This is a genomic window from Pseudonocardia sp. ICBG601 (assembly GCF_020496245.1).
Map to the genome: position 1 here is coordinate 1 of NZ_JAHLJA010000075.1, position 44,289 is coordinate 44,289.

Sequence of the window (44,289 nt, forward strand, 5' to 3'; positions counted from 1 at the left end):
GCATCGAGGTCATGAACCAGGAGAAGTGCTCGGCCCGCCAGACGCGGCGCAGGCAGGTCTCGGAGTAGCCGTCGAGGCCCGCGTCGTCGCCGTCGCGCAGCGCGCGGACGACCGCGTCCGGCCAGCACCCGGACGTCGGCGATGGCGAGGTTCATGCCCTTGGCGCCGGTGGGCGGCACGATGTGCGCGGCGTCGCCGGCGAGGAACAGCCGTCCGCGGCGCATCGGGGAGGCGACCATGCTGCGCATCGGGGTGACCGAGGGCTTCTCGATGAACTCGCCCTCGTTGATCGTGAAGCCGTCGCAGGCCAGGCGGGTGTGCAGGGCGTCCCAGATGCGGGCGTCGGACCAGTCGGACGGGTCGGTGTCGTTCGGGACCTGGACGTAGAGCCGGGTCACCTCGGGGCTGCGCATCGAGTAGAGCGCGAAGCCGTCGTCGTGGTGGGCGTAGACGAGTTCGTCGGTGGTGGGGGCGGCCTTCGCGAGCACGCCGAGCCAGGAGAACGGGTAGACGCGCTCGGCGATCTCCGGGGCGACGAGCGGGCGGGAGACGCCGTGGAAGCCGTCGCAGCCGGCGATGACGTCGCAGCGCAGGACGTGCGCGGTGCCGTCGGCCGCGGCGTAGGTGATCGACGGGGTGTCGGTGTCGACGTCGTGCAGGGCGACGCCGGTGACGCCGAACTCCACCGGCAGCCCGGCGGCGTCGACGCGGTCGGCGAGCAGGTCCTTCACGACCTCCTGCTGGCCGTAGACGGTGATGCCGGTGCCGACGAGGTCGGCGAAGTCGATGCGGTGGTCGGCGGCGGGTGCGCCGGGGCCTCGGCGAAGCGCAGCGCGATGCCGGTGTGCGGCATGCCCTCGCGGTCCAGCCGACCGGCGACACCCATCTCCCGGAGCAGCTCCACGGTCGGTGCCTCCAGCACGCCGGCGCGGACCCGCGCCTCGACGTAGGCACGGTCGCGGGACTCCAGGACCACCGACTCGATCCCGGACAGCGCCAGCAGCTTCGCCAGGACGAGCCCGGCGGGGCCCGCTCCGACGATGCCGACCTGGGTCCGGGTCTCGCGTCGCTGCGTCATGGGCATCACCTTCCCGGCCCGGCACCGGAGCATTCGACCCCGCTTCCGCTCTGCGGAAGAATGCCCGGCCATGGGGACACGTCCGGTCCGGTCGGGGGTCACCGCGCGGGTGCTGGACGTGCTGGGTGCGTTCAGCCCGCAGGCCCCGGTGCTCGGGCTGACCGACATCGCCCGGCGCACCGGGCTCCCGCTGACGACGGTGCACCGGATCGCCGGTGAGCTCGCCGCGGGCGGGGCGCTGGACCGCGGCGACGACGGCCGCTACCGGATCGGGCTGCGGCTCTGGGAGATCGCGCAGCTGGCCCCGGCCAGCCACGGGCTGCGGGAGGCGGCGATGCCGTTCCTGGAGGACCTGCACGAGGTCACCCGGCACAACGTGGCGCTCGCCGTGCTCGACCCGGACGACCCCGGCGAGGTCGTCTACGTCGAGCGCCTGTCCAGCCGCGGCGCAGTCTCGATCGTCTCGCGGACCGGGTCCCGGCTGCCGTCGACGGCGACCGGGGTCGGGCTCGTGCTGCTCGCGCACGCCGACCCGGCGGCGGTGGAGACGGTGCTGGCCCGCCCGATCCGCCGGTTCACCCCGTGGACGGTGTGCCGCCCCGACGGCGTCCGTGCGCTGCTCGCCCAGGCCCGGACCAGCGGGTTCGTGGTGTCCGACCGGCAGATCGAGGAGGTGTCGATGTCGGTGGCCGCGCCGGTCCGCGGCGGGGACGGGCCGGTCGTCGCCGGGCTGTCGATCGTCGTTCCGGCCGCGACGAACCCGCACACCCTGGTGCCCGCGGTGCGCGCGGCGGCCCGCGGGATCAGCCGGGCCCTCGCCGCATCGTGATCGTTCCGATGCCGTGGCCACGGCGCCCGTCGTCACGTTCCGTGCCACCGTGGCCGGGTGCGCGACTTCCGGATCGAGATCCCCGACGCCGAGCTGGACGACCTGCGCGAGCGGCTCGCCCGCACCCGCTGGCCGGACCCGGCGACGGTCGACGGCTGGTCCCAGGGCGTGCCGCTGGACTACGCCCGTGAGCTCTGCGACTACTGGCGCACCCGCTACGACTGGCGCCGCGTCGAGGCCGAGATCAACGCGTGGCCGCAGTTCCGCACCGGTCTCGACGGCGGCGGCGACGACGCGGTCGAGATCCACGTGCTGCACGCCCGGTCGAAGCACCCGGACGCGATGCCGCTGCTGCTCACCCACGGCTGGCCGGGCTCGCTCGTCGAGTTCCTCGGCGTGCTGCCCGCGCTGACCGACCCCGAGGACCCGGCCGACGCCTTCCACGTCGTCGTGCCGACGCTGCCCGGGTTCGGGTTCTCCGGCAAGCCCACGACGACCGGGTGGGGGGGCGAGCGGATCGCCGTCGCCTGGGCGCAGCTGATGGACCGGCTCGGCTACGAGCGCTTCGCCGCGCAGGGCGGCGACTGGGGCTCGATGATCACCTCGGCGCTGGGGACCGCCGCCCCGGAGATGCTGATCGGCATCCACCTGACGATGGCGCTAGCCCCCAAGCCCGACGACGCCGAGGCCCTGTCGGCGCAGGAGAAGGCCGACATCCGCTTCTCCAAGGAGTTCTCGCGCTACGGCTCCGGCTACTCCGCTGAGCAGTCCACCCGTCCGCAGACCATCGGCTACGGCCTCGCCGACTCCCCCGCCGCGCAGTGCACGTGGATCGTGGAGAAGTTCTGGGACTGGACCGACTGCGCGGGCCACCCGGAGAACGTGATCAGCCGGGACCGGCTGCTGGACAACGTCATGCAGTACTGGCTGGGGTCGGCCGGCGCGTCCTCGGCGCGGATCTACTGGGAGAGCTTCGCCCGCCGCCGCCTCGACGACGTCGACGTCCCGACCGGTGTCGCCCAGTTCCCGCAGGAGATGGTGAAGCTCCCCCGGTCCTGGCTGGAGCGCCGCTACACCGACCTGCGCTGGTTCTCCCGCCCCGACGTCGGCGGGCACTTCCCGTCGCTGGAGCAGCCCGAGTCCTTCGTCGACGAGGTGCGGGGGTTCTTCCGGACCCTGCGCTGAGAGCGTGTTTGGAAATGGTGGGTGTGTCGGGATGGTCGACACGGCTGGGGTGCTCCATCGTGGTCGGCATGCAGGAACGACCGCGCCGGTACCCCTCGGACACCAGTGATGCCCAGTGGGTGGTGATCGAGCCGTTGTTACCGCCGCTCGCGCGGCGGGGGCGGCCTGTTGCTCATGCTCGTCGGGACGTGCTGGGGGCGATCTTGTATGTCGTGCGGACCGGGTGTGCCTGGCGGGCGTTGCCGGTGGACTTCCCGCCCTGGCAGACCGTCTACTGGTACTTCAACCAGTGGGAACAGCAGAAGGTCACCGAGAAGATCCTCCCGGTCGTGCGGGGGCAGTTACGTATCGCCGAGGGCCGTGATCCGGAGCCGAGTGCGGGGATCATCGATTCCCAGTCGGTCAAGGGCGCCGACACCGTCGGCCAGGACTCCCGCGGCTACGACGCCGGGAAGAAGACAGGCGGACGGAAACGGTTCATCGTGACCGACACCCTCGGTCTGCTGCTGACCACGATGGTGTGCTCGGCCTCGGTACAGGACCGCGACGGCGCCAAGCCGATCCTGCTCAACCTCTACCTGCGCACCAGGGTGCGGTTCGTCTACGCCGACGCCGGCTTCGCCGGGCGACTGCTCGACTGGGCCGCCACGATCCTGCAGACAACGATCGAGATCATCCGCAAGCCACCCGAGCAGCGCGGATTCACCGTCCTCCCACGAAGGTGGGTGGTCGAACGGACCCTGGCCTGGCTCACCGCACACCGACGCCTGGCCCGAGACTACGAACGCCACCCCACCACATCCGAAGCCATGATCCGCTGGGCCGCGATCAACACCATCACCCGCCGCATCGCCCGTGGATACCCCGCCACCCGCCAGCAGAAACACACGACACCCTCAACCCACTAGAATTTCCAAACACGCTCTGAGAACTCCTGGGCTGAGCGCTCCTGGGACGGGACGCGACGAAGCCGTGGCCCGCGCCCGATCGGACGCGACGCCACGGCGCCGTCGACGGCGGATGTCGAGCTGCCAGAACGATCTCCACCGCGTCACCGGCATTCCTGCAAGTGACTTGCAGCAGAGTACATGTGGCGGATCGATCCGTCCACGCGTGCGCGTGGCCGGTCGCGGGTAGTCGGCAGTTGCTACATAGTGGCAAGTGAATCCGCGTGGCACACCGCCGCGCGTTCCCGACCCAGGAGAGGACCATGGCCGAGTACACGCTCCCGGACCTGCCCTACGACTACTCCGCGCTCGCCCCGCACATCGCGCCCGAGATCATGGAGCTGCACCACTCCAAGCACCACAACACCTACGTCCAGGGCCTCAACACCACCCTCGACAAGCTCGCCGAGGCCCGGGACCGCAACGACTTCGGCGCCATCGTCGGACTCGAGAAGACCCTCGCGTTCAACCTCGGCGGCCACGTCAACCACTCCGCCTTCTGGAACAACCTCTCCCCCGACGGCGGCGACAAGCCCACCGGCGACCTCGCCGCCGCCATCGACGAGGACTTCGGCTCCTTCGACGGATTCCAGGCCCACTTCACCGCCGCCGCCACCACCATCCAGGGCTCCGGCTGGGCCATCCTCGGCTACGACCAGCTCGGCGGCCGCCTGCTGATCCACCAGCTCTACGACCAGCAGTCCCAGCTCCCCGCCGGACAGACCCCAATCGTCCTGCTCGACATGTGGGAACACGCCTTCTACCTGCAGTACAAGAACGTGAAGCCCGACTACGTCAAGGCCTGGTGGAACGTCGTCAACTGGGCCGACGCCGCCCAGCGCTTCGCCGCCGCGAAGGGCTGAGCCTCCCCGCACAGCGCAGCGCCCCGTCCGGGTCCCCCGGGCGGGGCGTCGTGCGCAGAGGGTCCGCTCAGCGGTGCGCGCCCGGCCCCGTGACGCCGGTGGCTCGCAGCAGCAGGTGCATGGCCAGGTCGACCGAGCGCTCGCGCACGTCGGCCCGCCCGCCGGGCAGCTGCGGGTCGCGCGCGATGACCTGGCCGTCGGCGGTGGTCACGCAGAAGCAGACGTAGCCGACGGGCTTGGCCTCGGTACCGCCACCGGGGCCCGCGACGCCGGTGATCCCGACGCCGACGTCCGCCCCGAACCGCGCCCGCGCACCGTCCGCAAGTGCCCGCGCGACCTCCGGCGACACGGCCCCGTGCGCCTCGATGAGCGCGGCGGGGACGTCGAGCAGCGCGGTCTTCGCCTCGTTCGAGTAGGCGACCACGCCCCCGGCGACGTAGGCCGACGACCCGGCCCGGTCGACGAGCCGCCCGGCGAGCAGCCCACCGGTGCAGGACTCGCCGGTCGCGACCGTCCAGCCCTTCGCGCCGAGCGCCGCGGCGAGCAGCTCGTCGGTGGTGCTGCCGTCGTCGCTGATGAGCGCGCGGCGGTGCCGGTCGACGATGCGCGCGGCCAGCTCGCGGGCCGCCGGCTCGGCCCCGGGCAGCGGGTGCAGGTCGACCTCCAGCTCCGAGCGACGCAGGCAGGTGGTCACCTCCACCCCGGACACGTCGAGCTCGGTCTCCAGGACGCGCAGCGTCTCGGCGATCTCGGACTCCGGCAGCCCCGCGAAGCGCAGCAACGTCGCCTCCGCGCGGGGTACCCGGGTCAGCAGCTCCGCGACCGGGGCCGACTCCAGCGCGGCGGGCCACATGCCCTGCAGCTCCCGCGGCGGCCCCGGGAGCACGACGACGAGCGGCCCGCCCGGCCGCGTCACGGCCAGCCCCGGCGCGGTCCCGACCGGTTCGAGGACGCTCGCCCCGCGCGGGACCCTGGCCTGCTTGGCCGTCGCCGCGTCGAGCGCGGGCCCGGCCCAGCCGGCGCGGCTCGCCCACCCGGCGACCCGGTCGTGGATCCGACCCTGCAGCGCGGTGTCGACCTCCATCTCCGCTCCGGCGAACTCGGCGACGACCTCGGCCGTCAGGTCGTCGGCGGTCGGTCCGAGCCCGCCCGAGGTGACGACGAGATCGTCGGAAGCGACGAACTCCAGGGCCGAGCGCAGGTCCTCGGCGCGGTCCCCCACCAGCAGGACCCGCGAGACGGCGAAGCCGAGCTCGCCGAGGGAGCGGGCGACGAAGGGGCCGTTGGCGTCGGCGACGTGGCCGGTCAGCAGCTCGCTCCCGGTGACCAGGACCGAGGCGGTGGGGCGGGACTCGCTCATGATCCGAACCTACCCGCGCCCGGACACCCGCACCCCGTCCCGCGGGAGGTCACCATCGGTGCTGGTCCGGGGCGTCGAGGGATCGTCCGGTGTGGACCTCGCACCCGTTCGGGTGACGCGAGAGGCGCGACACGCCCGAAACCAGACCTCTACGGCGTGTCGTCGCAGCAACGATGCCGCTCGTCGTGCCCCGGGAGCGCCGCGGGCAACCGCGCTGCGCGGCCGCCGTCGTCACCCGTACGGCGCATGATCGGGCGCCACGGCTCCGACCTGGGCCGACGCCGTCCGTCGCACCGCATCCGGTGAACTCCGCGACCGCGCACACGCACAGTGTCCGAAATCCGGCAACTGCGCACTCTCAGTGTGAGCACAGCTCGCATACCCGACACTGTGACCCATGTCAGCGATGTCTGCGCCGAACGACGCCGCGACCTGGGTGGGTGAACTGGACCGGCTCGGGCCGCTGCGTGATCTGCGGGTCGACCCGGGCTTCCACGCAGCCCGTCTGCTCGTCACCGTCGGGGGCACTCCACAGGGTCAGGTGACCGTGCCGCTGCGTGGCGGACGGGCCACGATCGCAGAGCTGCGATCCGCGCTGATCACCCTGGGGCCGCCCGAGGAGGTGACCCCGGCACCGGTGGCGAGCGACCCGGTGACGGTGGTGATCGCGACGCGCAACCGCCCCGAGTCGCTGGCCCGCTGCCTGCGCGCGGTCCTCGCCTCCGACCACCCGGCGCTGTCGGTCGTCGTCGTCGACAACGACCCGCCGGACGAGCTCACCCGCGACGCCGTCGCCGCGGCCGGGTCCCCACGGGTCCGCTACGTCCGCGAGCCGCGCCGCGGGGCCTCGGTCGGGCGCAACCGCGGACTTGCCGAGGCCCGCACCGAGATCGTCGCCTTCACCGACGACGACACCGAGGTCGACCCCGCCTGGGCCTCCCGCATCGCCGGCGCCTTCGCCGCCGACCCCGAACTCGCCTGCGTCTCCGGACCCGTCCTGGCCGCCCGCCTCGCCAGCCCCGAGGAACGCGCCGCCGACGTCGCCCTGGCCTGGAACAAGGGCTTCACCCCGCGCCGGTTCACCCTCGCCGAACCCCCCGCGGACTCCCCGATCTTCCCCTTCGCCCCCGGCCTGTTCGGCATCGGCGCCAACCTCGCCGTCCGCGCCAGCGCCGCCCGCGCCGTCGGCGGCTTCGACGAGGCCATGGGCCCCGGCACCCCCACCCACGGCGGCGAGGACTGCGAGTTCCTCGTCCGCATGATCCTCGCCGGCCACGTCCTGGGCTACGCACCCGGCGCCTACCTGTGGCACCACCACCGCCCCGACCAGGCGGCGCTGACCGCCCAGCTCGAGGGCTACGCGATCGGGCTGGGCAGTTTCCTGGCCAAGGTGGCGCTGTCCCCGCAGGGCCGGTCGGTCGCGCTGCGCCGGCTCCCGGCCGCGGTCGCCCGGCTGCGCCACATCTCCGACCGCGAGGCCGGCGCCGGCGTGGCGATGCCCGCCGACGCCGACCAGACGCGCAACCGGGGACTGCTGACCGGCCCGCGCGCCTACCTCCGGTCGCGCCGCGCGGTGCGACGGGCCGGCGGAGCGGTGCCGCCGCTCGTCGGCCCGGCCCGGGCCGGGACCGCCGCCCCGCACAAGATCCTCGCGACCGGCGGCCACCGGGCCGTCACGCCCACCCGGCCGCACGGCACCGGCGGGTATCCCGCGGTCGCTCCGTCCGGGGCCGAGGGCACCGGGGGCCGTCCGGCCGCCGCACCCCGTCCGCAGGACAGCGGTGGGTACCGGCCCGTCCCCGCCCGCACCGGCGGCCCGTACGGCGCGGACCCCGCCCGGCGCGGCTGAGCCGTCGCGGGCCCGCACCCGCGGCACCCCGCCACGGAGCCTCCGGCACCTCGACGCCCCCGCCGCGAGGGCGCGCCCCCGCCGTCACGACGGCGTCGGGGCCTCCGGGCCCGGCCCCAGCAGGGCCGGGTCCGACGCCGCGGCCACGAGCCGGCCGTGCGGGTCGGCGACCAGGCGTCGCGTCGTCGTGTCGAGCACCCCGAGGGTGCACTCCACCTCGGCCGCGAGATCGTCCGTCCGGGCCCCGTCGGCCGCGGTCTCCCGGACGATCCGGTGACGCATCGTGAACGGCTTGCGGGTCGTGAACGCGATCGCCGAGTCGATCCACAGCTCGTCGCCGGCGCGCAGCTCGGCCCGGAAGTGTGCCGTCGTCGACAGCAGCACGATCGTCAGGCCGTGCGCCCCGAGCGCGTGCTGGGACAGCCCGGCCGCACGGAGGTGCTCCATCCGGGCGTGCTCGCCGTACTGGTGGTAGACGGCGTGGTTGACGTGCCCGTTCACGTCCATCTCGTAGCTGCGGACACCGATCCGGACCCCGAACGGCGGAGGCATCTCGACGCTCATGGTGGCCACCCTGCCAGCCGGGCCGGACCACCCCCGCCGACGCACCGGACCACGTCGCGGAACGTTTGTGCCACCGCCGACCGCGGTCGTAGGGTGGGTGACCGCGCTGACTAGGCTGGTGCGGAGGCAGCACGAGCGGCACGTCAAGCAACGGCGGCCGGTTGTCACTCACGGTGAAGTCGACGGCGCGTCCGGGACCGGACCACGAGCACGTCGACGGCGCCGACGGCGACGACTCGCGAGGGAGCACGACACATGAGCAGTGAGACGCCCACCGGGGTGGGGGGAGACCAGGGCCCCGACGTCGGCGAGGTCGTCCGCTTCGAGGTGACCGAGCACGGTGACGGCGCCGTCGTCGTCGGTGTGCACGGCGAGATCGACACGATGACGGCGCCCGTGCTGAGCGAACGCCTCGCCGAGCGGATCGGCTCCGCGAGCCTGCTGGTGGTGGACCTGACCCGGGTCACGTTCCTCGGGTCGGCCGGGCTGGCGGCGCTCGTCGAGGGCAAGGAGAAGGCGGAGAACGCCGGCAGCCGGCTGCGGCTGGTCTGCGGGTCGCACGCCGTCACCCGGGCGCTCGAGGCGACCAACCTGATGTCCCTGTTCGACGTGGCCGACGGTGTGCCGGAGGCACTCCGCACGGCCTGACGACCCGCAGGTCCACGGGTGCCCGGTGGCGCCCGCGGTCCTCGACGCCGACATGGCCGAGCATCTCGGCCGGGCGGGCGCGATTCCCGTCCCTTTTCCCGACCACTCCCTCCGACGACCGGGACGACGAGCCCCACCGCGATGAGCACTCTGCACCTGGACGAGCCGTCCCCCACCTCGGGAGACGGCCCGTCCGGTGTGTCGGGGCTCGCGGCCGCGGTGCGCGAGGGACGGCTGAGCGCGGCCACCGTCGCCGAGCGGCTCCTCGCCGCCCTCGACGACGCGGTACCCGTGGGCGCCGGGCTCGTGGTGGACGCCGGACCGCTGCGCGCGGCCGCCGCGGCGCTCGACCGGCGCACCGACCGGTTCGCCCTGCCGCTGGCGGGGGTCCCGGTGGTGGTCGAGGACGGCATCTCCGTCGCCGGTCGCGGGGACGAGGTCGTGCGCAGGCTGCGGGCCGCGGGCGCGCTCGTCGCCGGGCGGGCGCGGACCGCCGAGCACGAGGTGGGCCTCGACGGCACCCCGGGCGGCCGGGCCACCGCGACCGTGGTCGCCTCCGGTGTCGTCCCGCTCGGGATCGGCGTGGACGGCGACGGGACCCTGCGCTGCGCCGCCGCCGCCCACGGGATCGCCGCGCTCAAGCCGGGCCGCCGGGTGCTCCCGCTGCCCGACGCCGCCGAGCGCCGCTGGTGCGGGCTGGCCGAGCCGACCCTGATCGCCGGGTGCGCGGAGGACCTCACCGTGGTGCTCGACGCCCTCTCCCGCGGCACCGGGGGGCCGGCCGCGCCGTCGTCGGTGCTGCGGCTCACCGCCCCCGCCGGTCCCGGCCCCGGGTCCGGCGCGACGCCCGTCTCCTCCCTGGCCGCGTCGCTGCGGACCGGACGCACCCGGCTCGCCGGGCCGGACGCGGCGTCCGCGGTGCACACGGCGATCCGGCTGCTGCAGGACGCCGGGCTGGGCCTCGTCGCCGCCGACCCGCCGTACCGGGCCGTGCTGGTCGTCCACTCGGCCCGCCGCCGGCAGGCCGGGCTCGCCCGCCGGGTGGAGGACCTCGGCCTCGACCCGGCCGAGCTGCCGCGCAGCGCCCGCAGCCTCGTCCGGCGCGGCCGCCGCGTCCGGCGCCTGGGCGGCCTGCGTCCCGCGACGCCCGCGTCGTGGCGGCAGCGGATGGTCGCCTGGCTCGACGACGCCGGCGCCGAGGCCGGCCTGCTGCCCGCCCCGCCCGGGGCATCCGGTGCCGGATCCACCGGGGTGGCGGCGTGGAACCTGGCCGGGCTGCCGTCGCTGGTCGCGCCGGTGCACCGGCCCGGGGAGCACGGCTGCGTGCAGCTCGTGGGGCGGCCCGGATCGGAGCGACGGCTGCTCGCGACCGCCGCCCTGCTCGCCGAGGGCTGACCCGGCCCGGCGGAGCCGCTCAGTCAGCGGGCGAGGACCAGACCCCGGTCGCGACGAACCGGTCGAGGGTCGCCGTGTAGGGCGCCAGGTCCATCCCCTGGGCGGCGACCCAGGCGTCGTCGTAGTAGCTGTGCCGGTAGCGCTCGCCGCCGTCGCACAGCAGGGTCACAACGCTGCCCGACCGTCCGGCACGCAGCATCTCCGCGACGACCTGGTAGACGCCCCACAGGTTGGTGCCGGTCGACCCGCCGGCCCACCGGCCGGTGCGGTCGCGCAGGTGGCGGGCCGCGGCGACGCTGGCGGCGTCGGGGACCGGGACCATCCGGTCGATCACCGACGGGACGAAGCTCGGCTCCATCCGGGGCCGCCCGATCCCTTCGATCCGCGACGCCGCACCCGTCGCGTACGACGGGTCCCCCGCCGTCCAGCCGGGCAGGAAGGCCGAGCCCTCCGGGTCGACGACGGCCAGCCGGGTCGCGAGCCGCCGGTAACGCAGGTAGCGGCCGATCGTCGCCGAGGTGCCCCCGGTCCCGGCGCCGACGACGATCCACTCCGGCACCGGGTGCGGCTCCTCGGCGAGCTGGGCCAGAATCGACTCGGCGATGTTGTTGTTGCCGCGCCAGTCGGTGGCACGCTCGGCGTAGGTGAACTGGTCGAGGTAGTGCCCGCCGGTGGCCGCGGCGAGCCGCTCGGCCTCGGCGTAGACCTCACCGCCGTGGTCGACGAAGTGGCAGCGCCCGCCCTCCCGCTCGATCAGCGCGACCTTCTCCGGGCTGGTCGAGCGCGGCATGACCGCCACGAACGGCACCCCGATCAGCCGGGCGAAGTAGGCCTCGGAGACCGCCGTCGACCCGGAGCTGGCCTCGACGACCGTGGTGCCGTCGGTGATCCAGCCCGACGCGAGCGCGTAGAGGAACAGCGACCGGGCCAGCCGGTGCTTGAGGCTGCCGGTGGGGTGCACGGACTCGTCCTTGAGGTAGACCTGCACACCCCACTCGGCGGGCAGGTCCAGCACGTGGAGGTGGGTGTCGGCGGAACGGTTCGCGTCGGCCTGGACGCGGCGCATCGCCTCGTCGACCCAGGCGCGGGTACGGGCACAGGAACGGTCGACGGGGTGCACGCCCCCGACCCTAGATCGGTCTCGGAGCCGGCCCGGCCCGGTCCCTCGGTCACGGCGCCGATCCGGGTCACGTCGTGCCCGCGCGGCCCTGCCCCGCGCCGCCCTCCGTGCCCGCAGCGGTGCTCCGTGATCGCGCACGTCACACACCGTCGACCGCCGCACCGGGGCCGTCCGCCGAACGGGGGCTGTCGGGGTGCGTCACGGAGCCGGAGACTGACGCACCGTGAACAGCTGCCCGGGGAGTGCGACGAGGTGACCGACGGTGTCACGGAGACCGGTGCCGAGGTGACGGCCGAGGACGTGCGCGACGACGAGGCGACCCGGCCCGGGGACGCGACGGCCCCGACCGGGCGCGTTCCCGAGGCCACGCCCCCGGGCACCACGGCCGCCGGACTGCCGCAGCGCAGCCCGCGCGGCGGCGACGGTGCCCGCACCGTCGAGCACATCGTCGAGGACCTGATGGTCCGTCTCGCCGCGGCCGAGCACGCGCGCGACACCGCCGAGCGCCGGGCCGACGCGCTCGCCGCCACCCTGGAGGAGGCCCGCTCCCGGCCCGCGGAGACCTTCGGCATGCGCGCGGACAAGGTGCTCCGGATGGCCGAGCACGAGGCCGCGATGCGGCGGCGCACCGCCGAGATCGAGGCCGCGCAGCTGGTGGACGCCGCCCGCGACGAGGCCGCCCGGATGGTCGACGACGCCCGCGCGGAGGTCGACCGGCTGCGCGCGGCCGGGGCGGCCGCACGGCGGGACAGCGAGCTCGTCGCGGACACCGCGGCGTCGATGCACGCACACGTGTCCGGCCTGCGCTCGTCGGTGCGCGACGAGATCGCCCGGCTGCACGCGATGCTGGGGGCCGAGCTGGGCAGGCTCGACGCGCCCGCCCGCGCCTCCCGGGGCGCCGACCAGGGCGAGCGGGTCCGGCGCCCGGTGGGCGGCCCGGCGCACGCGCTGCGCACCGGGGAGACCGCAGGGCCGGACGAGGCCCCCGACGCCGTCGCGGACCGGGACGAGGCTGCCGCCCTCCCGGCGGTGGTGCTGCCGGAGCAACGGGACGCCGAGCCGTCGCCGCCTGCCGCCCCCGTCTCGTCCACCGCCGGTTCCGAGGGCAGCGCGCAGCAGACGTCCTGAGCCGGGACGGTGCGGTCGCCCGACGGGACGCGTCGCCGGCACCGAGCGGGCTCCGAGTGGCGACGCCGTGCCGCGGTGCCTACCGTCGACCCAATGACCGACCCCCGTCCACCCGGCGCCGGCACCAGCGACGGCTCGGGCACGGCGTCACCCGACGTCACCGACAGCTGCGACGGGCTGCGACTGGAGACCACCTGGCCCGCGGACGGGACGGTCGTCGTCGCGGTGACCGGCGAGCTGGACATGCTGACCGCGCCGGAGCTGCGGCACTCGGTGGCCGAGCAGATCTCGGTGTCCTCGCTGGTCGTGCTGGACCTCGACGGGGTCCGTTTCCTCGGCACGTCCGGACTGGCGGCCCTGATCGAGCTGCGCGAGCAGGCCCACCGGGCCGGCGTCGAGCTGCGTCTGGCGTGTACCGAGCGGCGTGTCCTGCGCCCGATCGGCATCGCCGGGCTGCACCATCTGTTCGACATCCACGACGACGTGCAGGCCGCACTGGCCTCCTGACAGGTGACGTGAGTCATACATCGTCGGTCCGATTCCGCCCGATACCGGCGTGCCGGTCGCAGCGCGCAGGTGCGGGGTGGTGTCGTGAACAGGGGTGATGGCGGTCGGTCCGATCGACCGCCCGCCCCCGGGGGCCGCACGCGGCCGATCGCCGGCACCGATCCCGCCACCCCGCAGGTTTGATCTCGGAGCCCCTCGGGAACCGGGTTGGGGAGCCAACCCGGTCCGCCCGGGCCCCGAGCGACGAGGTGAGCACGTGAGCGACGTTTCCCGGCTTCCCGGCCCGATGGACGACGTGTGGCAGTGGCAGCGACTGGGCGCGTGCCGCGGCATGGACAGCGCCGTGTTCTTCCACCCCGACGGCGAGCGCAACCCCTCCCGGTCGCGTCGCACCGAGCGCGCGAAGCAGGTCTGCCGGGGTTGTCCCGTGCTGCAGGAGTGCCGCCGCTTCGCGCTGGCCAGCCGTGAGCCGTTCGGCGTGTGGGGCGGGCTGGGCGAGTCCGAGCGTCGCGCCATCATCGAGCGCCGCGACGCCGAGCGCATCGTCGCCGAGCAGGGCCCGGGCCTCGCCGCCGTCGTCTGACGGCACCGCTCGACGGCTCACCGATCCGACACGGCCCGCCCGGGCATCGGGCGGGCCGTCCTGCTGCCCGGACGTCCTGCCACACCTCCGGGCGTCACACCGCGGAGGGCAGGGCCTCCGGCCCGGTGATGTCCCCGGTGATCTCCTCCGCGACGGGCCCCACGGGCCGGTAGGGCAGCACCGGAAGGCCGTAGACCCGCGCGACGCGGCGCACCGCGCGACGGACCACCTCGATCTCGGGGTCGGACACCGGTCCGGCGGCGGCCGGGGCCACGCACCAGGTGCCGTCGTCGGGGTCGAACCCGACCAGCTCCGAGAGCGCCGCGACGAGGTCCGCCTCGTCGCCGTCCTGCACCGCCCAGCGCAGCCCGAGGCGGTGCACCCGCACCCGCTCGACCGGCAGCATCACCACCGGCACGTCCCCGGTGCCGTCCCCAGAGCCGTCCTGGGTGCCGTCCTCGGTGTCGTCATCGAGATCGTCCTCGGCGGCCAGCAGCTCCCGCGCCTGCGCCGGTGTCAGCGGACGCCGGACGGGGGCCGGGTCGTCCCGCACCACCAGCAGGTCGGTCTCCCCCGCCGCGCCGGAGAGCGCCGCGAGCGGTCCCCCCGCCCTCTCCGACTCCGCAGCGGTCAGCGCCACGGCGACCAGCCTCCGCGGTCGCGTCGTCCCCTGCCCCACGCTCGCCCCCGTCGATCCCGCACGTCCTCGTCCGTCGAGTACAACGCCCGGGTCCCCCGATCGATCGCCGATTACCCACCCGGACGGACGAGTGGGGTCACCCGTTCCACGAGCGGGAGACGACTCCCTGTCCCGAACCCCCGGACGGCCCCGACCGCAACTCCGCCGTGACCTCGGCCCGCCCACCGGTAGTACGGAGGGGCCGGACGGTCGAACGGCGCCGGCCGGTCAGGGCGGCCGGTCAGGGCGGTACGTCAGGCGGGGCGGTACGTCAGGCGGGGCGGTACGTCAGGCGGGGCGGTACGTCAGGCGGGGCGGTCCAGGCGGATCGCGAGCAGCGCGATGTCGTCGTCGAGCCGGTCCGGCAGGCACACCTCGAGCACCCGCTCGACGACCCGCTCCGGGTCCGCGGCGGACGGCAGCTGCTCCACGGTGCGTTCGATGAGCTCGGTGCGGGCGTCGGCGTCCTCGCCGACGATGTCGGTCAGGCCGTCGGTGTAGAAGACCAGCAGCGACCCCGCCGCACACGGCACGGTGGCCCCGTCGCGGTGCGCCCCGGTGGCCCGCCCGAACTCCGGCACCGCCCCGAGCATCGGCGAGTGGTGCGCGTCGAGCCGGTGCAGCCGGCCCTGCGGATCGCGCAGCAGCGGCGCCGGGTGCCCGGCGTTGGCGTAGGTCAGCTCGCGCGCGCCGTCGGGGCCCGCCGGGCCGAACCGGGCGTAGACCGCGGTCGCCATCGCGGCGATGTCCAGGCCCTGCACCAGCTGGTCGCAGCGGTCGAGCACCGGCCCTGGCGCGTCGCCGCCCCAGGCATAGGAACGCAGCACACCGCGCAGCTGCCCCATCGCGGCCGCCGCCGACAGGTCGTGGCCCACCACGTCGCCCACCGCGGCACCGACAGAGCCGTCCGGCATCGGCAGCACGTCGTACCAGTCCCCACCGACCTGGTTGCCGTCCGCGCCCACCAGGTAGCGGGCCGCGACCCGCATCCCCGGGACCTGCGGCAACGCCGGGAGCAGGCTGTGCTGCAGGGTCGCCGCCGCGGCCCGCTCCACCTCGTAGAGCCGGGCGTTGTCGACGGCCAGCCCGGCGCGGCCCGCCAGGTCCGAGGCCAGGTGCACGTCGCGCTGGGTCCAGCGACGGCCGTAGGGGAACTGGGTGGACAGCGTCACCAGGCCGAGCACCCGGCCGCGGCCGAGCAGCGGGACGACCATCGCCGAGCGGAGCCGCAGCCGCTCGTAGGCGTCGGCCGCCTCCGGGTCGTCCGGATGGACCTCGCGTCCGTCGTCGGGCAGCTCCTGCACCAGGTAGGGCTTGCCGGTCCGCACCGCGGTCTTGGCGTCTACGGATCTCTGACACTTATGGACACCCGAGTGGATGTCTGTCGGTGTGAGTGATCGGTAGTCACACGGGTGTTTCGGCAGGTCAGGGTGACTTGCGGCTGAAACTCGACACGGCAGCCGACCCTCTCGGGCAGCCTTCCGAACACCCACCACCGACATGCCCATGTACTCGGCAGCTCGCGCTATACGCATCTAAAGCAGTATGAGCTAGTACCGGATACTTTGTCAACAGTCGATGAGCCTCCTGCTCGATCCGGCCCGTCCCCAGCGGACCGGACCGGGACAGCAGTGCCTCGTCGTCGGCGTCGCGGGCCGCGACGGCCATCCGCTCGCGGCTGGCCCCGTTGGGGGTGTCGAGCAGGTCCACCGTGCACAGGTCGGCCAGCTCCGGCACCACGATCCGGGAGAAGCGACGGCAGGCGTCGGCCACGTCGAGCGCCGAGGTCATCTGGGTGGTCGCCTCGGCGAGCAGCCGCAGCTGGGCCCGCGCCGCCTCGGCGTCGGCCAGCGCCGCCCGCCGCTCCTGCTCGACGACGACCCGTTCGGTGACGTCGCTCTGCACCCCGACGAAGTTGACCAGCTCGCCGTCGCCGTCGTGCACCGGCGAGACGGACACTGGTTCCAGAACGCGGTGCCGTCGCGGCGGTAGTTGAGCAGCACCTCGGTGATCGGCCGCTGTTCCCGGAGCGCCTCGCGCAGCCGGCGGACCGCGGACCGGTCGGTGTTGGGCCCCTGAAGGAACCGGCAGTTGCGCCCGACGACCTCGTCGAGCGGATACCCCGTCAGCCGCTCGAACGACGGGTTCACCCAGGCCAGCGGGTCGTCCTCACGCTGCGGGTCGGAGATCGTGAACGACATCTCGGTGGCCAGCACGGCGCGGTCGCGCAGGAACCCCATCCGGTCGCGGTCCCCGCCCTGGCCGACCTCGGAGTCCGACAGCGGCAGCAGCACGGCCAGCGCCCGGCCGGGCCCGGTGGTCGGGGGCTGGGCGAACGCGCCCTGTCCCTGGGCACCGGGGTCCGACAGCGCGAACCCGGTCACCCAGACCAGCGTGCTGCTGGCCGTCGCGCCCTCACCCGGGACCGGGACGCCGTCGCGGTCGGGCATCAGGCCCGGCCCGTGCAGCGCCACCGGCTCGCCGGACACCGCCTCGCCGGAAGCGATGCGGGACAGCGGTGACCCCTCGTCGGTGTAGGGCCGGCCGTCCAGATCGGTCAGCCGCACGGACTCGCTCCACTCGCGGACCCCGATCGGCAGCCGCACCGGGCGGTCGCCGGCCAGCTCCAGCGCGGTGGTGTTGGCGTAGACGATCCGGCGGTCCGCGATGTCGATCATCAGGACGGCCACCTGGGTCCCGCCGCGCACGTACGGCATCGCGGGGGTGCTCGGCTGCTCGCCGAAGGACTCCACCGAGGTCGCGACCGCCTGGTCGACGGCCCGGTCCACCGCGTCGCCGGGCGGGCCGGCGGGGGTGTCGGAACCGAGATCGGGATACCGCGTCACCCTGGCGAGCCTAAGAGCGTGTTTGGAAATGGTGGGTGTGTCGGGATGGTCGACACGGCTGGGGTGCTCCATCGTGGTCGGCATGCAGGAACGACCGCGCCGGTACCCCTCGGACACCAGTGATGCCCAGTGGGTGGTGATCGAGCCGTTGTTACCGCCGCTCGCGCGGCGGGGGCGGCCTGTTGCTCATGCTCGTCGGGACGTGCTGGACGCGATCTTGTATGTCGTGCGGACCGGGTGTGCCTGGCGGGCGTTGCCGGTGGACTTCCCGCCCTGGCAGACCGTCTACTGGTACTTCAACCAGTGGGAACAGCAGAAGGTCACCGAGAAGATCCTCCCGGTCGCGCGGGGGCAGTTACGTATCGCCGAGGGCCGTGATCCGGAGCCGAGTGCGGGGATCATCGATTCCCAGTCGGTCAAGGGCGCCGACACCGTCGGCCAGGACTCCCGCGGCTACGACGCCGGGAAGAAGACAGGCGGACGGAAACGGTTCATCGTGACCGACACCCTCGGTCTGCTGCTGACCACGATGGTGTGCTCGGCCTCGGTACAGGACCGCGACGGCGCCAAGCCGATCCTGCTCAACCTCTACCTGCGCACCAGGGTGCGGTTCGTCTACGCCGACGCCGGCTTCGCCGGGCGACTGCTCGACTGGGCCGCCACGATCCTGCAGACAACGATCGAGATCATCCGCAAGCCACCCGAGCAGCGCGGATTCACCGTCATCCCACGAAGGTGGGTGGTCGAACGGACCCTGGCCTGGCTCACCGCACACCGACGCCTGGCCCGAGACTACGAACGCCACCCCACCACATCCGAAGCCATGATCCGCTGGGCCGCGATCAACACCATCACCCGCCGCATCGCCCGTGGATACCCCGCCACCCGCCAGCAGAAACACACGACACCCTCAACCCACTAGAATTTCCAAACACGCTCTAAGGGCAGGCGCCGTGCCGGGCGCACCGAGCCCGGCCGGTATCGTCGGTCCCGGTCTCCTGTCGTGGGTGGACCGGACCGGCGCGGGCCAGGAAGGCTCCGCCGCACCCCCGGTGCGTCGTCGCGATGCGAGAAGGCATCTGCCCGTCGAGAGCACGGCGGCGCTCCACCACGCTTCCGCGCCGCCCGGCGCCCGACACGGAGGTGATCACCCTGCCCGGATCCGCGCCGGCGCAACCGTCCCGGGGGGACGGCGACGCCGAGCTGGACCCCGCCGACTCCGCCCACCTCGGGGTCCGCCTGTCCTCACCGCGCAGTGGCCTGACCGTGCTCACCGTGCGTGGCGAGGTCGACACTCTGACCGCGCCGCGTCTCGAGACGGCCCTCGACGAGCTGCTGAACCTCCCGCCCGACGGCGACGGCCGCGACCTCGCCGTCGACCTGGAGGGCGTCACGTTCCTCGCCTCCAGCGGCCTGGGCGTGCTCATCCACACCGCCCGTCGGGCCGCCCGGGACGGACGGCGGCTGTTCGTCGTCGCCACCAACCGGGCCGTGCTCCGGCCGCTCGAGGTCACCGGCTCCGCCCAGCTGTTCACCGTCCTGCCCGATCAGGAAGGCATTCCCGGCGCCTGAGCGGGCACCCGGTCTGCACATCCCCGCCGGAGGCGACATGATCCGGCCCGACACCCCCCGTCGTACGAAAGGACTCGTCAGCGTGGCCCAGGAGGACGTGGCAGGCACGGCGCACCCCGCCGGCACCGACAACACCGTCGAGATCCGGGTCGCCGCGCGGCCCGCGTTGATCCCCACGGTCCGCGCGGTGGCCTCCGACCTCGCCGCGCGCGCGGACTTCGACCTGGACGCGGTGTCCGATCTGCGGATGGCCGTCGACGAGGCGTGTGCGACGCTCGTCGCGATGGCCACTCCCGGCACGCCGCTGCGGTGCACCTTCGCCGTGTCCGACGAGCGCATCGAGGTCACCGCCCGGGTCGAGACCGGCAGCGGCGCGCAGCTGCCCACCGACAGCTTCGGCTGGCGGGTCCTGCAGACCCTGGCCGACCACGTCGCCGTCGAGACCGGTGAGGAGGACGGCGGCCGCCCCGCCCTCACCATCCGGCTGCACAAGCTCGCAGGTCACGGACTGTGACGTGACGGTGGACCCCCAGTACGCCCACCTCACCCCGCTGCTCGAGCAGTACGCGGGCCTCGACGACGGCGATCCCCGCCGGGAGCGGCTGCGCGAGCAGCTCGTCACCGGCTACCTGCCCGTCGCCCAGCACATCGCCCGCCGGTTCAACCACCGCGGCGAGCCCCTCGACGACCTCGTGCAGGTCGCGACGGTCGGGCTGATCAACGCCATCGACCGGTTCGACCCGGAGAAGGGCGGCGAGTTCTTCTCCTTCGCCGTCCCCACGATCTCCGGTGAGGTGCGCCGGCACTTCCGGGACCAGAGCTGGTCGATGCGGGTACCGCGACGGCTCAAGGACATGCACGTGTCGATCAACGGTGCGGTGTCCGAGCTGTCCCAGACCCTCGGTCGCGCGCCCCGGCCCTCGGAGCTCGCGGAGTACCTCGACCTGCCCGTCGGCGAGGTGCTGGAGGGCCTGGAGGCCGCCGAGGCCTACCGCAGCTCCTCGCTCGACGAGATGCTGTCGTCGGAGGACGGCAGTGCGACCGTGGGCGAGCTGGTCGGCGACGCCGACGCCGAGCTCGACCGGGTCGACTATCGCGAGTCGCTGCGCCCGCTGCTCGCCGAGCTCGCGCCACGGGAGCGGACGATCGTGATGCTCCGGTTCTTCGGCAACCGCACACAGACCCAGATCGCCCAGGAGGTCGGCATCTCCCAGATGCACGTCTCCCGGCTGCTCGCACAGACCCTGTCACGGCTGCGCAACCGGCTCGACCCGGACGACCGCACCTTCTGACGGCCGGGCCGCGCGGCCGCGTCGCACGCCGTCCGCGAAGATCGGGACGGGACCGGCGCACCGTCCGGCCCCGGAGCGGGGAGGTAGGAGATGAGCGTGCCGGAACACGTGCTGGTGGTCGGCGCAGGGCTGGCCGGGCTGCGGACGGTGGAGAACCTGCGCCGGGACGGCTACGAGGGCCGGATCAGCCTGGTGGGGGCCGAGGAGCACCTCCCCTACGACCGCCCCCCGCTGTCGAAGCAGTTCCTCGCCGGCGCGTGGGAACGCACCAAGATCGACCTGTGCACCGCCGAGGATCTCGCCGAGCTCGGCGTGCGCACCCATCTCGGCCGCTCCGCGGTCGCCCTGCGGCCCGGTGAGGACCCGGCCGACGGCTCCGAGGTCGAGCTCGACGACGGCACCGTGCTGCACGCCGACGCCGTCGTCCTCGCCGTGGGGGTCACCTCCCGGGTACTCGACGGCCAGCCGGACTCCGCGCACCTGCTGCGCGCCGTCGACGAGGCCGAACGGCTGCGCGACGCGCTCGCCTCGGCGTCGTCGCTGCTCGTGGTCGGTGCCGGGTTCATCGGGGCCGAGGTCGCGAGCACCGCCCGGGACCGGGGTGTCGCGGTCACCGTGGTCGAGACCGGCACGGTGCCGATGGCGCGGCTCCTGGGCGAACAGGCCGGTGCGGTGGTGGCCCGGCTGATGGTCGACGCCGGGGTCGACCTGCGCACCGGGGTGGCGGTGTCGGAGCTGACGTCCTCGGGTGCCACCCTCTCCGACGGGTCGACGGTGACGGCCGACGAGATCGTCGTCGGCGTCGGCGGGATGCTCGACCTGGGCTGGCTGGAGGCCACCGGCGTCGACGTCTCCGCCGGGATCCCGTGCGACCACCGGGGCCGGGTCGACGGGCTGCCCGGGGTGTGGGCGGCGGGCGACGCCGCCGCCTGGACCGACCCGGACACCGGCGAGCGCACCCGGCTGGAGCACTGGACCTCGGCGAGCGACCAGGCGGCCGCGGTCGCCGCGGACATCACCGGCACCGACCTGCCGCCCGCCGCGGTGCCGTTCTTCTGGTCCGACCAGTTCGGCATGAAGATCCAGCTCGTGGGGTGGCCGGACCGCGCGGACTCGCTGCTGCCGTTGCACGGCGAGGGTCTCGGCGACGGCCCGGTGAAGGGCACGGTACTCGGCTACCTGCGCGGCGACGACCTCGTCGCCGTCGCCGGGTTCGGCGCGGCCCGGCTCGTCGCCCGCTACCGCCGTCCGCTGGCGGAAGGCGCCGACCGCGCCGCGGTGCTGGAGCTGCGCGACGAGCTGGCCTGAGCGGGTTCCGACACACGTCGGGCCCGGCCGGTGACGACACCGGCCGGGCCCGACGGGTACGGATCAGCGGAAGATCGAGCGGACCACGGCAAGTCCGACCAGCGCGCCGACCGCGATGAGCGAGTACTTGATCTTCGGGTCGGCGAGCCGCTCGGCGAGCTGCGCCTTGCCGCCCTCGATGAGGTTCTTCGGGTTCGCCCGGTCCGCCAGGGCGTCCAGACTCTCGGCCAGCGCGTCCCGGGTCTTCTCGATCTCGCGCTGGATGTTCTCGGGGTCGCGGGCCACCACGTCCACCTCCGGTTCGGCCGGTACGCGTCCGCGTCCGGGACTCCTGCTGCTCGCGCCCGACACTGCCCCGACAGCTCTGTCCGGGCACCGCGAGCGGCGTGGGACACACCGTAGCCACCGACGGGGGCGGACCGCGCGCCCGGCCACCGGCGCGCCGCCGATCGGGTGCGCCCGACGGTCGTCGGTGTCGCATCCGTCCACAACCGGCCGGTACGTCCACAGGCACCACACTCGTGGCAGCGCCGCGGCCGGCGGGTGGCACGCTGATCGACATGAGTACACGGCTGCAGGCGGGCGACCCCGCCCCCGACTTCACCCTCGACGACGCCGACGGCACGCCCGTCTCCCTGGCCGACTACCGCGGCCGCAAGGTCGTCGTCTACTTCTACCCGGCGGCGAGCACCCCGGGCTGCACGAAGGAGGCCTGCGACTTCCGCGACAACCTCGCCGAGCTGAACGAGGCGGGCATCGACGTGCTGGGCATCTCCCCGGACAAGCCCGCCAAGCTCGCGACCTTCCGCGACAACGAGAAGCTGACCTTCCCGCTGCTGTCCGACCCCGACCGCGAGGTCCTCACCGCCTGGGGCGCCTTCGGGGAGAAGAAGCTCTACGGCAAGACCGTCACCGGCGTGATCCGGTCGACCTTCCTGGTCGGCGAGGACGGCACGATCGTCGACGCGCAGTACAACGTGAAGGCGACCGGGCACGTGGCGAAGCTCCGCCGGGACTGGAAGGTCTGATGCCGGCCCGGCCGGCGGGCGCGGGGTGAGCGGGCGTGCCCCGCGCCCGCCGGTGGACCGACGAGGAGCTGGTCGCCGCGGTGGCGGCGTCGCAGCGGCTGAGCGAGGTGTGCCACCGCCTCGGGATCCGGACCGGCCGATACGACCAGCTACGGGCGCACATCGCCCGTACCGGCGCGGACGCGAGCCACATCCCGGGGGCGCTCGACCCCGGGCACCGCAACCACCGCCGGCGCTACACCGACGAGGCGCTGCGGGCGGCCGTCGAGGCGGAGGTCAGCGTGTACGCCGTGCTCCGGCGGCTCGGGTACGAGCCCAGCGGCGGGATGTTCCGGGCGGTGGTCGCGCACATCCGGGCGCTCGAGCTCGACACGACGCACTTCACGGGCCGTTCCTGGGCCCGGGGCCGGACCTTCCCGGGGCGGCGGGCCCGTCCGCTGGCGGACATCCTGGTCCGCGGGTCGAGCTACCGCAGCAGCGCGACCCTGCGCCGGCGGCTCGTCGCTGAGGGGCTGAAGGCCGCCCGGTGCGAGGAGTGTGGCCTGACCGAGTGGCGGGGACGGCCCGTCCCGCTCCAGCTCGACCACGTCAACGGCGACCACACCGACAACCGGCTCGAGAACCTTCGTATCCTGTGCGCGAACTGCCACGCCCTCACCGACACCTGGTGCGGCCGAAAGAACTAGCCGGCGTACTCCAACTGGCAGAGAGACACGGTTTAGGTCCGTGCAAGTGCGGGTTCGAATCCCGCCGCCGGCACGCGTCGCGTCGCCCGCCTCACCCGGCGGGCGACGCGGTCCCGGTCGGCCCGGCATCCCCGGGCGTGACGCCGTCGGGCTCGTCGGGCAGCGGCCGGCGGGCGGCGAGCAGCACCCCGCCGAGCCCGAGCACCGCGCAGATCCCCGACACCAGCAGCAGCGCGGGCGGCACGTGCCCGGTCACCGCGTCGCCGAGGGCCACGACGGCGATGGTGCTCGGCGCCGACCCGATCACGGTGCCGACCAGGTAGGGCCAGAACCGCACCTGGGACAGGCCGGACAGGTAGTTGAGCACCGCGAACGGCACCATCGGGATCAGCCGCAGCGACGTCACCGCCAGCACGCCGTGGTGGTCGAGCCTGCGGCGCACCCACACCGCGCGCGGGTGGCGCGCGTAGCGGGCGACGAGCCCCCCGCCGGTGGCACGGACGAGCGCGAACGCCACGACCGCGGACAGTGCGGTCGCGAACAGGGTCAGCGCGGCCCCGCCGACGGCACCGAACAGCACCCCGGCGGACACGGTGAACACCGTCCGGGGGAAGGGCGGGACGTTGAGCGCGACCTGGAGCAGGACGAACACGACCGGGCCCCAGAGCCCTGCCGACTCGACGGCCCGGCGCAGCTCACCGAACCGGGGGAACGCGGACAGCCCCAGCGACCGGGCCACGAGTACGACGAGTGCGGCCGCGAGCACCAGCCCGAGGCAGCCCAGCAGAAACCGCCACCACCGCACGGACGTCACGGTACCGAGCCCCGCGCCGGCGCCGTCGGCCGCGTCGCCGCACCGACCGGTCCCCCGCCGCCGGTCGTCGGGCGACCTCGGCCGGCGTGCCGTGGGGATGGGCCGTGAGAGGCTGCCGACCATGAGCGACTCGGGTATCGACCCCGCCGAACTGGACGCCGACGGGCTGGCCGTGCGCCGCGAGGTCCTCGGCCAGGACTACGTCGACGCGGCGCTGGGCCGCGTCGACGACACGACCGCGGACTTCCAGAAGCTGATCACCCGCTACGCATGGAACGAGATCTGGACCCGCCCCGGGCTGGAGCGCCGGATGCGCTCGGCGGTGACGCTGACCGCACTGGTCGCGCACGGGCACTGGGAAGAGTTCGAGCTGCACGTACGGGCGGCCCGGCGCAACGGCCTGGCCACCGACGAGATCGTCGAGATCATCCTGCAGACCGCGATCTACTGCGGGGTCCCGGCGGCGAACTCGGCGTTCCGGATCGCGCAGCGCGTCCTGGCCGAGCCGGCCCCCGAGTAGCCCTCAGTCGCGGGCGAGCAGCGCCTGCAGGTGCGGGACGAGTGCGCGCAGCGCGGTCCCGCGGTGGGAGGCGGCGTCCTTCTCCTCGGCGCTGAGCTCGGCCGAGGAGCGGGTGTCGCCCTCCGGGGCGAAGATCGGGTCGTAGCCGAACCCGTTCTCCCCGCGCGGGGCGCGCAGCAGGGTGCCGCGCCACGTCCCGTGCACCACGGTGCGCCCGGGCACGGAGTCCTCCGCGTCGGGGCCGCCGGTGTCGGCAGTGCCGTCGGAGCCGTCGGAATCACGGAGCCCGGCCGCCGCCTCGGGCGTGACGAGCGCGGCGGCGCACACGAACGCGGCGCCGCGGCGCTCGTCGGGGACGTCGGCGGTCTGTCCGAGCAGCAGCGCCAGGTTGGCCGCGTCGTCGCCGTGCCGGCCGGACCAGCGGGCGGAGAAGATGCCCGGCATGCCGTTGAGGGCGTCGACGGTGATGCCCGAATCGTCGGCGATCGCGGGCAGCCCGGTCGCGGCGGCGGCGTCGCGGGCCTTGGCGAGCGCGTTCGCGGCGAAGGTCGCGCCGGTCTCGGGGGCCTCGGGGAACTCGGGGACGTCGGCGAGCCCGACGATCTCCACCCCGGAGAGCCCCGCGGCCTCGGTGATCCGGCGCAGCTCGACGAGCTTCTTGGCGTTGCGGGTGGCGAGCAGGATCCTCACGCGTCGCCCTCCCCCGCGGTGCCCGGGGCGGCGGGGGCGGTCTGCGCGACGATCTTCGGGTGCGGCGCGGCGAGCACCTCGACCTGGAGGCGGGACAGCTCGGCGATCCCGGCGAGCGCGGAGTCGAGCATCGCGTCGAGGGTCGAGCGGGAGAACGTGGCGCCCTCGCCGGTGCCCTGGACCTCGATGAGGGTCCCGGTCTCGGTGGCGACGACGTTCGTGTCGACCTCGGCCCGCGAGTCCTCCTCGTAGGGCAGGTCGAGCCGGACGCGGCCGTCGACGACGCCGACCGACACCGCGGCGACCTGGCAGGAGATCGGCTTGGGGTCGGACAGCTTGCCCTGCTCCCCGAGCCAGGTGACGGCGTCGCACAGGGCCACGTAGGCGCCGGTGATGGCCGCGGTGCGGGTGCCGCCGTCGGCCTGCAGGACGTCGCAGTCGATCGCGATCGTGTTCTCGCCGAGCGCGCGCAGGTCGATGCAGGCACGCAGGGACCGGCCGATCAGCCGGGAGATCTCGTGGGTGCGGCCGCCGATCCGGCCCTTCACCGACTCCCGCGACGAGCGGGTGTCGGTGGCCGAGGGCAGCATCGCGTACTCGGCGGTGACCCAGCCGAGGCCGGATCCCTTGCGCCAGCGCGGTACCCCGTCGGTGACGCTGGCGGCGCACAGCACCTTCGTGTCACCGAACTCCACCAGCACCGATCCCGCGGGGTGCTTCTGGAAGCCCCGGGTGATGGTCACCGGCCGCATCTCGTCGTCGGTCCGGCCGTCGGCCCTGCCCTCGGTTCGTGTCACCCGACCATCGTAGGAAGCCGGTTCAGACCTCGAACACCGCGTCGGGCCGGGCGAGCTCGACGGTCCCGCCGAAGGCCGCCTTGGCCTCGGCGCCGAGGGACTCGCGGTCGAACCAGGCCGGGACGTGGGTGACGACCAGGCGCCGGGCGCCGGCAGCCGCGGCGTGCTCGCCCGCCTCCCGTCCGGACAGGTGCACCCCGGGCGGTCCGGCCTCGGCGTGCGGCCAGCTGGCCTCGCAGAGCAGCAGGTCGGCGTCGCGGGCGGCCTCGACGAGTCCGGGGCAGGCCGCGGTGTCCCCGGAGTAGGTCAGCACCCGGCCGCGGTGCTCGAGGCGCAGCGCCCAGGCGGGGCAGACGTGCACGACCTCGTACGCGGTGACGGTGACGACGTCGGCGCCGGCGCCGACGGTGAACGGCTCCCCCGCCACGAGGTCGTGGAAGGAGAAGACGTCGGTGAGGTCGGTGCGGGCGTAGTCGGCCTCGGTGACGGCGTCGGCGCGGGCGAAGCGGGCGTGCGCACCGGCCGGGGCGTGCACGGGCAGCTTCCGCGCGGTCGCGTCGAACGGGGGCCGGGGATGGTAGCGACGGTGCACCGCCAGCGACGGGAAGTCCGAGCAGTGGTCGGGATGCAGGTGGCTGAACACCGCGGCGTCGAGGGAGAACGGGTCGGCGTGCCGCTGCAGGGCGCCGAGGGTGCCGTTGCCGAGGTCGAGGGTGAGGCGGGTCGACCCGGCCTCGACGAGGTAGCCCGATGCCGGGGACTCGGGTCCGGGGCCGCTGCCGGAGCACCCGAGAACGATCAGCCGCATGCGCGACCCTAACCCGTTCGTGAGGTGCGCCGCAGCCACCAGAGTCCGACGAACGGCAGGACGAGCGGGACGAAGCCGTAGCCGGCGCCGAAGTACGACCAGACCGTCTCGCGGGGGAAGTCGGCGGGGACGAACGTGGTGAACGCGCCGACCCCGAGCACGCCGACGAGCTCGAACACCACGGCGGACCAGGCGAGACGGCGGAAGCCGGGCCCGGTGCCCGCCAGCCCGACGGTGGCCAGGATGTAGACGAACCCGGCGAGCGCGGACAGCGAGTACGCCAGCGGTGCCTCGCCGAAGCGTTCGGCGATCTGCACCCCGGCCCGCGCCGAGGCCGAGAGCGCGAAGATGCCGTAGACGGCGATGAGGATGCGGCCGGGGCCGGTGGCGGTGGCGCGGGGCCCGGGGGCGTGGGGCTCAGGCACCGGGCACCCCCGGGATCCACAGGCCCTGCAGGCGCAGCACGGCGACGAGCGTCCCGATCGCGCCGACGGCGATCACGGCCCCACCCCAGCGGCTCGGCTCGGCGGTGGCGAACTGCAGCGCGATCACCGGGACGCAGACCGCGACGGCGAGGTAGATGAGGAAGGTCGACTGTTCGGGCAGGGTGACCCCGCCGAGCAGGACCCGGTACGCCGCGATCGCGGCCTGCACGACGATGAGCGCCAGACAGACGCCGACGGCGACGGCGTGCACCCGGCTCGGGGGCCGGTTCAGCGCCGTCGTGACCAGCCCGAACAGCGCGGTGGCCGAGAGCGCCACGGTGATCACCAGGACGAGCGTTCCGATCACGGCGGGAACGCTACCCCCGCGCCCCTCCGACACGGCGCCGGACCCACCGTCGTGGCCGGTGGGCATCCACACCCCCGGCCGTCAGGCGGACGGGAGCGCGGCACCCGCGCGGCCCACGACCGACCCGATCTCCGGGCCCAGGAACCGGCGGCCCAGGCGGGCGAAGGGCTCCGGGTCACCGGTGGCGAGGAAGCGGTGCGGTGCGGGCGGGGCGGTGTCGTCGCGCAGCAGGTCGTGCGCGTGCAGGGTCCGGACCAGGGTGCGGGCGGTCTCGTCGGCCGAGGACACGAGCGTCACGTCCGGGCCGAGGACGATCTCCAGCACCCCGGACAGCAGCGGGTAGTGGGTGCAGCCCAGGACGACGGTGTCGACACCGGCGCGCTGGAGCGGCTCCAGGTAGCCCTGGGCGACGCCGAGGACCTGGCGGCCGCTGGTGGTGCCGCGCTCGACGAAGTCGACGAACCGGGGGCAGGCGACCGAGGTGATCTCGGTGTCGGGGGCGGCGTCGAAGGCGTCGGCGTAGGCGCCCGAGGCGATCGTCGCGGCGGTACCGATGACACCGATCCGGCCGTTGCGGGTGGTGGCGACGGCGCGGCGCACGGCCGGGCGGACGACCTCGACCACCGGCACCGGGTAGCGCTCGCGGAAGTCGGCCAGGCACGCCGCCGAGGCGGAGTTGCAGGCGATGACCAGCGCCTTGACCCCGGAGTCGACCAGCTCGTCGCCGATGCCGAGTGCGAGGCGCCGGATGTCGGCGAGCCGGCGCGGCCCGTACGGGCTGTGCGCGGTGTCGCCGACGTAGACGATCTGCTCGGCGGGCAGCAGGTCGATGACCGAGCGGGCGACGGTCAGACCGCCGACCCCGGAGTCGAAGATGCCGATCGGGGCGTCGAGCCCGGGTGCGTCGCTCACACCCTAGGAGGGTAGGCGGTCGGCCCGGGACACCCAGTAGGCGGCGAGCACGCCGCCGACCGCGCCGAACAGGTGGCCCTGCCAGGACACCGACGGGTCCGAGGGCAGCACGCCCCAGAGGATGGAGCCGTAGAACAGGAACAGCACGACGGCGAGCAGGATCTGCCTGCCGTTGCGGGCGTAGAAGCCGCGGGTGAGCAGGAACAGGAACCAGCCGAACACGATCCCGGAGGCGACGAGTACCGGCAGCGGCGAGGTCAGCCACACCCCCAGCCCGCTGATCACCCAGATCGTCGCGGTGACCACGATCCACTGCACCGGCCCGCCGGACATGGCCAGGAACCCGAAGATCAGGAACGGCAGGCTGTTGGCGGCCAGATGCGCCCAGTCGCCGTGCAGCAGCGGCGCGGTGAGGATCCCGGCCAGCCCGTCGATGTCGCGCGGGTAGATCGCCGAGGCGGCGTCGACCATCCCGCCCGACGCCTGGTCGACGGCCTCGAAGACGTACAGCGCGGCGGTGAACACCAGCATGATCGCCGCCGCGCGCACCGGCGCGGGCGGCAGCACACGGGCGGGGCGGCCGTCCGGGGGTGCGGTCATGCCGTCCACGGTACCGGCGCGCCCGCCCGCTATGCCCGTTGTGACCGGTTCAGGCCCAGAGGTGCCCGTCGATGCCCTGCGCGGCGGTGCCCAGGTCACCGGAGTAGGCGCCGGTGGACAGGTACTTCCATCCGCCGTCGCAGACGATCATCACGACGTCGGCGCGCTGACCGGCGTCGAGCGCCTTGTTCGCGACGCCGAGGGCGGCGTGCAGGATCGCGCCGGAGGAGATCCCGGCGAAGATGCCCTCCTGCTCCACCAGCTGGCGGGTGCGGCGAAGCGCGTCGTAGGAACCGACCGAGAAGCGACCGGTCAGCACGGTCTCGTCGTAGAGCTCCGGGACGAAGCCCTCCGACAGGTTCCGCAGGCCGTAGACGAGCTCGCCGTAGCGGGGCTCGGCCGCGACGACCTGCACGTCGGGCTTCTGCTCACGCAGGTAGCGCCCGGCCCCGACGAGGGTGCCGGTGGTGCCGAGCCCGGCGACGAAGTGGGTGATCGACGGCAGGTCGCGCAGGATCTCCGGGCCGGTGCCGCGGTAGTGCGCGTCGGTGTTGGCAGGGTTGCCGTACTGGTAGAGCATCACCCAGTCCGGGTGCTCGGACGCCAGCTGCTTGGCGAGGGCGACGGCCTGGTTCGACCCACCGGCCGCCGGCGAGGAGATGATCTGCGCGCCGTACATCGCCAGCAGCTGGCGACGCTCCTCGGAGGTGTTCTCCGGCATCACGCAGATGATCTCGTAGCCCTTGAGCTTCGCGGCCATCGCCAGCGAGATGCCGGTGTTGCCCGAGGTGGGCTCCAGGATCGTGCAGCCGGGCGTGAGCAGCCCCTGCTTCTCGGCGTCCTCGATCATGGCCAGCGCGGGCCGGTCCTTGATCGAGCCGGTGGGGTTGCGGTCCTCCAGCTTCGCCCACAGCCGCACGTCCTCCGACGGCGACAGGGACGGCAGCCCGACGAGCGGGGTGTCGCCGACGGCGTGCAGCAGCGAGTCGTAACGCACGGGATCTCCTCACGCGCCGGTGCCGGGCGGGCGGGCCGCCCGGCACCGATCTCCGGTGGGGCTCAGCGACCGCCGGCCACGGCCGGGAGGATCGTGAACGTCGAGGACTCCTTGACCGGGGCCTCCAGGCCGCCGGCGAAACGGATGTCCTCGTCGTCGACGTAGATGTTGACGAAGCGGTGCAGCTTGCCGTCGGTGATCAGACGGTCCTTGATGCCACTGTGCCGCGACTCCAGGTCGTCGATGACCGCGGAGACGGTGTCGCCCTTCGCCTCGACGGTCTTCTCGCCGCCGGTGTGGGTGCGAAGGATGGTGGGGACGGACACGGAGACGGCCATGTCGGTGATCACTCCTGGTGGGGTCGCTCTGGCGTGGACTTCTGCACGCGGCAACGCGGCCGGAGTACGGCGACATTCCCGCGCAACCTCCGGCGCGGGTGCGCGAGAGGGTCGATCAGGCCCGGTCGGGCACGTCGTCGGAGCCGGTGTGGGAGAACATGTAGGACTCCACGACCGCCAGCTCGTCCTCCACGACCTCGCCGTCGGCGAGGTGGTAGGAGCGCACCTCGGGCTCGGCGTCGGCGGTGGCGAGGCCCACGATCAGCCAGTGCTGGTCGGGGGTCCACTCCATCTGGGCGACGTCCTTGGGCGACGGGTAGGCCTCGGGCAGGCCGGTGTGCGCCACCGGGCGCCGCGGCAGCCGCGTGTGGGAGTGGACGACGAGCATGCGGCGCTCACCGGACGCGTCCAGCTCGCGCTCCAGGCGGATGTCCTCGGCCGGGGAGAAGGCGAAGTCGCTCGCCACCTCGTCGGCGTTGGTCATCGGCACGTAGCGCTCGGGGTGCTCACCGGTCTCGGGACCGACGAGCTGCCCGCACGACTCGACCGGGAAGTCCCGGCGGGCGTGCGCGACGATCGCATCGAGGAGGTCGGACCGGAGGACGAGCACGACGTGAGGATACGCGGCCCCGGCGGCGGGACCGAACACCCGCCGGGCCCGCACCCGGCGTTCACGCACTCGACACCACGGTCTGTGATCCCGGCCACGGCCCGGCGGTCGGCGGTGCCTCCATACTGCCCTGCGTGTCCTCCCCCGGTCGCCGTGTCGGAATCGTCCTCGCTGCCCTGCTCGCCGTCGTCCTGGCGGTGGGGGTCACCGTCGAGGCGGTGACGCTCTCCGGCCGTTCCGCCCCGGGTGCCCCCGGCCCCGGCACGGTGCGGCTCATCGCGCTCAACGACCTGCACGGCAACCTGGAACCGCCCTCGGGGTCCTCGGGCCGGGTGACCGACGACGCCGGCGCGCAGGTCGAGGCCGGCGGTGCCGCGTTCCTCGCCGCGCACGTCGCGGCGCTGCGGGCACAGGCTCCGGCGAGCGTGGTGCTGTCCACCGGCGACAACGTCGGCGCGTCCCCGCTGGCGTCGGCGCTGTTCCACGACGAGCCGACCGTCGAGGTGCTGGAGCGGATGGGTGTCGCCGCGTCCGTCGCGGGCAACCACGAGTTCGACGAGGGCATCGCCGAGCTGCGCCGGTTGCAGCACGGCGGCTGCCACCCGGCCGACGGCTGCCGCTTCACCCCGTCCTACGACGGCGCGTCCTTCCCGATCCTGTCCGCCAACGTGACCGACGACTCCGGGCGGCCGGCGCTCGCCGCGTCGACGGTGGTGGAGGCGGGCGGGACCCGGATCGGTGTCATCGGCGCCACCCTGTCCGAGCTGCCCGACCTGGTCTCCCCCGACGGCATCCGCGGCCTGGCCGTCGGCGACGAGGTCGCCGCGGTCGACGCGGCGTCGCGCGGGCTGACCGCGCAGGGGGTGCGGGCCCAGGTGCTGCTGCTGCACCAGGGCGACGAGACGACCGGTGACGGCGGCCCGGACGCCTGTGCGATCGAGCCCGGCGGGCCGGCGTCGCGGATCGCGGCCGCGGTGTCCGCCGACGTCGACGCGGTGTTCTCCGCGCACACCCACCAGCAGTACCTGTGCTCGGCGACCGACCCGGCCGGGAACCCCCGACCGTTCGTGCAGGGCCTGTCGTTCGGCAGGCTGCTGTCGGTGGTCGACCTGGCCCTGACCGGCGACGGCGACGTGGACCGCGGCGCGACGACGGCCCGCAACGAGGTCGTCACCCGCGACGTCACACCCGACCCGGGCGTGGCCGAGGTCGTCGACCGTGCGGTCGCGCAGTCGCGGCCGCTGGCCGAGCGTCCGGTCGGGACGGTGGCCGGGCCGCTGCTGCGCGCGGCCGGGCCGACCGGGCTGTCCCCGCTCGGCACGGTGATCGCCGACGCACAGCTCGCCGCCTCCCGCGGCGACGGCGCGCAGATCGCGCTGACCAACCCCGGCGGGGTGCGCGCGGACCTGGTGCCCGGCGCGGGCGGCCGGGTCACCTACGGGCAGGCCTACACCGTGCAGCCGTTCGGCAACATCCTGCAGACGATGACGCTCACCGGTGCCCAGCTGCGGGCGGTGCTCGACCAGCAGTTCACCGTCGAGGACGGCCCGACGGTGCTGCAGAGCTCGTCGAACCGGCGCTACACGGTGACGGGGAACCGGGTGGGCGACATCGCGATCGGCGGTGTCCCGGTCACCGACGGCGGCCGCTACCGGGTCGCGACGAACAACTTCCTGTCCGCGGGCGGCGACGGCTTCGACACCTTCACCGCCGGGACCGAGCTGGTCGGCGGGCCGGTGGACCTCGACGCGTTCGTCGCGTACCTGGGCGCGAACCCGGGATTGACCCCGCCGTCCACCGACCGGATCGTGCGGCGGTGACGGGGCCCGGCCCGTCGGGTCAGAGCCCCCGGACGCGAACCCGGACCAGGGAGTCCTGCACGTAGGTCAGCCAGTGGTAGACGCCCAGGTGCTGGGCCCTCGGGTCGTCGTCGGGCAGCTGCTCGGGCATGTCCTCGCTGACGTCGAGGGCGGTGCCGAGCGCGAGCCGCACGTCATTGAGGGCGGCCAGCCAGGCGTCGACCTGGGCCTCGGTGAGCTCCAGCCGTCCGCCCGCCTCGGGCAGGGTGTCCAGCACGGTCGCCGCGGCGGCGTCCTTGGCCTCGATCAGCGACGGCTCGTGCAGCGAGCGCATTCCGCCGGCGAGGTCGGAGTCCTCGGTGGTGAAGTCCGGCAGCAGCCGGGCCAGCACCCGGTCGGTCGGCCGCGACGTCGGGCCGGTGCGGATGCCGGTGAGCTCGGCGAGCTCGTCGGTGGACGCGAGCTCGGCGCGACCGGCGAGCATCTGGCGGATCTCGGTGAACAGCCCCCGCAGGACGACGGCCTCCTCGCCGGAGAACCCGGACGTGTAGCGGACGCGGTCACCGCGGCCGCTGCGCTTCCAGCCGTTCACCCTCAGGCCCGCTGCATGGTGGCCCACAGGCCGGCCGCGTGGAGCTGGGCGACGTGCCCCTCCACGGTGTCCTTGTCACCGGCCGACACGGCGGCGCGTCCCTTGTGGTGCACGTCGAGCATCAACGCGGTGGCCTTCGCCTCGGGGTAGTGGAACACCTTCTGCAGCACGTAGGTCACGTACGACATGAGGTTGACCGGGTCGTTCCAGACGATGGCCTGCCACGGCGTGTCGGGGCCGGCGGACTCGTCCAGGTCGGGCGTGACCTGCTCGGTGGGCGCCGGGGACGGCGCTGGTGACGGCGCGGACATGCGCCCCATGGTGGCACAGCCGGGACGACGGTCCCGGCCCGACCGCACAGCCCCCGACACGGCCCCCGACACCGGCCCCGGCCCGACCGCTCCGGCACCGACCAGCGCGGCCCCGACCACGTCGGCGGGCGCGGCCGTAGGCTCCCGACCATGACCGGCACGGCCCTGCTGACCGACCGCTACGAGCTGACGATGGTGGCGGCGGCCCTCGCCGACGGCACCGCCGAACGGCACTGCGTCTTCGAGCTGTTCGCGCGCCGCCTCCCCGACGGGCGCCGCTACGGCGTCGTCGCCGGGACGGGGCGGCTGCTGGAGGCGCTGTCGCGCTTCCGCTTCTCCGACGCCGACCTGGAGTTCCTCACCCCGGTCGTCGACTCCGCGACCCTGGACCGGCTCCGCGACTACCGCTTCTCCGGCGACGTCGACGGCTACCCGGAGGGCGAGCTGTACTTCCCCGGCTCCCCCGTCCTCACCGTGACCGGCACCTTCGCCGACGCGGTGATCCTCGAGACCCTCGCGCTGTCAATCTACAACCACGACAGCGCGATCGCCTCGGCCGCGGCGCGGATGGTGACCGCGGCGGCCGGGCGGCCGCTGATCGAGATGGGGTCGCGGCGCACCCACGAGGAGGCCGCCGTGGCCTCCGCCCGGGCCGCGTACCTGGCGGGCTTCGCGACGACGTCGAACCTCGCCGCCGGCGCCCGGCACGGCATCCCGACCGCGGGCACGGCCGCGCACGCCTGGGTCCTGCTGCACGACGACGAGCCGTCCGCCTTCGCCAGCCAGGTCGCCGCCCTGGGCACCGACACCACGCTGCTCGTCGACACCTACGACATCCGCCGCGGCATCTCACACGCCGTCGCGGCCGCCGGCCCGGGGCTGGGTGCGGTCCGCATCGACTCCGGGGACCTCGGGGTACTGGCCCGCCAGGCCCGCGAGCAGCTCGACGCGCTCGGTGCCACCGGGACCCGGATCGTCCTGTCCGGCGACCTCGATGAGTACGCGATCGCCTCGCTGCGCGCCGAGCCGGTCGACTCCTACGGGGTGGGGACCTCCCTGGTCACCGGGTCGGGCTCGCCGACGGCCGGGATGGTCTACAAGCTCGTCGAGGTCGACGGGCGCCCGGTGTCCAAGCGGTCGAGCGCGAAGGAGTCCCGCGGCGGGCGCAAGGCGGCGCTGCGTCGGTTCAAGCCGACCGGCACCGCGGTCGAGGAGGTCGTGTACCCCTACGGCACCGATCCGGCCCCCGGCCCGCACGACCGGGTGCTGCCGGAGCCGCTGGTACGGGGCGGCGAGGTCGTCGCCGACGACTCCGTCACCGGTCTGGAGTCCGCCCGGGAGCGGCTGCGGACGGCGTTGGTCGCCGTACCGTGGGAGGGGCTGAAGCTGTCCCGCGGCGAGCCCGCGATCCCGACCACCTTCCTCACCGGGAGCTGAGCCATGGCCCGAGCGTTGATCGTCGTCGACGTCCAGAACGACTTCTGCGAGGGCGGCGCCCTCGCGGTGGCCGGTGGGGCCGCCGTCGCCGCCGGGATCGGGCCGCTCGCGACCGGCGGCCGGGACGGCACGGCCTACGACCACGTCGTCGCCACCCGGGACGTGCACGTGGACCCGGGGCCGCACTTCTCCGACACCCCGGACTTCGTCGACTCCTGGCCGCCGCACTGCCGCGCGGGGACGCCGGGCGCGTCGTTCCACCCGGCGCTGGACGTCGCGCCGATCGAGTGCGTCTTCGACAAGGGCGCCTACACCGCCGCCTACTCGGGCTTCGAGGGCGCGAGCGCCAACGAGTCGGGCCAGCCGCTCGGCGACTGGCTGGGCGGGCGCGGGGTGACCGAGGTCGACGTCGTCGGCCTGGCGACCGACCACTGCGTCCGGGCGACCGCGCTCGACGCCGCACGGCTCGGACTCGCGACGACGGTGCTGCTGCACCACTGCGCGGGGGTCTCCCCGGAGACGACGGAGCGGGCGCTGGCCGAGCTGACCGAGGCCGGCGTGGAGCTCCGCACGGCCTGAGCCCGGCACCGGCCGGGAACGCGTCCCGGCCGGTGCCGATGCCTCAGTGCCAATCTCTCAGAGCGTGTTTGGAAATGGTGGGTGTGTCGGGATGGTCGACACGGCTGGGGTGCTCCATCGTGGTCGGCATGCAGGAACGACCGCGCCGGTACCCCTCGGACACCAGTGATGCCCAGTGGGTGGTGATCGAGCCGTTGTTACCGCCGCTCGCGCGGCGGGGGCGGCCTGTTGCTCATGCTCGTCGGGACGTGCTGGACGCGATCTTGTATGTCGTGCGGACCGGGTGTGCCTGGCGGGCGTTGCCGGTGGACTTCCCGCCCTGGCAGACCGTCTACTGGTACTTCAACCAGTGGGAACAGCAGAAGGTCACCGAGAAGATCCTCCCGGTCGTGCGGGGGCAGTTACGTATCGCCGAGGGCCGTGATCCGGAGCCGAGTGCGGGGATCATCGATTCCCAGTCGGTCAAGGGCGCCGACACCGTCGGCCAGGACTCCCGCGGCTACGACGCCGGGAAGAAGACAGGCGGACGGAAACGGTTCATCGTGACCGACACCCTCGGTCTGCTGCTGACCACGATGGTGTGCTCGGCCTCGGTACAGGACCGCGACGGCGCCAAGCCGATCCTGCTCAACCTCTACCTGCGCACCAGGGTGCGGTTCGTCTACGCCGACGCCGGCTTCGCCGGGCGACTGCTCGACTGGGCCGCCACGATCCTGCAGACAACGATCGAGATCATCCGCAAGCCACCCGAGCAGCGCGGATTCACCGTCCTCCCACGAAGGTGGGTGGTCGAACGGACCCTGGCCTGGCTCACCGCACACCGACGCCTGGCCCGAGACTACGAACGCCACCCCACCACATCCGAAGCCATGATCCGCTGGGCCGCGATCAACACCATCACCCGCCGCATCGCCCGTGGATACCCCGCCACCCGCCAGCAGAAACACACGACACCCTCAACCCACTAGAATTTCCAAACACGCTCTCAGTGGCGCTCGACCATCGTGACCTGGGTGCCCCGGTCGCCGTCCACAGGGGTGGCGTCGCCGTCCGCCGGAGCCGCGTCGCCGTCGGGGCGCTGCGGGTCCGCCGGGACGCTCAGCGGGTCGACCGCCGCGACCGGGACGGCCGCTCCCCCGGGGTCCGCGTCGGTGGCCCCGTCGTCCTTGGCGAAGGAGCCGACCTTCACGTAGAAGTCGTCGCCGTGGTTGTCGGTCGCCCAGTCGACGGCCTGCTCCATCACCTCGGCGCTCTTGACCGCGCGCAGGATGACCCGGTCACGGCGGACGTCGCGGTGCAGGGCCACGCACAGCAGCACCATGATCACCACGAACGGTGCCGCGACCAGGATGGTGAGGTTCTGGATGCCGTCCAGGGCGTTCTCCCCGCCGGTGACCAGCATCAGCACGGCGACCGCGCCCATGACCGAACCCCAGAAGACCACGACCCACTTGCTGGGCTCGATGGTGCCGCGCTGGGACAGGGTGCCCATGACGATCGACGCGGCGTCGGCGCCGGAGACGAAGAAGATCGCGACCAGGACCATGACGAGCAGACCGGTGAAGGTCGCCCACGGGTAGGCGGCCAGCATCTGGAACAGCTGGACGTTGGAGTCGTCGGAGAACTGTGTGCCCTGCTGGGCCTGGGTGATGGCGGTGCCGCCGAAGATGCAGAACCAGACCAGCGAGACCAGGCTGGGTGCGAGGATGACGCCGCCGACGAACTCGCGGATGGTGCGCCCGCGCGAGATCCGGGCCAGGAACATGCCGACGAACGGCGTCCAGGAGATCCACCACGCCCAGTAGAAGACGGTCCAGCTGGACAGCCATTCGAGCATCGGCTCGCCGCCGACGGCCTCGGTGCGCCCGACCATCTCGAAGAACTGGGAGAAGTAGGCGCCCAGCGCGGTCGGTACCAGGTCCAGGATGATCACCGTCGGGCCCACGACGAACAGGAACAGCGCCAGCGCCCCGGCCAGCACCATGTTGATGTTCGACAGCCACTGGATGCCCTTGGCCACCCCGGAGACCGCGGACAGGATGAACGCCGCGGTCAGCACGACGATGATCGCCGCGAGCACGCCGGCCCCCGGCGCCCCGTCGACCCAGCCGACGGTCTGCATGCCGCCGCCGATCTGGAAGGCGCCCAGCCCGAGCGAGGCCGCGGAGCCGAACAGCGTCGCGAAGATCGCGAGGATGTCGATCGCCTTGCCGATCGCCCCGTCGGTGGCCTTCTGCCCGATCAGCGGGACGAACGCCTGGCTGATGAGCTGCCGGCGGCCCTTGCGGAACGTGGAGTAGGCGATGGCGAGGCCGACGACGGCGTAGATCGCCCACGGGTGCAGCGTCCAGTGGAACAGCGAGGTCGCCATCGAGGTCTGCAGCGCGTCGACGGTGCCGGGCTCGGCGGAGCCGGGGGGGCGGTGACCGGAAGAAGGTCAGCGGCTCGTTCACGCCGAAGAACATCAGTCCGATGCCCATGCCGGCGGAGAACATCATCGCGATCCAGGAGACCGTGCGGAACTCGGGTTCCTCGTCGTCGGCGCCGAGTTTGATGCGTCCGAACCGGCTGAAGGCCAGGAAGAGTGCGAAGGCGACGAAGGCGGTCGCGGCGAGGATGAAGCCCCAGCCACCGCCACGCATCAGCGCCCCGATCATCGTGGACGCGGTCGTGCGCAGGCTCTCCGGCGCCGCGACCCCCCAGACGACGAACAGCAGCGCCAACGCGGCACCGATCCCGAAGACCGTCCGGTCCGTGCGGGGGCGTTCCGGTGGTGCTCCGGGGTCCTCGGTACACGACCGGGGATCGACCTGCGCCATGACGTCTCCACCTCTGTCCGGGTGCGGGGAAAGTGCGGTACGTGCGCCGCTCCGTGGGGTCGTGCGGATCCGCGGCCGGGATCACCGGCGCGACGGGTGGACGGGCAGCGGGTGCCGCCGGCCCGGGGACGGGCGACGGTCGGGCGGCGGTCGGCCGGGACCCGGCACCACCTGCTCCCCATCAGATACTCGATTAATATATCTGTGCACGTTATGATGCGGCCGGAGCGGCGGTCAAGACCCGATCCGTCGCCCGGAGCCCGAGGACACCGGAGTCGCCACCGTGCCCCCAGCAGTTCCGACGCCCGACCCGCGGCGACCGGCCCACGCCTCGGGCCTGCACGAACACCACCGTTGCAGCCCCTTGACACCGACCAGGGCGACGCGCTCCCATCGTGGTGCGTATTGAGCGACTCGTTGCTTGTTACGCAACAGTTTCGGTGTTTCTCGTGTGTTACCGCGGCCCCGATCGCCGTCGTCGTCATCGCGCCCAACCCCACTGCAGGAGGTGATCCGCTGTGCCGCAACGGTTCTGCCGCTACCGCACGCCGGCCGCCTCCGGCGCCCGGTCGTCGCACGGGCCCCCGGTCCCGCGGCGCCGGCCTCCGTAACGAACCGATGCCGTCGCACCGGTCCCGAGCTCGACCCGCGAGGGCGACCCCCGCCGGCGCGCCCGATCTCGCCCCAGACCCGCCAGCCGCCCCACACCGACCGTCGCCCACGAGGAGTACCGCCATGACGACCGGCGAGTTGTCGAACCCCGCCACCGAGGGGCAGAGCCTCCCGGACAGCCTGCGAGAGACCCTCGCCGGCCACTACTACACCGACCCCGCGATCTTCCGGGCCGAGCAGGACAACATCTTCCACAAGACGTGGTTCTGCGCGGTGCTGGCCGCGGACCTGGACAAGCCCGGCGCGTTCGAGACCGTCCAGATCGGACGTGAGAGCGTGATCGTCACGCGGGCCAGGGACAACTCCGTACGGGCCTACCTCAACGTCTGCCGGCACCGCGGCGCGCGGCTGTGCACGGAGGAGAAGGGCGAGGTCAGGCGCTCGTTCCAGTGTCCGTACCACGCCTGGACCTACGGCCTGGACGGCAAGCTCATCGCGGCGCCGAACCTGAACTCGATGCCCGACGTCGACAAGGTCGAGTACGGCCTGCACACCGTGCACGTCCGCGAGTGGCTGGGCTACGTGTGGCTGAGCCTGGCCGAGGAGCCGCCGTCGTTCACCGAGACCGTGATCGGCGACGTCACCACCCGGCTCGGCTCGCCGGACGCGATCGTCGGCTACGACGTCGAGAACCTGAAGCTCGGCCGGCGCATCTCCTACGACGTCAAGGCGAACTGGAAGCAGATCGTCGAGAACTTCATGGAGTGCTACCACTGCGCGACGATCCACCCCGAGCTCACCGAGGTGCTGCCGGAGTTCGCCGACGGCCTCGCCGCCCAGTACTTCGTCGGGCACGGCGCCGAGTTCGGCGAGGAGATCAAGGGCTTCACCGTCGACGGCTCCGAGGGGCTCGCCCGGATCCCGAGCATCACCCAGGAGCAGGACCGCCGCTACTACGCCATCACGGTACGGCCCTCGGTGTTCATCAACCTGGTCCCCGACCACGTCGTGTTCCACCGCATGTTCCCGCTGACCCCCGAGCGCACCCTGGTCGTCTGCGACTGGCTCTACCTCCCCGAGGTCGTCGACTCCGGCGCCGACATCGACCGCTCGGTGGAGCTGTTCCACCGGGTCAACGTGCAGGACTTCGACGCCTGCGAGCGCTGCCAGCTCGCGATGGACTCGCGCTCCTACGAGAAGGGGGGCGTGCTCGTGCCCAGCGAGCACCACATCGGCGAGTTCCACGACTGGGTGCGCGACCGGGTGGGCTGATCCCCCGCATCGCACCGCGCCTCACCGCGCTCCCCCGCACCACGACGAACGCCCCGCCCGGCCCCGCCGGCGCGGGGCGTTCGCGCATGCCCCCGGGCCCGACCGGATCAGGCCGGCACGGACGGGTGCCGTGGCACCCCGTCACCACCCCCCGCACCCCACGCGAGGGGTGCGGCGGGACGCGGGGAGGTGCCACGCCGTGCCCCCGCGAGCGGGACCGCAGCTGGGCAAGCGGGACGGCGGCCGGGCAGCAGGGCGGCGACCGGGACGCGGAACGGCCCCGCCCCCGCGGTGCGGGGACGGGGCCGTGGGAGAGCCGCCGCGGCTACCGGAAGACGACCGTGCTGCCGCCGGTGAGCAGGACCCGGCGCTCGCAGTGCCAGCGGACCGCGCGGGACAGGGCCAGTGCCTCGGCGTCGCGGCCGACCATCTGCAGGGCCTTCGGGTCGTAGGAGTGGTCGATCCGGATCACCTCCTGCTCGATGATCGGGCCCTCGTCGAGGTCGGGGGTGACGTAGTGGGCGGTGGCGCCGACCTGCTTCACGCCGCGCTCGTAGGCCTGGTGGTACGGGCGGGCACCCTTGAAACCGGGCAGGAACGAGTGGTGGATGTTGATGGCACGACCCTCGAGCGCCTTGCAGGTCTCGTCGGAGAGCACCTGCATGTAGCGGGCGAGCACGACCAGCTCGGCGTCGAACTCGTCGACGAGCGACAGCAGCCGGGCCTCGGCGTCGGGCTTGGTCTCGGCGGTCACCGGGACGTGCACGAACGGCAGCCCGGCGGCCTCGGCCATCGGCCGCAGGTCGGGGTGGTTGGACACGACCGCGACGATGTCGGCGCCCAGGCTGCCGGCCCGCCACCGGAAGATCAGGTCGTTGAGGCAGTGCCCCAGCTTGGAGACCATGACCAGGATCCGGGCGGGGGCGCCGTCGTGGAAGGTGAAGCTCATGCCGAACTCGGCCGCGACCGCCTCGAAGTCCCGGCTGATCACGTCGAGGTCCACCTCGTGCTCCGCCCCGACCTGGGTGCGCAGGTGCAGCCGGCCGCGCAGCGGGTCGTCGAACTGCTGGTACTCGCCGATGTCGCAGCCGTGCTCGATCAGGAAGGCGCTGACCGCGCGCACGATGCCGGTGCGGTTCGGGCAGCTCAGGGTCAGGATGAAGGAACGGGACACGGCGGCCTCTCCTCGGGTCGGACGCGGTCCGCGGCGACCACGGACCTCTAGATGGTGCATTGATATATCAGTCATAGTCAAGAGGTGTGGGCATGTCCGAGAACTGTTACGCACACATGACGGGTTAGCATGCGACGGTGACCGCACTGCCCGACGACGCCGAGCCGGAGTACACCTCGCTCGCCGACAAGGCGTACACGGTGATCCGGGACCGGCTGATCATGCTCGACATCCCGCCGATGACCGCGATCGACGACGTCGCCCTCGCGAAGTCCCTCGAGGTCGGTCGCACGCCGGTGCGGGAGGCCCTCAAGCGCCTGGAGATCGACCGGCTGGTCGTCTCCTACCCACGGCGCGGGACGTTCGCGACCGGGGTCGACATCACCGACCTGGCCTACATCTCCGAGATCCGGGTGCAGCTGGAGCCGCTCGCGGCGCGTCGCGCGGCCGAGTACGCCGGCCCCACGACCCGGGCCGACCTCGCCGAGCTGGCCGACACGATCGACCGGATCGACGTGCGCACCCTGGACCGCGACGCGCTGATGCGCTGGGACCTGCACGTCCACCGGACGATCTACGAGGCGGCGGCCAACCCGCACCTCGAGGACACCCTGATCCGCTATGACAACCTGGCGACCCGGATCTTCTGCCTGTTCCTGGACCGGATGACGCACTTCGACCAGCACGTCGGCGAGCACTCGGGCCTGCTGCGGGCCATCGCGGGGCAGCAGGCCGACGAGGCCGCCGACCGGGCCCGCGCGCACGTCATCGGGTTCGAGAAGGCGGTCCGCGAGGTCGTCTGACCCGGCTCAGACGTGGCGCGTGCCGAGCGGACGGTGTGTGCCAGCAGCAGCGCCGTCGTCACCGGTCCGACGCCGCCGGGCACCGGCGTGAGCGCACCGGCGCGGGTCGCGACGTCGGCGGCGTCGACGTCGCCGACCAGGCTGCCGTCGGGCGCGGTGTTCGTCCCGACGTCGACGACGACCGCGCCCTCGGCGACGTGCTCGGCGCGGATCAGCCCGATCCGCCCGACCGCGACCACGAGCACGTCCGCGGTGCGGGTGTGCTCGGCGAGCTCCTTGGTGTGGCGGTGGCAGATGCCGACCGTCGCGTCGCGTTGCAGCAGTAGCTGGGCGGTCGGCTTGCCGACGACCAGCGAGCGCCCCACGACCACGGCGCTGCGCCCGGCCAGCTCGACGCCGTGGTGGTCGAGCAGCTCGAGCACCGCGGCCGCGGTGGCCGGCGGGTAGGCGGGCAGGCCCGCGGCGAGCCGGCCGGCCGAGAGCGGGTTGGCGCCGTCGACGTCCTTCTCCGGGACGATCGACGCGGCCAGCTCCTCGACCCGCACACCGTCGGGCAGCGGGGGCTGCAGGATGATGCCGTGCACGGTGTCGTCGCTGCTCAGCCGGGCCAGGGTGGCGCTGATGGACTCCGCGTCCGCGTCCGGGCCGAGGTCGAGCAGCTCGCACTCGACGCCGACCCGGCGGGCGGCCCCGGACAGCGAGCGGACGTACCAGCCCGCGCCCTCGTCGGCGGTGGCGACGACGACGGCCAGCCGCGGCACGACGCCGAGGACGGTGAGCGCGGCGGCCTCGGCCTGCACCCCCTGGCGCAGCTCGCGGGCGCGCGCGGTGCCGTCGAGGACGACGTGGTCGGGGTGGGGGGCCGGCCGGGTGGTGGGTGGCGGGGTCATCGGCGGATCTGCTCCCGGACGTCGTCGGTCACCTTGTCGGCCCGGCGCAGCAGGTCGTCGCCGCCGGTCAGCGCCGCGGACAGCTCGCCGCGCGCCTGCGGGTCGGTGAGGCCCGCCAGGTTGATCTCGACGTTGAGCCGGGCGGTGCTCGCCGCGGCCCGTGCGGCGTCGGCCGCCGCGCCCACGTCGCTGATCACGTTGGGGTTGCCGATCGGCCGCAGCCGCTCGGCGAGGTCGACCACCTGCTCGGCGGCGCGGATGACCTGTGCGGGAATCCGACCCGCCTCGACCGTCGCGGCGGCGATCGCCGCGCTGCGGGCCTGCTTCGCCTCGTCCGTGTCGCGCGGGAGCTTGTAGGCCGCGCCGACCGCGCCGAACGCGCGGGCGTCGTCCTCGGCGAGGCCGAGGCCGGTGATGCGCAGTGCGTCGGCCCGGTTGCGGACGTCGAGGACCGTCTCGGCGTGCTCGGCGTAGCGCTCGCCGTCGGTGTAGCGGGCGACCATGCCGAGCAGGGCCGCGGCCTGGCGAGGTGCAGGCCGGCCGTCGCGCCGCCGCCGGGGGCGGGGACGCGGGCGGCCAGGTCCCAGAGGAACCGGTCGAGGGTGTCGGAACGCATGGGGGTCCTTCCGTGCGGCGGAGCGACGGTGCGTCGTCGG

Annotated in this window: 44 protein-coding genes, 1 tRNA gene and 6 pseudogenes; 25 read left to right on the plus strand and 26 right to left on the minus strand. The window is 73.6% G+C overall.

Features of this window, described 5'->3' with window-relative positions; genetic code table 11:
* Positions 1-1,078: pseudogene (locus tag KPL57_RS21630) on the minus strand (4-hydroxybenzoate 3-monooxygenase); the annotation flags it as partial.
* A 70-nt stretch (positions 1,079-1,148) separates the two neighbouring features.
* On the opposite strand from KPL57_RS21630, the gene KPL57_RS21635 reads away from it, so the two are divergent.
* The 4 genes and pseudogenes from KPL57_RS21635 to KPL57_RS21650 all read left to right on the plus strand — a co-directional run bounded on the left by KPL57_RS21635 (position 1,149) and on the right by KPL57_RS21650 (position 4,902).
* Positions 1,149-1,907: an IclR family transcriptional regulator gene (locus tag KPL57_RS21635; RefSeq protein WP_226350878.1), complete on the plus strand. Its 759-nt coding sequence runs from the start codon at positions 1,149-1,151 to the stop codon at positions 1,905-1,907.
* Positions 1,908-1,964: 57 nt separating this feature from the next.
* Entirely contained in the window at positions 1,965-3,092 is a 1,128-nt protein-coding gene (locus tag KPL57_RS21640; protein WP_226352962.1) for an epoxide hydrolase family protein, read from the plus strand.
* 14 nt (positions 3,093-3,106) lie between these two features.
* Positions 3,107-4,016, plus strand: a pseudogene (locus KPL57_RS21645) (IS5 family transposase); the annotation flags it as partial.
* A 286-nt stretch (positions 4,017-4,302) separates the two neighbouring features.
* Positions 4,303-4,902, plus strand: a complete 600-nt coding sequence (locus tag KPL57_RS21650; RefSeq protein WP_149666649.1) for a superoxide dismutase — start codon at positions 4,303-4,305, stop codon at positions 4,900-4,902.
* 67 nt (positions 4,903-4,969) lie between these two features.
* Here KPL57_RS21650 and KPL57_RS21655 read toward each other — a convergent pair whose 3' ends face one another.
* Positions 4,970-6,262 (minus strand): competence/damage-inducible protein A, encoded by a 1,293-nt coding sequence (locus KPL57_RS21655; RefSeq protein ID WP_020624980.1) that lies wholly within the window; start codon positions 6,260-6,262, stop codon positions 4,970-4,972.
* A 406-nt stretch (positions 6,263-6,668) separates the two neighbouring features.
* Between KPL57_RS21655 and KPL57_RS21660 the strand changes: the two genes are divergently transcribed.
* Positions 6,669-8,111, plus strand: a complete 1,443-nt coding sequence (locus KPL57_RS21660; protein ID WP_226352963.1) for a glycosyltransferase family 2 protein — start codon at positions 6,669-6,671, stop codon at positions 8,109-8,111.
* A gap of 84 nt (positions 8,112-8,195) precedes the next feature.
* Here the strand turns inward: KPL57_RS21660 and KPL57_RS21665 are convergent, their stop codons facing one another.
* Positions 8,196-8,675 carry a thioesterase family protein gene (locus KPL57_RS21665; RefSeq protein WP_226352964.1) on the minus strand — a complete coding sequence of 160 codons (480 nt, stop codon included), beginning with the start codon at positions 8,673-8,675 and terminating at the stop codon, positions 8,196-8,198.
* Between the two features lie 255 nt (positions 8,676-8,930).
* Here KPL57_RS21665 and KPL57_RS21670 point away from each other — a divergent pair, with 255 nt between their 5' ends.
* Both KPL57_RS21670 and KPL57_RS21675 read left to right on the plus strand, forming a co-directional pair.
* The gene (locus tag KPL57_RS21670) at positions 8,931-9,323 is read left to right on the plus strand and encodes an STAS domain-containing protein (protein ID WP_043280132.1); all 393 of its coding nucleotides are present in this window, start codon (positions 8,931-8,933) and stop codon (positions 9,321-9,323) included.
* A gap of 141 nt (positions 9,324-9,464) precedes the next feature.
* Positions 9,465-10,718: an amidase family protein gene (locus KPL57_RS21675; protein ID WP_226352965.1), complete on the plus strand. Its 1,254-nt coding sequence runs from the start codon at positions 9,465-9,467 to the stop codon at positions 10,716-10,718.
* A gap of 19 nt (positions 10,719-10,737) precedes the next feature.
* On the opposite strand, the gene KPL57_RS21680 is transcribed toward KPL57_RS21675, so the two are convergent.
* Positions 10,738-11,784 (minus strand): PLP-dependent cysteine synthase family protein, encoded by a 1,047-nt coding sequence (locus KPL57_RS21680; RefSeq protein ID WP_226352986.1) that lies wholly within the window; start codon positions 11,782-11,784, stop codon positions 10,738-10,740.
* Positions 11,785-12,090: 306 nt separating this feature from the next.
* On the opposite strand from KPL57_RS21680, the gene KPL57_RS21685 reads away from it, so the two are divergent.
* From KPL57_RS21685 to KPL57_RS21695, 3 genes are all read left to right on the plus strand, one after another.
* Positions 12,091-12,966 carry a hypothetical protein gene (locus KPL57_RS21685; RefSeq protein WP_226352966.1) on the plus strand — a complete coding sequence of 292 codons (876 nt, stop codon included), beginning with the start codon at positions 12,091-12,093 and terminating at the stop codon, positions 12,964-12,966.
* 93 nt (positions 12,967-13,059) lie between these two features.
* Positions 13,060-13,473 (plus strand): STAS domain-containing protein, encoded by a 414-nt coding sequence (locus KPL57_RS21690; protein ID WP_226352967.1) that lies wholly within the window; start codon positions 13,060-13,062, stop codon positions 13,471-13,473.
* 256 nt (positions 13,474-13,729) lie between these two features.
* Entirely contained in the window at positions 13,730-14,056 is a 327-nt protein-coding gene (locus KPL57_RS21695) for a WhiB family transcriptional regulator (RefSeq protein ID WP_060710891.1), read from the plus strand.
* A gap of 94 nt (positions 14,057-14,150) precedes the next feature.
* On the opposite strand, the gene KPL57_RS21700 is transcribed toward KPL57_RS21695, so the two are convergent.
* The 4 genes from KPL57_RS21700 to KPL57_RS70020 all read right to left on the minus strand — a co-directional run bounded on the left by KPL57_RS21700 (position 14,151) and on the right by KPL57_RS70020 (position 17,581).
* Complete coding sequence (locus KPL57_RS21700) at positions 14,151-14,696, minus strand: hypothetical protein (protein WP_226352968.1); 546 nt, start codon at positions 14,694-14,696, stop codon at positions 14,151-14,153.
* A 344-nt stretch (positions 14,697-15,040) separates the two neighbouring features.
* On the minus strand, positions 15,041-16,270 hold the full coding sequence (locus KPL57_RS21705; protein ID WP_308252963.1) for a SpoIIE family protein phosphatase: 1,230 nt from the start codon (positions 16,268-16,270) through the stop codon (positions 15,041-15,043).
* On the minus strand, positions 16,161-16,640 hold the full coding sequence (locus KPL57_RS21710; protein WP_226352969.1) for a hypothetical protein: 480 nt from the start codon (positions 16,638-16,640) through the stop codon (positions 16,161-16,163). Before KPL57_RS21710 ends, KPL57_RS21705 begins: the two co-directional genes overlap by 110 nt.
* Positions 16,523-17,581, minus strand: a complete 1,059-nt coding sequence (locus KPL57_RS70020) for a PAS domain-containing protein (protein ID WP_226352970.1) — start codon at positions 17,579-17,581, stop codon at positions 16,523-16,525. The genes KPL57_RS21710 and KPL57_RS70020 overlap by 118 nt, the downstream gene beginning before the upstream one ends.
* 28 nt (positions 17,582-17,609) lie before the next feature.
* Here KPL57_RS70020 and KPL57_RS21720 point away from each other — a divergent pair.
* The 5 genes and pseudogenes from KPL57_RS21720 to KPL57_RS21740 form a co-directional block, all read left to right on the plus strand.
* Positions 17,610-18,519 (plus strand): annotated as a pseudogene (locus tag KPL57_RS21720) (IS5 family transposase); the annotation flags it as partial.
* A 205-nt stretch (positions 18,520-18,724) separates the two neighbouring features.
* Positions 18,725-19,153 carry an STAS domain-containing protein gene (locus KPL57_RS21725; RefSeq protein WP_158071457.1) on the plus strand — a complete coding sequence of 143 codons (429 nt, stop codon included), beginning with the start codon at positions 18,725-18,727 and terminating at the stop codon, positions 19,151-19,153.
* 82 nt (positions 19,154-19,235) lie between these two features.
* Complete coding sequence (locus KPL57_RS21730) at positions 19,236-19,667, plus strand: ATP-binding protein (protein WP_020624055.1); 432 nt, start codon at positions 19,236-19,238, stop codon at positions 19,665-19,667.
* A 1-nt stretch (position 19,668) separates the two neighbouring features.
* Positions 19,669-20,445, plus strand: coding sequence for a SigB/SigF/SigG family RNA polymerase sigma factor (locus KPL57_RS21735; RefSeq protein WP_020624056.1), 777 nt, complete (start codon positions 19,669-19,671; stop codon positions 20,443-20,445).
* 90 nt (positions 20,446-20,535) lie between these two features.
* Positions 20,536-21,753 carry an NAD(P)/FAD-dependent oxidoreductase gene (locus KPL57_RS21740; protein WP_226352972.1) on the plus strand — a complete coding sequence of 406 codons (1,218 nt, stop codon included), beginning with the start codon at positions 20,536-20,538 and terminating at the stop codon, positions 21,751-21,753.
* Positions 21,754-21,816: 63 nt separating this feature from the next.
* Here KPL57_RS21740 and KPL57_RS21745 read toward each other — a convergent pair whose 3' ends face one another.
* Positions 21,817-22,038 carry a DUF3618 domain-containing protein gene (locus tag KPL57_RS21745; RefSeq protein ID WP_226352973.1) on the minus strand — a complete coding sequence of 74 codons (222 nt, stop codon included), beginning with the start codon at positions 22,036-22,038 and terminating at the stop codon, positions 21,817-21,819.
* A 275-nt stretch (positions 22,039-22,313) separates the two neighbouring features.
* Here KPL57_RS21745 and bcp point away from each other — a divergent pair, with 275 nt between their 5' ends.
* The 3 genes from bcp to KPL57_RS21760 all read left to right on the plus strand — a co-directional run bounded on the left by bcp (position 22,314) and on the right by KPL57_RS21760 (position 23,540).
* The gene (gene bcp / locus KPL57_RS21750; protein ID WP_060714385.1) at positions 22,314-22,781 is read left to right on the plus strand and encodes a thioredoxin-dependent thiol peroxidase; all 468 of its coding nucleotides are present in this window, start codon (positions 22,314-22,316) and stop codon (positions 22,779-22,781) included.
* A 35-nt stretch (positions 22,782-22,816) separates the two neighbouring features.
* Positions 22,817-23,467: an HNH endonuclease gene (locus KPL57_RS21755; protein ID WP_226352974.1), complete on the plus strand. Its 651-nt coding sequence runs from the start codon at positions 22,817-22,819 to the stop codon at positions 23,465-23,467.
* Positions 23,467-23,540: transfer RNA gene (locus tag KPL57_RS21760), tRNA-Leu, on the plus strand. Before KPL57_RS21755 ends, KPL57_RS21760 begins: the two co-directional genes overlap by 1 nt.
* 18 nt (positions 23,541-23,558) lie before the next feature.
* On the opposite strand, the gene KPL57_RS21765 is transcribed toward KPL57_RS21760, so the two are convergent.
* Positions 23,559-24,272 carry a TVP38/TMEM64 family protein gene (locus KPL57_RS21765; protein WP_226352975.1) on the minus strand — a complete coding sequence of 238 codons (714 nt, stop codon included), beginning with the start codon at positions 24,270-24,272 and terminating at the stop codon, positions 23,559-23,561.
* 130 nt (positions 24,273-24,402) lie between these two features.
* On the opposite strand from KPL57_RS21765, the gene KPL57_RS21770 reads away from it, so the two are divergent.
* Entirely contained in the window at positions 24,403-24,801 is a 399-nt protein-coding gene (locus KPL57_RS21770; RefSeq protein ID WP_226352976.1) for a carboxymuconolactone decarboxylase family protein, read from the plus strand.
* A gap of 3 nt (positions 24,802-24,804) precedes the next feature.
* On the opposite strand, the gene KPL57_RS21775 is transcribed toward KPL57_RS21770, so the two are convergent.
* The 10 genes from KPL57_RS21775 to KPL57_RS21820 form a co-directional block, all read right to left on the minus strand.
* Complete coding sequence (locus KPL57_RS21775; RefSeq protein WP_226352977.1) at positions 24,805-25,491, minus strand: non-canonical purine NTP pyrophosphatase; 687 nt, start codon at positions 25,489-25,491, stop codon at positions 24,805-24,807.
* Positions 25,488-26,288: a ribonuclease PH gene (rph, locus tag KPL57_RS21780; protein WP_020624063.1), complete on the minus strand. Its 801-nt coding sequence runs from the start codon at positions 26,286-26,288 to the stop codon at positions 25,488-25,490. The genes KPL57_RS21775 and rph overlap by 4 nt, the downstream gene beginning before the upstream one ends.
* Before the next feature lie 22 nt (positions 26,289-26,310).
* Positions 26,311-27,096, minus strand: coding sequence for an MBL fold metallo-hydrolase (locus KPL57_RS21785; protein ID WP_226352978.1), 786 nt, complete (start codon positions 27,094-27,096; stop codon positions 26,311-26,313).
* Between the two features lie 8 nt (positions 27,097-27,104).
* Positions 27,105-27,521: a hypothetical protein gene (locus KPL57_RS21790; protein WP_226352979.1), complete on the minus strand. Its 417-nt coding sequence runs from the start codon at positions 27,519-27,521 to the stop codon at positions 27,105-27,107.
* Positions 27,514-27,888, minus strand: coding sequence for a hypothetical protein (locus KPL57_RS21795; RefSeq protein ID WP_226352980.1), 375 nt, complete (start codon positions 27,886-27,888; stop codon positions 27,514-27,516). Before KPL57_RS21795 ends, KPL57_RS21790 begins: the two co-directional genes overlap by 8 nt.
* Positions 27,889-27,969: 81 nt before the next feature.
* Positions 27,970-28,800 carry a glutamate racemase gene (murI, locus tag KPL57_RS21800; protein ID WP_020624067.1) on the minus strand — a complete coding sequence of 277 codons (831 nt, stop codon included), beginning with the start codon at positions 28,798-28,800 and terminating at the stop codon, positions 27,970-27,972.
* A 3-nt stretch (positions 28,801-28,803) separates the two neighbouring features.
* Positions 28,804-29,400 (minus strand): rhomboid family intramembrane serine protease, encoded by a 597-nt coding sequence (locus tag KPL57_RS21805; RefSeq protein WP_226352981.1) that lies wholly within the window; start codon positions 29,398-29,400, stop codon positions 28,804-28,806.
* A gap of 49 nt (positions 29,401-29,449) precedes the next feature.
* On the minus strand, positions 29,450-30,397 hold the full coding sequence (locus tag KPL57_RS21810; protein ID WP_020624070.1) for a PLP-dependent cysteine synthase family protein: 948 nt from the start codon (positions 30,395-30,397) through the stop codon (positions 29,450-29,452).
* 62 nt (positions 30,398-30,459) lie between these two features.
* Positions 30,460-30,735 (minus strand): MoaD/ThiS family protein, encoded by a 276-nt coding sequence (locus KPL57_RS21815; protein WP_043278539.1) that lies wholly within the window; start codon positions 30,733-30,735, stop codon positions 30,460-30,462.
* A 115-nt stretch (positions 30,736-30,850) separates the two neighbouring features.
* On the minus strand, positions 30,851-31,345 hold the full coding sequence (locus KPL57_RS21820) for a Mov34/MPN/PAD-1 family protein (protein ID WP_075312262.1): 495 nt from the start codon (positions 31,343-31,345) through the stop codon (positions 30,851-30,853).
* 134 nt (positions 31,346-31,479) lie between these two features.
* Between KPL57_RS21820 and KPL57_RS21825 the strand changes: the two genes are divergently transcribed.
* A complete protein-coding gene (locus tag KPL57_RS21825) occupies positions 31,480-33,165 on the plus strand; it encodes a bifunctional UDP-sugar hydrolase/5'-nucleotidase (protein ID WP_226352982.1) in 1,686 nt (561 codons plus the stop codon).
* Between the two features lie 19 nt (positions 33,166-33,184).
* Here KPL57_RS21825 and KPL57_RS21830 read toward each other — a convergent pair whose 3' ends face one another.
* Both KPL57_RS21830 and clpS read right to left on the minus strand, forming a co-directional pair.
* The gene (locus KPL57_RS21830; RefSeq protein WP_075307921.1) at positions 33,185-33,736 is read right to left on the minus strand and encodes a DUF2017 domain-containing protein; all 552 of its coding nucleotides are present in this window, start codon (positions 33,734-33,736) and stop codon (positions 33,185-33,187) included.
* Positions 33,737-33,738: 2 nt separating this feature from the next.
* Complete coding sequence (clpS, locus tag KPL57_RS21835) at positions 33,739-34,047, minus strand: ATP-dependent Clp protease adapter ClpS (protein ID WP_060710877.1); 309 nt, start codon at positions 34,045-34,047, stop codon at positions 33,739-33,741.
* A gap of 150 nt (positions 34,048-34,197) precedes the next feature.
* Between clpS and KPL57_RS21840 the strand changes: the two genes are divergently transcribed.
* The 3 genes and pseudogenes from KPL57_RS21840 (at position 34,198) to KPL57_RS21850 (ending at position 37,071) form a co-directional block, all read left to right on the plus strand.
* Positions 34,198-35,484 carry a nicotinate phosphoribosyltransferase gene (locus KPL57_RS21840; protein WP_226352983.1) on the plus strand — a complete coding sequence of 429 codons (1,287 nt, stop codon included), beginning with the start codon at positions 34,198-34,200 and terminating at the stop codon, positions 35,482-35,484.
* Between the two features lie 3 nt (positions 35,485-35,487).
* Positions 35,488-36,063, plus strand: coding sequence for an isochorismatase family protein (locus KPL57_RS21845; protein ID WP_226352984.1), 576 nt, complete (start codon positions 35,488-35,490; stop codon positions 36,061-36,063).
* A gap of 74 nt (positions 36,064-36,137) precedes the next feature.
* Positions 36,138-37,071, plus strand: a pseudogene (locus KPL57_RS21850) (IS5 family transposase).
* Here KPL57_RS21850 and KPL57_RS21855 read toward each other — a convergent pair.
* Positions 37,049-38,882 (minus strand): annotated as a pseudogene (locus KPL57_RS21855) (BCCT family transporter). The pseudogenes KPL57_RS21850 and KPL57_RS21855 sit on opposite strands and share 23 nt — an antisense overlap.
* A 735-nt stretch (positions 38,883-39,617) precedes the next feature.
* Here KPL57_RS21855 and KPL57_RS21860 point away from each other — a divergent pair.
* Positions 39,618-40,766: an aromatic ring-hydroxylating dioxygenase subunit alpha gene (locus tag KPL57_RS21860; RefSeq protein ID WP_020627395.1), complete on the plus strand. Its 1,149-nt coding sequence runs from the start codon at positions 39,618-39,620 to the stop codon at positions 40,764-40,766.
* Between the two features lie 325 nt (positions 40,767-41,091).
* Here KPL57_RS21860 and purU read toward each other — a convergent pair whose 3' ends face one another.
* Positions 41,092-41,940 (minus strand): formyltetrahydrofolate deformylase, encoded by an 849-nt coding sequence (gene purU, locus KPL57_RS21865; protein WP_226352985.1) that lies wholly within the window; start codon positions 41,938-41,940, stop codon positions 41,092-41,094.
* Between the two features lie 137 nt (positions 41,941-42,077).
* Here purU and KPL57_RS21870 point away from each other — a divergent pair, with 137 nt between their 5' ends.
* Positions 42,078-42,743, plus strand: a complete 666-nt coding sequence (locus tag KPL57_RS21870) for a GntR family transcriptional regulator (protein WP_020627393.1) — start codon at positions 42,078-42,080, stop codon at positions 42,741-42,743.
* Positions 42,744-42,745: 2 nt separating this feature from the next.
* Here the strand turns inward: KPL57_RS21870 and KPL57_RS21875 are convergent.
* Both KPL57_RS21875 and KPL57_RS21880 read right to left on the minus strand, forming a co-directional pair.
* Positions 42,746-43,633, minus strand: a pseudogene (locus KPL57_RS21875) (bifunctional 5,10-methylenetetrahydrofolate dehydrogenase/5,10-methenyltetrahydrofolate cyclohydrolase); the annotation flags it as partial.
* Positions 43,630-44,136, minus strand: a complete 507-nt coding sequence (locus tag KPL57_RS21880; protein ID WP_264198389.1) for a cyclodeaminase/cyclohydrolase family protein — start codon at positions 44,134-44,136, stop codon at positions 43,630-43,632. The gene KPL57_RS21880 and the pseudogene KPL57_RS21875, both read right to left, overlap by 4 nt.
* Between the last annotated feature and the right edge of the window lie 153 nt (positions 44,137-44,289).

Excerpts from the sequence above, each read along its gene's own strand:
- KPL57_RS21660 (WP_226352963.1), top strand. The coding sequence starts at position 6,669 with ATGTCTGCGCCGAACGACGCCGCGACCTGGGTGGGTGAACTGGACCGG.
- KPL57_RS21670 (WP_043280132.1), top strand. The coding sequence starts at position 8,931 with ATGAGCAGTGAGACGCCCACCGGGGTGGGGGGAGACCAGGGCCCCGAC.
- KPL57_RS21655 (WP_020624980.1), bottom strand. The coding sequence starts at position 6,262 with ATGAGCGAGTCCCGCCCCACCGCCTCGGTCCTGGTCACCGGGAGCGAG.
- KPL57_RS21880 (WP_264198389.1), bottom strand. The coding sequence starts at position 44,136 with ATGGTCGCCCGCTACACCGACGGCGAGCGCTACGCCGAGCACGCCGAG.
- KPL57_RS21740 (WP_226352972.1), top strand. The coding sequence starts at position 20,536 with ATGAGCGTGCCGGAACACGTGCTGGTGGTCGGCGCAGGGCTGGCCGGG.
- KPL57_RS21840 (WP_226352983.1), top strand. The coding sequence starts at position 34,198 with ATGACCGGCACGGCCCTGCTGACCGACCGCTACGAGCTGACGATGGTG.
- clpS (WP_060710877.1), bottom strand. The coding sequence starts at position 34,047 with ATGTCCGCGCCGTCACCAGCGCCGTCCCCGGCGCCCACCGAGCAGGTC.
- KPL57_RS21770 (WP_226352976.1), top strand. The coding sequence starts at position 24,403 with ATGAGCGACTCGGGTATCGACCCCGCCGAACTGGACGCCGACGGGCTG.
- KPL57_RS21805 (WP_226352981.1), bottom strand. The coding sequence starts at position 29,400 with ATGACCGCACCCCCGGACGGCCGCCCCGCCCGTGTGCTGCCGCCCGCG.
- KPL57_RS21680 (WP_226352986.1), bottom strand. The coding sequence starts at position 11,784 with ATGCGCCGCGTCCAGGCCGACGCGAACCGTTCCGCCGACACCCACCTC.
- KPL57_RS21690 (WP_226352967.1), top strand. The coding sequence starts at position 13,060 with ATGACCGACCCCCGTCCACCCGGCGCCGGCACCAGCGACGGCTCGGGC.
- bcp (WP_060714385.1), top strand. The coding sequence starts at position 22,314 with ATGAGTACACGGCTGCAGGCGGGCGACCCCGCCCCCGACTTCACCCTC.
- KPL57_RS21860 (WP_020627395.1), top strand. The coding sequence starts at position 39,618 with ATGACGACCGGCGAGTTGTCGAACCCCGCCACCGAGGGGCAGAGCCTC.
- KPL57_RS21665 (WP_226352964.1), bottom strand. The coding sequence starts at position 8,675 with ATGAGCGTCGAGATGCCTCCGCCGTTCGGGGTCCGGATCGGTGTCCGC.
- KPL57_RS21635 (WP_226350878.1), top strand. The coding sequence starts at position 1,149 with ATGGGGACACGTCCGGTCCGGTCGGGGGTCACCGCGCGGGTGCTGGAC.
- KPL57_RS21705 (WP_308252963.1), bottom strand. The coding sequence starts at position 16,270 with ATGCGTATAGCGCGAGCTGCCGAGTACATGGGCATGTCGGTGGTGGGT.
- KPL57_RS21650 (WP_149666649.1), top strand. The coding sequence starts at position 4,303 with ATGGCCGAGTACACGCTCCCGGACCTGCCCTACGACTACTCCGCGCTC.
- KPL57_RS21785 (WP_226352978.1), bottom strand. The coding sequence starts at position 27,096 with ATGCGGCTGATCGTTCTCGGGTGCTCCGGCAGCGGCCCCGGACCCGAG.
- KPL57_RS21675 (WP_226352965.1), top strand. The coding sequence starts at position 9,465 with ATGAGCACTCTGCACCTGGACGAGCCGTCCCCCACCTCGGGAGACGGC.
- KPL57_RS21815 (WP_043278539.1), bottom strand. The coding sequence starts at position 30,735 with ATGGCCGTCTCCGTGTCCGTCCCCACCATCCTTCGCACCCACACCGGC.
- KPL57_RS21845 (WP_226352984.1), top strand. The coding sequence starts at position 35,488 with ATGGCCCGAGCGTTGATCGTCGTCGACGTCCAGAACGACTTCTGCGAG.